A 57,671-nucleotide genomic window follows, 5' to 3' on the forward strand; every position below is an offset into this window, starting at 1 on the left:
ATGGACACAAATGCCAATCCAAGCCAAGCTCCTCAGCGTGTGATTCATACTCGGCGCAAGTACAACACTTGGGTCGTGGATGAAAGTATTGAAGATTACGCACTGAGATATGCACCGAAATCTGTGCGTAAATGGTCCTTGGGTACAGTAACCAATACCGCAATTGCCGCAGTTAGCTTTTTGGCGATGGAAGCACTGGGTGCCACCATGCTTTGGCAATATGGCTTTAGCAATGCATTTTGGGCATTGGTAGTTGTCTCTATCATTATTTTTCTAACCAGTTGGCCGATTGGCTATTATGCAGCACGTTATAACATTGACATTGACCTTCTCACGCGTGGTGCGGGCTTTGGCTACATCGGCTCATCTATCACTTCAGTGATTTATGCCAGTTTCACCTTTATTTTCTTTGCCTTTGAAGCCGCGATTATGGGTCTGGCTTTGGAATTGGGCTTAGGAATTCCGCTAAGTTTGGGTTATCTGATTTCGTCAATCATCATTTTACCACTGGTCATTAAAGGCATTGGTTTCATTAATAAAGTCCAAGCACTGACACAACCAATATGGTTATTCTTATTGCTATTGCCTTGGTGCTTTGTATTGGTGAAGCATCCGAGTTTAGTTAATGAAATTGCGCTGATTGAGGGCATTAAAAGTCAGAGTGCAGGCTTTGATTTGGTGTTTTTTGGTGCATCGTGTACGGTTCTATTTGCGTTAATTACCCAAATTGGTGAGCAGGCCGATTATTTACGCTTTTTACCCGATAAAAAAAATATAAAAAGAAAATGGAACTGGGCTGTTTTTTTTGGCGGCCCCGCTTGGATTATCGCCGGCTTTATTAAAATTTTTATGGGTATGTTGTTAATGGCATTGGCACTGAAGTTTTTGGTGCCATCAAGTGAACTTACCGATCCGAATTATTTATATTGGATTGCATTTCAGCAGGTCGTGAATCATCCAGGCTTGGCACTCTTCCTCACCGTACTGTTTGTCTGTATTGCGCAAATCAAAATTAATGTCACCAATGCTTATGCAGGCTCACTCGCTTGGTCAAATTTCTTTGCACGTTTAACCCATAGTCATCCAGGCCGTATTGTCTGGCTCGTATTCAACATCTTTATTGCATTGTTATTGATGGAACTAGGGGTGATTCATGCTGTAGAGCGTGTGCTTGGTTTATATAGTAATGTGGCATTGGCATGGATTGGCGCTTTAGTTGCGGATCTAATCATCTGTAAACCGTTGGGTCTGAGTCCTAAAGGCATTGAGTTTAGGCGTGCTTATTTATATGACATTAATCCTGTCGGGGTAGGGAGTCTATTTATTGCATCGAGCATTTCACTGCTGTGTTATTGGGGTGTATTTGGGCATATTGCTCAATCACTTGCAGGTTTTATTGCTTTAGGTACAGCGATGCTCTGCGTACCGATGATTGCCTATTTAACCAAGGGCAAATATTACCTCGCACGGAAAGAAAAGCCGATTCTAGAATGTGTGCAAACCCAAACCTGTGTGGTCTGTGAGCATGATTATGAACTCGCAGATATGGCAAGTTGCCCGGCCTATAGTGGGCATATTTGTTCGCTGTGCTGTACCTTAGAAGCCCGCTGTCATGACTTGTGTAAACCACATGCACGTTGGTCTAATCAATTACGTATTTTTGCGGCTTGGTTTTTGCCTAAATATTGGGTACAGCACATTAATACACGTCTAAGTCTGTATATCTTATTGGTCTTTGTATTAGGTGTGGTATTAGCGGTCAGCCTGAGTTTAGTGTATTTGCAGGAACTCTCCAATACCGCAAATTTATTCCAGCAGTCAGATGCGTTGTTAACGCTCTTTATTAAAATTTATGTGGTTTTATTTTTGCTGCTTTGTGTGGCTGCATGGTGGCTGGTTTTAAATGATGAAAGTCGTCGGCAAGCGCAATTAGAAAGTAACACCCAAACGCAGCTGCTGATGGATGAGATTGAGGCGCATAAAATTACCGATCGCCAACTCCAAGATGCCCGCATTCAAGCAGAAAAAGCCAATGAAGCCAAAAGCCGTTATGTGGTTGGGATTAGTCATGAACTGCGTACCCCACTGAATAGTATTTTAGGTTATAGCCAGTTACTGCAAAAGCAGGAACAACTCTCAGAAAAAGGCGAAGCTGCACTTGGGGTGATTAGCCGCAGTGGTCAGCATCTCACTTCACTTATTGATGGTTTACTCGACTTAGCGCGTATTGAAACAGGGAAAATTTCTTTGGAAATGTCGAATATTGATTTTCCTAAATTCCTTGATCAAATCGTACATATGTTTGAACCCCAGTTTGCACAGCGCCAACTCGATTTTAAAGTTGAGGTCAGTGACAAGATTCCTCAATATGTTCGAATTGATAAGAAACGGCTGGAACAAGTTTTAATTAACTTATTGGGCAATGCGCTGAAATTTACAGTTTCAGGTGAAGTTAAATTCAAGGTCGACTATCGCTTTCAAACGGCATATTTTGAAATTCAGGATACAGGCTGCGGAATTGCTGAAGAGGATCTTGAACGTATCTTCCAACCTTTTGAGCGTGGTCATAATGTGGTTCAAGGCAGCTTTGCTGGCACGGGATTAGGTCTACCAATTGTTAAATTATTGGTGGATATTTTAGGTGGTGAACTGAAAGTCAGCAGTCAGCTACAACAAGGTTCAGCCTTTAAAATAAAGCTGTATTTACCGTCTAAATCATTGATTCATCCGATTGCTGATGTCGCATCCAATACTGTTGTTGGCTATACAGGTAAACGCCGAAAAATTTTGGTGGTGGACAATGAATTAACAGACCGTGGACTAGTCTTAAACTTCTTACAGCCCTTAGGTTTTATCTTGGAAGAAGCTGAATCTGGACTTGAATGTTTGCGTAAAGTGCCTGTGTTTAATCCTGATTTGATCTTGATGGATCTAAGTATGCCGATGCTCGGTGGATGGGAAACCGCTAAAATTTTACGTAAAAATAAAATTACCAATGTGCCTATCATCATTATCTCGGCGGATGCCAATGAGCGCATGCAAAATCCAGAAACAGATGTATTGAACGAAGACTTCTTAGTTAAACCTGTTGATCTGAATCTGTTGCTCAATAAAGTGGGCGATAAACTTGGTTTGAAATGGATTCAGCAAAAAGATGCAGTCAAATCAATTGACGCTGAGGCGAATGAACCTGTCAATGCAGTGCAGATGGTCGAATCAGCTCAGATTGAAAAAAAGATAGAAATACAGTCGCTGAATTTAGAAGATGCGATTAAGCAATTAAAACAGCATTTAGAAATAGGGTATATCCGCGGTGCAAAACAGCAACTTGCACAATGTGAACAGGATTTTGCCATGTACCATGAATTATGGCAGCAGATTGAAAACGATTTAAAACAGTTCGACTTTAAGAAATCTATACAGCGTTTACATGAACAGTTTGCGCCAGTAGATCAGGATAATGGGAATGGGGCATGTTAGAAAGTATTTTGATTGTAGATGATATTCCTGAAAATCTAAGCCTATTGCATGAAAGTCTAGATCAGGCAGGTTACCAAGTCTTGGTGGCGACCAATGGTTTTAGTGCCATAGAAGTCGCTCACCGTTCCCAGCCTGACATGATTTTGCTGGATGGCAGCATGCCAGAAATGGATGGTTTTGAAACATGTCTGCAATTAAAAGCGAGTCCTGTGACCGAACATATTCCTGTGATTTTTATGACGGGATTAACCGAAACTGAGCATATTTTAAAAGGCTTTCAGGTCGGTGGTGTGGACTATGTGACTAAGCCCTTGAATATTGATGAAGTCCAAGCACGTGTGAAAACACACTTACTCCAAGCACGTTTAATGCATCAACAAAAGCAAATGTTAGATGCGACAGGCAGTGCCATTTTATCCCTTGGATTAAATGGTGAAATTATTTGGCAAACACCAATTGTCAGTGAACTTCTTCAAAAGCATGATGTCGATCTGGGGCATTTCCAAAATAGCTTAAAAATTTGGCTAGAAGATTTACTCAAACAGCCTGATCAAGCAAATTTACTTCATGGTCAATATGGGCATCAGCACCAACAACTGCAATTAAATTTGTTAACCAAAATTGAGGGGGAGCGTTTCTTTAAACATGTATTGGTGCAGCTCAAAGAACAAACTCAAATGCCGAGCGCAGAGGAAATTGCACAGGCATGTCCAACCCTAACACCACGTGAAGCCGAAGTCATGCATTGGGTGACGATGGGTAAAACCAACCGTGATATTGCCGAAATTTTGCAGCTCAGTCCGCGTACGGTGAATAAACACTTAGAGCATGTATTTGAGAAGCTTTTTGTGGAAACACGAACAGCGGCAGTGTTACACGTAACTTCTGCTTGTCAGAATCAGGCGGTTGCTTAATTCATTGTTAACCCTCTCTATAAAGGCATAGGTATCTACACATCTTTAGGTACCTAGTGCAATAGTTGCGATTTCATTCAGTTCATCTATTGAATATTCTGAGAGCAGTTGAAGAGTATTTAGTAAAATCGAGAGTCCTGCCAATATGGCAGGCGCACTCTCTACCTTGCCTCTTTTCTGTTGTCTACCTGAAAGTCTAGTCAAAAATGCACGGACTTTCTGATTTTGTTCATCTGTACAGCGCTGTACTCTCCACGTCAACACACAAGCCATACAACTGATTAGCAAACGCCTTAAAATCGCTTCTGGCGTAGTCTGAAGCCATGACTCAATATCATGGCCTGCTTGCTTGAGAAGTTTGAAATAACATTCGATTGACCAACGCCAGTAATACCAAGTCGTCAGTTCTACTGCGGTAATCTCAGTTGGTACATTACTGATCAATGACCATCTTGCAACTGTCTTTTCATTAATATCTTTAACCACCGCAATAATCAGTCTAGCCTCAATTGCAGCACCTTTCTGAGGAGTAACTCTTTGACCTAAACAATCTTTTTTATTTGATTTTGCAGCACGGGTAAGCCGAACATTGGTTTCTCCAACATAAAGCATATGTTGATTACCCTTATAAGAAATGGGTTTCACTTGCTGTATTTCGATACGTTCAGCAACTTCTCCAACTTTACATATTTCACCCTGATGCTCAATCCGATTTCCTTCCTTTGCTCGAATAAGCCATTGAAAACCATGACTGCTTAATTCCCTGAGATGAGCAATGGAATCTCCTTCACGATCAATAATATGTACGCAGGTTTTATCAAGAGGAAACTGTTCAACTTTTTGAATTTGTTCAGAAAGGGAGTCTAAATGGGTTTTACGTTCGGTCTGTTGCTCATTGAATGTCGAATAGCAACCTGAAGCACTAGAAAGGGTCTGAGCTAATGGAGCAACAGGAAGTCCAGAAGCAGCATCAACAAGTAAGCTCGTTTGTAATTCATAGCCTGAGTCGTACTGATGTGTCCTTTGGAGTTTTTGGGTTTTATTACGATGTGTCACATATTGGATTTGTGACCAATCATGAATAACTAAAGCATAACGATGCAGCGATGTCTTAATCTGATCACAAGCAAGTTTTTGAATAGGTTCATTTAATTGTTTAAATGAGATTTTATCATTATTTAAAAACCGCCATACAGCTTGCGTCGTTGCGAAACTATTTTTTTGAGCAGAGGCAATATCTTTGATTGCAGGAGCAAGTGAAGCAAGAGGATTCATATTGAGTTGAACAAGGTTGTTGTAACGTTTGACAAGGCGCTGATCTAAGCGAGAGATGTTAAAATTGAAGAGCATGCTCTTCAATTTAACGCAAAACATGGAAATTGTGTAGATACCTATGCTATAAAGGAGAGGGTTGATGGTTTGGAAAAAACTATATTTATAACTCTGTAGTGTCATTCCATAAAAAATAACCGCCATATTGACTTGGGCGATATTCACCACCTTTTAACTTTCCTTCGTCTGTTAAAAAGTGCTTTCCATTTTCATTGAGTTTTAGAAAACCTTTCTCAACCAGTTTTTCGAGAAGATCAGCGGTTTTAAGTTTATGTTTAGCGGCAAGTTTTGATGTGGTTAATTTACTGAAGTTGTTTTCATCTTCATTATCTGTTTCTTCTGTAGTTGCTGTCTGTTTAACAGCATCAAGCGTGATTCGAACTTCTTCACTAATACGAATAATTCGCTGCGCTTCTTCATACGCATCTTTAAAGACGTCATCATCTTCATATTTGCGGACAGAAATTCCCATTTCATTATTATTGACTTGGCTAAACTCATAAAGGTTTAGGCTTGAAATAATACATTCAGATTCATTGAGGTAGCATTTAGCATGTAAGTTCTTACAAAAACTAAGGCGAACATAGTCCAGTTTCTGAATCCATTTAATCTCTTCAGGATGTAAGTCACTTTTACCATAGACAATACGAACATCAATCTTCAAACGATCTTTATCTTCTAAAAGTTCTTTAATACGATCATTGAGACGTAAATAAGGACTGATAAGAATTAAACGCTCTTTGGCATTTTTGATGAGTTCTTCTAAAAAGAAATTCGTTGCGCTGGTGTTTAAGAACTTAGCCATGGATCCCCTCAAATGTTATATCTTATGTTTATTTTATAGGCATAAGATATAGTGAAAAGGAGCATCACTCAACCTTTAAGAATATCCCGTTAGCTGAAACATTATGCCCAAAACCACAACCTGAAATGTCTCCACTTTGTTTTAGTAAAGCACGTTGCCCAAGCTTGGGATCAAATTCAAAAGATACATCAATTTGGCACGTCTTCGAATGGTATTGGGTCTGCGTCTTATTAAGGGCTAACGTTGTTTCAAAGTCACCTATATTGGGTCCATAGATCAGACTGCGTGCGCCCATATAAAGCCCATTAAATTGAACCAAATAATCTTGCTTTTGGCGGGTAACTTTTAAGGTATTCCATTGACCAAATCCCGCATGCTGTACATAGGTTCCAGCTAGATTTAGATCACGCTTAGGGCTAGGTAATTGCTTTAAATTATATTGACTGATGCTCGAGTTTGGGAAAACCGAATACCACGCGCGTGACCATCCGGGTTGATGGAGCTTGCTATAGGTTAAACCCACATTGTTATACGCGAGCTCAATATCTCGCTGTGATAACTGCACACCACTGTCATCTTCATTAGCCGCACAAAATGCGGTCCATACCGCCTGATTCTTAAATTGTTTTAACGCTTGTGTATATTGTTTTTGGTCATAATTTTTTTTGCCTTGCAGCCCAAAGTTTTTAATTTTACTGCATTGCTGTTTAAGCTCTTGTTCGTAACTTGCATCTGCAAATACAGACGGTGAACACATTAAACTTAAGCTCAAACAAAGAAGAGATTTATTCATGGCGAATACTTAAATCACAAGTTGATAGCATTAAACCTAGCAAAAGTTATGGCTTTGAATGATGTAAGTTTGTAAGAATTGAACTCATTCATCCAAGATCAATTGCATTAAAACCAAATCACGCCATTGTCCAAACTTTTGCCCTACTTGCGGCATAAAACCTGTTTGTTGAAAGCTGAATTTACGATGTAAATGAATAGATGCTTGGTTCTCAGAGTCAATGGCTGCAACTATGACATGCTTGTGATGACGTTTGGCATGTTCAATTAGTAGGGTTAATAAACGTGAACCTAGACCATAGCCAGAATAATGTTCTTTTAAAAAGATCGATAATTCAACAGTCCGACTAAAGCCTTGAATATGGCGAAAATGAGAATAATCGGCATAGCCTACAATGTCTTGACTTGAGGTTTCTTCAACCACAAAAAAGGGGAAATCATGGTCTTTTAGATGGTCGAATAGACGCTGAAAATGTTCAGGATTAAATGGTGTGGTATTCCATGTTGCACAACCTGTGGTGACATGATGATTATAAATCTGTTCGATCGCGCTCAAGTCACTATATTTTGCAGCTCGAATGTTAAATTGATTCATGATCTATTCTTATCGGATTCAAAATAAAAAAAGCAGAACCGAAGTTCTGCTTTTGAGCATACATCACATCAATTAGAAATGATATTTAACCAATGCGCTGACATCGTGTTGGTCGATATCAGTACCGTATTTGTTGTTCCAAACAGAATGTTCAATACCGACATACAGTTTAGTTGCTGGAGAGATGTGTTTACCTACATTCCACTTGTATTGAGACGTCCAGTTAAGTTCACTTTTGTGATCTTTTTCAGCAGTAGACCAGTCAAGGAATGCGTCAGCTAAGAATTCTTCAGAGCCGATTTTAAATGGAATCGCATAAGTGATTGTCATTTGATAATCATCATCTTGCACATCGTTTTCAGCTTTGTAGAAGTTGATATTGGCATAGCTTGTATAAGGTACGTCTAAAGAGAAGCCGATACCATATAGGTAGTTGTTGAAGTTACTATCATCACTACTGTTACCTTCCCAAGTTGTTGCAATCAATACGTCTTTGATCGGACCAACTTCTAATTTTTTACCTGTAACAGCACCAAGGCTAAGACGTGGTGAAACTTCGAAATAGGTTGCATTGCCGTCACCATCATTATTGCTACGGTCAGCGAAAGCAAAGAAATCACCATATTTTAAGCCAGCTGCATATTCAGCAGTAATTGTGCTTTGATCAAGCTTTTCATCACCTGCTGCATATGGTGATTTATAATTTTCGCCATAAAGTGCAGTTAAGCTAAAGTCTTGCCATACAGGTGCAGCTTGAGCCACAGCAGCAGTTGAAGCCAATGCACAAAGTGCCGCGATTTGTTTAAGTTTCATTTAAAATCTCTCCCCCAAGAAAGCAGAATAAGCATACAGATTAATCAGTAAAAATAAAGCCTAAATCGACCATTACCTATAAATCTTTAAGTTCTTCAGAGGCTTTATTTGAATTTCATCAAATTAATTCAATACTTTTCTGATGATTTTCTATGCTTTAAGTTGGATTCAACAAAAAATTATTTTAATGCCACGTATTTATTAATTTTTACGCTATTTTATGGTGAAGCTCCGCCATGTGGTAAGTACCACGTGGCGAGTTTTTAACTGAATAAATAGATTTGGATTAAAAGTGATGTAAATCGAATTAGTTTGAAATAAAGAATGAGATCTAGCGCAAACTTATCATTGAGTTGGTCAGAATCTTCAAAATGCAGCTTTATTTTAGTGATCAGTGTTACGTGAATAAGGTGATAAGTGAACGTATTGGAGTTGTGTTTGGGTTTTTAAGTAAGGGGTTGTCACAACGCGTTATTCTTTTGCTAAAAAATCAAAATAGCACTTGCAAAATTTTGAGATAGAGCCGATATTCGAAGTATAAGGACACGGTTCTGCAGACTCATAAAAGTGTTCATCAATTCAAAGTGGAGGGTTTAACCAAAACGATTTGAATCAGTGAAATGCGATATAAAACAGCAAGCTATAGACGTGCCAAGATAAAAATTTTGCACTCAGAAAGTGATAAAGAATGAGGATGGTAATTTATGAACATCGAGCTTCGTACAGATAAAAACATTCAAAATAGTGATCGCTTAATTGCGTATGTAAGTGCAGAATTAAACCAAGAATTTCAACGCCACAGTGAGCGTATTACCCATTTTTCAGTTCATCTTAGTGATGAAAACGGTGCCAAAGGTGGTGAAGATGATATTCGCTGTATGATTGAAGCGCGCCCAGCAGGAATTAAACCTGTCGTAGTCAATCATCGCGGTCATAATATCGCAACTGCTATTCACGGTGCGATTGATCGCTTAAAACGTAGCATCGAACATGTCATCGAGAAAAAAGACACAGTCAAGAAAGAGACTTTACGTGGTGGGCAGTTAGAACCTGCGATGGAAGTCGATATCGACGATTAATACAGAATTTTTAAAAAAGCCCTGCGGGGCTTTTTTTACATAAATCCAAAATATAGTTGCCTGATCTGAAAACAAAATCGACTTTATTCGGCATAATAGAGCAAAACGAATTGAAGTGAGTTCCATCATGTTAACCGCGCAACAGCAGCTTTTTGTGCAAGCCCTCGAAGAATTAAATATTAGCCAAATCAAACAGCTTTTAGCCGATGGACTCAATCCGAATTTTGTCGATTTTGAAAAAGGTCCTGTAATTTCAGTTTGGTCAGATGGTCTATTTAAATGGTGGGAAGAAGTCTGTGAAGCCTATGAAGCAGGCCAAGCACTTAGTGCTGAACAAAAACAAGAAAAATTAGCGATTCATCTTGAGATTTTAGACACATTGATTGCAGCAAAAGTAAATCTACATTTATGGGATGCTGAAGAAATTTATGGTCCACTTTGGGATGCCGCAAGTGCTGCATGTGTACCTGCCGTTCAACGCCTATTGGATGAAAATGTTGATCCAAATACCAAAGATGAAGATGGTCTGACTATTCTCTCATCCATCAGTGACTTATTCTTCGACTGTGATTTTGACGAAATTAATTGGGCAGAAGCGCTCGAAGAAGAAAAACAAACGCTCGAATTATTACGTAGCCGCGGCGCGAAAATGAGTAAAGAATTGAACTAATCAAGGTAAGCCAGTATGACAATCGTTAAAGCATTAGGATGTGCAGCTCTTCTAGGCGTAAGTGCACAGGGATTTGCAGCTGCATTTGAATTTGACCGTCCAGGGACTGGTTTTGGAACATCGACCACACCTGTAGGGAAATTGGCATGGGAACAATCACTCCCTAGCGCAAGCTATGTGAAATCAGGGGATGAAACTACCACTACCTTAAATGCAGACATGTTATTGCGTACTGGCTTGACTGACAGTTTAGAGTTGCAAGTAGGTTGGGATGGTCCAGCGTGGTCAAAGACCAAGGTGGCAGGTACATCAACTGAAAATGATGGCTTAGGTGACATCAATGTCGGCTTGAAAAAATCAATTGATTTACAAGATGAACAACTGTCATTTGCAGTTTTAGCTCAAGCGGTTATTGCCACAGGAAATGATGAATTTTCTGCTCAGGATGATCTTTACCGTTTAGGCTCAAGCGTGGCCTATCAATATAATGATGATGTTAATACCTCGATTAGCATGTTCTATGAATGGCAAGATGGGGATTGGGCAATTACTGCGGTTCCAACCTTACAATATCAAATTGCAGGACCATGGTCGGGCTTCTCTGAATTGGTCTACCGTAAGCAAGAAAGTCAGGATAATGAATACGCACTTGGCACAGGTATCATGTATAGCGTGAATGATCGCATGCAACTCGATGCTACAGTGGGTGTCGATTTAGATGGTTCAGCACGTAGTTACAATGCAGGACTGGGCGTTGCTTTCTTATTTTAATCGCTACGGAATATAAGAAATGACTTGGGGGAAAGGCTTCGTTTATGCATGTGGGCTGACATTCAGCATGACGCAAGTGAGTTTTGCTGAAACACCACTGTTAAGTGCAGAAGAAGCGCTTCCTATCCAAGTGATTTCAACTAGTTCAAATCAGGCTGAACTGAGCTGGAAGATTCCAGATCAATATTATTTATATCAACATAAGATTGAAGTTCAGCAGGGCGATCAATCTGTTACACTTAATCTTCCTCAAGCTGAAGACCTACACGATGACAACTATGGTCAGGTGAAAGTCTATTATCAGCAGCTCGCATTCAAAATCCCGACACAGGCTAATCAGAACTATAAAGTGACATGGCAGGGCTGTGCCAAAGATCGGATATGTTATCCACCGCAAAGCATTCAGTTTAAAACAGATCTTTCAGGATTGGTTCAAGTCGAAAGCAATGCGGCCCCTAAAAAGCAGCTAACTGATTTAGTTGCTGATAGTGAGGCCGATTTAAATACCACATCAAGTGAATCTACTACACAAGACGCCTTTCAGCAGAAATCTCAGGATACCGCCCAAGATCAGAAATGGTCAGAACGCTTAGCCAATAGTCCATTTATTTATGGGGTTTTGCTCTTCTTTGGGTTGGGCATGTTACTTGCGTTCACGCCATGTTCTTTGCCCATGCTGCCGATATTAACCGCGCTGATTGTCCGTGATCGGAAAGGGCTCAATGCAGGACTGATTGCACTTACATTTGTAACCAGTATGGCAACGGTCTACGCCGTATTAGGCTTGGTTGCCTCATCCGCTGGATTAAACTTCCAGCGTTGGCTACAACAACCTGTCACTTTGATGGCCTTTAGTGGCTTATTTGTACTCTTTGCACTGAATTTATTTGGGTTATTTGAGATTAAATTACCGCAGGCAATCACGCAGCGTTTAGACCGAATCCAGTCTATGCAAAAGGGCGGTAGTTTGCTTAGTGCCAGTGTTATGGGCATGTTGTCGGCATTACTAGTAGGGCCATGTATGACGGCTCCATTGGCTGGAGCATTACTGTTTATTTCTCAAACCCAAAGTCAGTGGCAGGGCGCGATTTTACTGTTTGTGCTGGGTTTGGGTATGGGGATGCCGCTGTTATTGGCAAGTATTTTAGGCTCCAGAGTTTTACCACGTGCAGGCGAATGGATGAACCAAATCAAGGTGCTGTTTGCTTTTATTATGTTGGCATTGGCGCTGTTTTTCCTGCGTCCATTACTTTCAGAAGCTACCTTACAATGGCTGTCTTTAGCACTCGGCATTAGCTTTGTTATTTATGTACTGTCTAAAATATTTTGGAAACGCTCAGGATTAAGATGGCTATATCTTGCTTGTTTAATCGTTTCAGTCCCTTATATTTTGTATACGCAATATCTGCATAGCCAACGGTTTTTTCAGCAACAAGAAACGAGCAGCATCAATTGGCAAGTCGCACATACTGCGAACGAATTTAATGCCTTGATTGCGCAAGCACCTAAAGGTCAGTCGATTGTGATTGATGTCTATGCTGACTGGTGCGTGGCTTGTCAGCCGATTGAACATCGTATTTTGAAAGATCAAATCGTGCAGCAAGCCCTTGCGCCATTTGTATTAATTAAACTGGATTTAAGTCAGTATGACCAAGCGCATCAAGCCTTGTTAAATCAATGGGAAATTTTAGGACCACCGACTTATTTATTTTTAGATGCATCACATCAAGAACGTCGTGAGCTACGCTTAACCGGTGCATTTACCAAAGCTGAATTACTTAAACAACTTGAGAAATTACAGTAAATAAAAAAGGATATTTAATTTTAAACAGCGCGAATATGATCCATTTTTAAATGCGATTCTAATGAACTGTTATAAGATTTAACCAAGTTTCGACCACAGGCTTTGGCATAGTACAGCGCTTTATCTGCTTGGCTTAACAGTTGTTGTGGACGTAGATCAGGTTTTGAAATTGCGACGCCAAAACTCGCTGTCACAATAATCTTTTCACCTTCATCACTGAGCACATCAATCTGTTGAATTGCTTGACGGCAGCGCTCCGCGACTTGTTGCGCTTTTTCTAAAGTGGAATGGGTTAAGACTAAAATAAATTCTTCACCGCCAAAACGTCCCACAATATCGCTTTCACGGAGCTGTTCGCTCAAGACATTACTCACTTTAACGAGCGTTTCATCACCTTTGTGATGACCATAAAAGTCATTAATTTTTTTAAAATGATCGAGATCAAGCAAGACCAAAGCATATTCGTTTTTGCTGGTATGTTTTAAACGATCAAGACATTGATTGATGCTACGACGGTTAAATAAGTTGGTCAGCGGATCAATTTGGCTTAAGCGTTGAATTAGTTTTTCACGATGCCGCCATTGGCTCAGTAAAATTTCAAATAACATCATACAGACTGCCAAAATCGGCAGAATGAAATACAGCATTGAAATCAGCCAAAATCCATTAAAAAAGAACTTATCTTTAATGTTAAATAGCGGGGAATAAGGTAATTCACCGACAAAACTTAAATAACCACAGCTTCCCAAAAAGATGGAAGCAGGAACCAGCATGCTATACACCAAGCGGCGGTTAAATAGCACTAAACCGACAGTAAGCAAACACACATAGGCGATCATGGAAACAGGGCTGACAATCCCGACAATAAAAGCATCGCGGCATAAAGAAGATACGAACAGACCAATTGCCAAATAGGGAAGAAAAGATTCTACTTTTTTATTGCCTTGAAATTTATAACAAGGATAAATCAGTACAGCCAAACCTAACAAAAACATACTGTTCATACGTAGTTGGCTGTGAACCAAATCAATATTCACAAAGTTCCAATATTGAGGCTGCATAATCACAAATATATCCCATGCCAGCCAGCTCAGATGTATACCACAGCCAAGTGCGAGCATCAAAATACATTTTTTGAGTACACCCCAATTCATAATCACTTCTTCTTCAACCAAATACTTGGTGATTTTGTGTTTGAGCGCGTACTGCAATGTGGATGCAGAATCTTTCATAAAGTTGTATTAGCCTTGTATTCCACGCATTTATTTTTAAATGTTTGTTAAAGTTTGGTATGTTTATTGTTCATTAAGATAGCATGATTTTTAGAATTTTATAAGAGTTGATAATCAATTTCATTTGTAACTTATGCTTAAAAATAAATGAGTTATACGCCACAAAAAACAAAAATTATGCAATAAAAAGCCGTTTTTTATTCAGCGGTGATGAGGAAGAAAAAGCTTAATCTCAGTCAAGGCGATGTGCAAAATCAGCTAAATCACTTAATGAGCGTTTTGCTTCATCAAACCATGCATTAAACATTTGAAAGTTATGCCACATACCGGTGTAAAGCTTAAATTCCACTTTAACTTTCGCTTGTTCAGCTTTTTCTTTGAAACGCTGGGCATCATCTAACAAAATTTCTTTTGAACCTACCTGTATATGAATAGGGGGTAAACCTGCCAAATCTGCAAAATAAGGCGAAACCTCAGGATCATCACGTTGAATTGAAGAGGGAACATAATAATCAATGCCTGCTTCGAGTGCTTCAATCGAAAGCAAGGCATCATGTTTGCTGTTATAACGTAATGAAGGACTGCTCAGGGTTAAATCAAGAAATGGTGACATCAAAATTAAACCGCTGACTTGAGGGCGCTGCTGTTTTTGGATTTTAAGCGCTAAAGCCAAAGCTAAATTTGCACCACAAGAGTCACCCGACAAAATAATATCTTTAGCCAGTACACCTTGTGCCAGTAATGCCTCATAGACATCAAATAATGCATCGAGTGCGTCAGGGTAAGTCGATTCAGGCGAAAGCGGATAATCTACATGCAAAACCTGTATTTGTGTACGAGCTGCAATTTGGGTCAAAAATGCACGATGGGTATTCAGAGACCCTAAAAAGAAAGCACCACCGTGAATATGAAAAATCAGTTGAGTGGCTTCATCTTGAGGTTTAATTTCTTCAGCTTTCAAACCTGCAATTTTTAGCGGACGGATCTTTACATTTTTATCCTGAGGAAACAGTTTACAGAGCTGTTCTAAAGCAACACGCATCGCATTTGGAGGAAGGCTGAACTGGCTAGGGGTGCGAATTGTTGCCTTAAGAAAGCTTTCTGTAATTAATTGTTTTGTCATTGGGCTTATATTCATCTTCCTTCCATCTTTTTATGCTTGTATTGTGTTTGTAGATTATTTACCAACAATATTTACAAGGTTACACTAAATAGTCACAGGTAAAAATTGAAAAAGTGTTGTGACTTTTTAATACTACATTGGTCTACAGATCAGACTAGGGAAATTAACAAAAATGAAAAAAATAGCGCTCACATTAGGATTGTTAGGTTTAACTGCTTTCGCAAACGCAGCTGATCCTCTAAATGGCACTCTATGGAAAACAATCGACGACAAGACCAAGCAACCTAAGGCTATTGTAAAGTTCACTGAACAAAAGAACGGTACATTATCTGCAAGTATTCAAAAAGTCTTAACACCAGGTGAAGAGAACGCTTGTACTAAGTGTGAAGGTCCATTCCACAATAAATCGTTAAAAGGCCTAACGATTGTGAAAGGTCTTAAAAATACAGGTGGCACAAGCTACGATGGCGGTCAGATCCTAGATCCAACGTCTGGTAAAACCTACAAGCTTAAAGGTACTTTGGCTGATGGCGGTCAAAAACTAGAGTTACGTGGTTTCATTGGTGTTGCGGCATTGGGTCGTAACCAAACTTGGGTTCGTGCAAACTAATCCCAAAACAGATTCAAAAAAAGCCTGACTATGTCGGGCTTTTTTTATAAATGTATTTTCTTATAGAAGACGGCTGTGTGATTAAGCTTTTTAAGCTTGAATCTCACGAATCGCAGCTTCATCAAAACCTGCTAAAAAGCCTGTTGATGTCGCAATAATAGGGCGCTTAATTAAGCTGGTATGCGTGGTCAAGGCTTGAATAAGATTTGCTTCATTTTCAAGTGCTGTATTTTGCTCTTCGGGAGTGAGCTTACGCCAAGTGGTGCCTTTTTTATTCAGCACGACATCTTGTCCTAAGGCATCAAGCCATGTCTTTACGCTGTCGGCATCGATACCTTGTTTTTTATAGTCATGAAATTCATAACTCAAGCCAAGCTCATTCAATAAATCAAAAGCTTTCTTCATCGAGTTACAGTTTTTAATTCCATATACTTTCAGCATGTCTTCAACCTATCATGATGTTTTGATTTGGCTTCGAGCTTAGCGAATTTTGATACAGAGGACTATCTTTTTTCAGCGTGTATAAAAATGAAAAATAGAATGTCCAAATGTAGAAAACCCGCATTTAATCTTCCTGATCATGCGGGTCTCAACTTAACGTCCAGTGTCACATCCTTGAAAAACCAATTCATCTTGAGTCAGTTTTTATATTCATCCTACGGCGTCCTATCCTTTTGCTGTCATCCTGACATGTCCTTGTGCCGTGCGCCAATAATGCGCTGATCATGAAACGAAGAAAATCTACAAATACGTCATGTCATGTAAGCCATTTGCGGTAATTAAGTGAACATATGTTCACTTAAATTTACAGATGCTTACAGTTTGTAATCGATAATGACAGGGGCATGGTCACTAAACCATGTTTCTTTGTACACCCAAGCATTCACTGTACGATCTTTCCAGTCTGGAGAGCAAGCTTGGTAATCGATACGCCAACCGACGTTTTTAGCGCGGGCTTGACCGCGGTTCGACCACCATGAATACACTTCTGCATCTTTGCGGACTTCACGGAAAGTATCGACATAGCCCAGTTCATCATAAATATGATCCAGCCAAGCACGTTCATGTGGTAAACAGCCTGACGCTTTCTGATTGCCTGACCAGTTTTTAATATCAATGCGTTTATGCACGATGTTGTAGTCACCGCAGACAATTACCGATTTATCTTCATCACGCCATTGTTTTAAGATTTTCTTATATTCCTCTAAGAAGTGATCTTTACGGGCTTGCGCTTCATCACCTGAAGAACCTGAGGGTAGGTAAAGCGAACAGATATGTGCAGTTTTTTCTAAACCTAAATCAAACTCAGCCGAGATAAAACGACCTTGAGAATCGGCCAATTCAAAACCTAAACCATCGGTTACAGACACAAATGGTAAACGGCTATAAATGGCAGTGCCTGCATAGCCCGGTTTTTCAGCAGGAAACAGGTGCGTATACCAACCTTCAGGTTTAAATTTATCGGTCCATTGCTCATGGTTAATACGAGATTCTTGCATGCAGATGACATCGGCATCTGAAGTTGCCATCCAGTCAAAAATCCCTTTTTTTTCAGCGGAACGCAGACCATTTACGTTGATGGATACGACACGTAAAATTTTTTGATCACTTGGATAGCTACTCTTTGGTATCATGCTCAGGTTTAACCTCAAACTTAAAAAAATGGAGCACCTCATGACAGCGCAAGCGGCATTTAATCCACAAGCTTTTATCGAACTCGCATTATCACGTGGTGTGCTTAAATTTGGTGAGTTTACTTTAAAATCAGGTCGTGTGAGTCCTTATTTTTTTAATGCAGGTTTGCTCAATGATGGTGAAGCCTTGACTGGCTTGGCTTCTGGCTATGCAGCAAAATTAACTGAATGCGATAATGTAGAAGTGATTTTTGGCCCTGCGTATAAAGGGATCCCTTTTGTTGCTGCAACAGCTGTGGCGTTGTCACAAAATCATGGCGTGAGTGTACCTTGGGGCTTTAACCGTAAAGAAGCTAAAGATCACGGCGAGGGCGGTGTACTTGTAGGTGCTTCGGTTGAAGGTAAAAAAGTGTGGATCATTGATGATGTGATTACCGCAGGTACTGCGATTCGTGAAGTGGTGACCATTCTTAAAAATGCAGGCGCACAAATTGCGGGTGTATTGGTTGCACTAGACCGTCAAGAAAAAGGTCAAGGTGAATTGTCTGCGATTCAAGAAGTACAAAAAGAGTTAGAAATTCCAGTACATGCCTTAATTACCATGAAAGATTTGATGGATTACTTAGATGCCAAAGGTGATAAAGACGCTTTAGCGAAAATGGAAGCGTATCGTGTGAAGTATGGTATCTAATCCTTAATACAAAGTGTTGATTTTTAATAAAGCTCTATCCATGATAGGGCTTTATTTTTATACAAAAACAAGAAATGAATATAGATTGGAACTTATTAATTGCATGTTTTTCGGCTATTGCCGCAAGTACAGCATCGTTAGCAACTTTTTTAGGTTGGAAAGAAAATAGAGAACTTAGAAGAGCACAAACAGATCCTTTTATTGATGTGAAATTAGAATGTGTTGATCATCATATTCATTTTTTACGTCTTAAAATTACTAATATCGGGAAAGGTAGTGCATTTAACGTTAGGATCAAATTGTCTCCTCATTTTTCTTTAGACAAAGATTCTAAAAAAACTTCGACTGAAATTATTAATATCTTTAATAAATCAAGATTTATGGAAAAAGGAATTAATTATTTAAGTACATTTGACTTTAAGAATACAAACTATATAAGTTTGCTTGGAGGTACTCATGGAGTAAATATAGATAATTTTTTGCGAGTAATTATAATTGCCAAAGTTGAGTTCTATGATGTTAATAATAAAAAATTCTTTCGTGAATTTGAAATAGATGCTTCAGAAATGCAAGGCACTTATAAGCTAGGAAAAACTCTTGAAGAGGCTATTCCAAAAGCTCTAGATGGAATTCATAAGTCTCTAGGAAGTATAAGTAAGAATATTGCTAGTCAGACTAAATTCTTGAATAAAGATTCAAGCTCTGAGAAAACTCATTGGAATTACCATGAATTAAAACAAACATTAAAATATATGGAACATATAAAACATCGTAATAGAGAATTGGGTATTGAGACTGATGAAGATCTATTCAAAAAAATAGAACGTAGATTGTCTATCCATGAAATAAGAAAGCAGAATAAATAAAAAATGTATTTCGTGATACAGAGCAAATTTTAAGATTATCTCTTATTTTTAGTTCATCAGTTTTAGAAAAAAATTTAGATAAAATTTAATGTCCTAGTCCGATCTGAATATCTATTTCTTTATTTATCGGTATAATCAAGAAATTGAATAAATAATAATCAAAATAAGGGCTTAAGAAGAATGGATACATTAACGCGTTTTATCATTGAAGTTGTGATAGCCTTAGTGCTGAGTGGGGTCACAGTTTTTCTCATTACCTCGGTTTTAAGAGATCTTCTTGTCGATTTATGTGGTGACTTGATTCGCGCGAAATTTTGGGAGCGCTTTAGCATCATCATGTTATTCATTACACCATTGATGTTTGTTTTGTTCTTTGGTGTGTCATTCGATGCAGATGCTGCCGATCATACCGTTGTGAAACGTGCATTAGGCTGGAGCTTGTTTGGAATTTTCTGTGCCATTCTTGCAATGGCATTTCAAGTGTCTAAATTTATTCCTTCCGATAAAGTACCTTTGCTGAAACAAAAACCGTTCTCGGATAGTGAATATTAAAAATCAATCCTCAATAATTTTAGATATAAAAAAAAGCCCCTGAGGGGCTTTTTTTGATTACCGTTCGAATTAAAGAACAGTAATGTTTGTTGCGTTAGGGCCTTTTTGACCTTCAACTACAACGAAAGAAACTTTTTGACCTTCAGCCAATGTTTTGAAGCCAGAACCAGTAATTTCACGGAAATGAGCGAAAACGTCAGGGCCACCGTCTTGTTGAATGAAGCCAAAACCTTTAGTTTCGTTAAACCATTTCACTGTGCCAGTAACTGTATTAGACATATCTTAAACCTATAAAAATTTTAATAATTTTAGCCATGTAAATGACTATGGGTAACTTGAAAAAAGAGTCAGAATTGAAATAAAAATCTGAAAAAACGGAGGATTATAAATAAAACTGCGGTACTTTAAAGACGTTTAACGGAACAACACTTTTTTTCTAGTTAAAGATATCCTACACGAATTTCGCTCACTTGTAGTATTTAAATTGTGAAAATTGGCAACAAAATAGACGAAAATCAAAGAAAAGCAGATTCTTTAAGCTTAATTCATCATTCAGAAAGTATAAAAAAACTAATTTTTTAAATTGCTTATAGATTTTTTTGAAACTCAACTTCATCACATAACTTACAGTTGAGCTTTACACCAATTTTTTGTAGCCGACCTTGTTCGGTCATGACCCAAGGGCGATTTTGCCAGGGTGGCATATGTCGAACATGTTGATTATGCCCACAAGTAAGTTCAGCAACATAGTGCTGCTCATCATCTAAATGAAAGCCAATAATCGCTTGTTGCATCAGATGGATTCCTGATATTTAAATCATTAGCATTGTAGTGATAAGCGCAACGCATTGTGAATTTAAGACACAAAAAAGGAAGCCAAAGCTTCCTCTCGTTAAGTACTGTGACTTAATAACCCACTGTAAAGCGCTCTTGAATATGATTGTTTTGCTCAAGCTCATCAGCCAGTGCAATGGCAAAGTCTTCGGTAGAAATTTTACTGCCTTCTTCACCGACGAGCAGCTCATCTTTACTCTTACGGAATTCACCTGTACGTTTACCTGGCCCAAATTCAGCTGAAGGCGAGATAAAGGTCCAATCCAGATCATCGACCTGCTTTAAAGCATCAAGGAAAGCAATGCCACCTTCTGCTTCTAATTTATATGCTTCAGGGAAATCTTCACTGTCAATTACACGTACATTGGGTTGATTTGGCATAGTTAAACTACCCGCACCACCGACCACAACATAACGTTTCACTTTGGATTCACGTATCGCATTAATTAAGGCATTGATATTAAGTCCTTGGAAACGTACTGCGCTAATCACAGCATCTTGTCCTTTGAGTTCGTTCACCAAAGCCTCTTGATCATTCAGGTCAACGTCTGCTGTCAGAACACGTGAGGTCTCTGCAACTTTACTGGTATTACGTGCAATTGCTTTGACAAAATGTCCACGCGAAACCAATTCTTCCAAGATACGTGAGCCTGCCATACCTGTTGCACCAATTAAAGCAATCTTCATAAAGTCCTCTTTTAAAATTGACGAAACACCATAAAAAATCGAGTGTTTAAGACATCTGCAACAATTAAAACAGCAGATGACAAAGAAAGTCTTGATTCACTATAGAGGGTGATTCGGCTTCATGTGTTGAAGAATGATGGGTGTCTTAGTGAGGTTTAATGGCTTTTGTATGGAAAACTTTATAGACGCGAAAATTGTGTAAAGATTCCGTGTAATACAGTTTTAAGAAGTAATCTCTAGAGAGGGAGAGTAATTGAGGATTTTCCTGTAGCTATTTGATGCTTTCAATCTGCTTAATTCTAGAGTTATTGAGCTGTATTAAATGGGATGCATATCAAGATAAAATACTTAAACACAAGATTGCATACATAGACATGCAAAATCAGAATAAACAAAAGAATAATCTCGGCTATACTCATTCTCAAATTTATTTTTGAAAGAGCACAGAGACATGCGCGTACTTGTTGTGATGGATCCCATCGAAAATGTAAACCTGAAAAAAGATTCTTCTATGGCGATGCTGTGGGCAGCAGCGCGTCGTGGTCATGAATTGGGTTATGCATTACAGCAAGACCTGTATATTGACAAAGGTAAGGCTTTTGGTTTGATCTCACCCTTAAAAGTGTTTGAAGACTATAACCATTACTATGAGCTTGGTGAAAAACAAAAAGAACCAATTGCAGCTTATGATGTTGTGCTTATGCGTAAAGACCCTCCGTTCGATATGAACTTTGTCTATACCACGTATATTTTGGAACAGGCAGAGCGAGAAGGGGCATGGATTATCAATAAACCACAAAGCCTACGTGACTGTAATGAAAAACTCTTTGCGACACAGTTCCCTGAACTCCAAGTACCTACTTTGGTGACTTCACAAGATTCCCTGATTCGTGAGTTTATTCAAGAACATCAAGATGTAATTGTAAAACCACTTGATGGCATGGGCGGTATGGGGATTTTCCGTTTAACGGCAGATGGTGCAAACATTGGCTCGACGATTGAAATGTTAACCGGCAATGGTGCAGCACCGATTATGGCACAGCGTTATATCCCTGAAATTGTCGATGGCGATAAGCGTATTTTGATGATTAATGGTGAACCTGTACCGTATTGCTTGGCACGTATTCCTCAAAATGGTGAAACTCGCGGTAATTTGGCAGCAGGCGGTCGTGGTGAAGCGCGTCCATTAACTGAAAATGACAAGAAAATTGCAGCAAAAGTAGGTCCATTTTTACGTGAAAAAGGTTTGGTTTTTGTCGGACTGGATGTGATTGGTAATTATGTGACTGAAATTAATGTCACAAGCCCAACCTGTATCCGTGAAATTGACAATCAATTTGGAACTTCAATTGCGGATGATTTATTTGATGTGCTTGAAGCAGGTTTAAAAGCTTAATTCGTGCTGCTATTTTAAAAAGCCCATTCGTGGGCTTTTTTTACTTTTAAGTCAATTTTAACCATGCGGAATTTAACTGACTGAGGTACATAGACACGACAAATTTATATGAATTATTATGGATTAATAATAAATCTAGTTTAAACTCGAAATTCGTATGAAAAAAACAATGAAACGCTCAGTGAAAAAAAGTAAATAAACTTTCATGGCTATGCGTTTGTGATTACAATTGCTAGCTTAAATCAAATTTCCTTTTCCATTTATAGAATTGAAGAATTAGACCGTGACCGACGCTCAGCAAAAACAGCCTAAACATGTCATGATGATGGCCGCAGGTACCGGTGGACACGTATTCCCAGCCCTCGCCGTTGCCAAAGAATTACAACAACAAGGGATTGATGTGTCTTGGCTTGCAACGCCAGCAGGCATGGAAAATCGTCTACTTAAAAATCACAATATTTCAATTTATCAAATTGATATTCAAGGCGTACGTGGCAATGGTTTTGTCCGTAAAGCTCTTGCGCCATTTAAAATTTTAAAAGCCACAATCAGCGCTATGCGCTACATGAAACAATTAAAAGTCGATGCTGTTGCAGGTTTCGGTGGATATGTTGCAGGGCCGGGTGGCTTGGCTGCACGTATTTTGGGTATTCCAGTGATTATCCATGAACAAAATGCCGTGGCTGGCTTTACCAATACCCAATTGTCACGTGTTGCAAAAACCGTTTGTCAGGCATTTCCAAATACATTCCCTGCAAGCGATAAAATAGTCACTACAGGGAACCCTGTACGTCAGGAAATTACCGCGATTTTAAATCCGTCTTGGCGTTACCAAGAGCGTGAAAAAGCGGGCGAAGCCTTACGTGTATTTATTGTTGGTGGTTCACTCGGTGCGCAAGCATTAAATGAATGTGTACCGGAAGCATTGAAACAGCTGAATGTTCCACTGAATGTTTATCATCAATCAGGTCAAAACCATGCCGACACTACGCGTGCCCGTTATGCAGATGCACCTGAGCATTTAAAGGTTGAAGTACAGCCTTTTATTGAAGATATGGCACAGGCCTATAGTGATGCAGATCTCGTGATTTGCCGTGCAGGTGCGCTGACTGTGACTGAAATTGCGACTGCGGGCGTAGCGGCAATTTTTGTGCCGTTACCAAGTGCGGTGGATGATCACCAAACAGCAAATGCCAAGTTCCTTGCCAACATCAATGCTGCAAAAATTTGTCCGCAAGCAACCATGACCCCAGACAGTTTAAAAGCTTTGTTAGAACCGTTGTTAAATCGTCAGCTATTACAAGAAATGGCTGTGAAAGCACGTCAACAGGCTCAACCGAATGCAACCCAACATGTGGTTCGTTTAATTCAAGAATTGTAATCCGAGTAAATTATGTCTCCATCAACACCAGCTGACCAAGCTAAAAAATTAATTAAAGTGCCTGAAATGCGCCGTATCAAACACATCCACTTTATTGGGATTGGTGGTGCGGGAATGTGCGGTATTGCTGAAGTGTTGAAAAACCAAGGCTATCAAGTTTCGGGTTCAGACATTAAAGCCTCTAAAACCACTGCACAGCTTGAAGAAAATGGCATTCAGGTCTATATCGGCCATGCTGCTGAAAACATTCAAGGCGCTAACGTAATTGTGGTATCGACTGCAATTGATTCAGAAAACCCTGAAATCAAAGCAGCGATTGAAACACGTACTCCTGTGGTACGTCGTGCAGAAATGCTCGGTGAACTTATGCGTTACCGTCATGGTATTGCAGTAGCAGGGACGCATGGTAAAACTACAACCACCAGTCTTGTGACTTGTATGTTGGCGGAAGAAAACCTTGATCCGACTTATGTGATTGGTGGTTTGCTGAATCGTACCGGTGTGAATGCTGCACTTGGTGCGAGCCGTTATATCGTGGCAGAAGCAGATGAATCGGATGCATCTTTTTTACATTTGCAACCGATGGCAACCATCGTGACCAATATTGATGCTGACCATATGGATACTTATGGCGGTAGCTTTGATGTTCTTAAAGATACGTTCGTACAATTCTTACAAAAACTTCCATTCTACGGCTTAGCGGTTATGTGTGGTGATGATGCCAATATTCGCGAAATTATGCCGCGTATTGGTCGTCCTGTCGTAACTTATGGTTTTAACGAAGACAACGATATTCGTGCCGTAGATGTTGAACAAGATGGTATGCGTTCGCACTTTACTGTACTACGTAAAGATCGTGAGCCACTTCGTGTCACCATTAATATGCCAGGTGCCCATAACATCCTGAACTCATTGGCTGCAATTGGTATTGCGACGGATGAAGGCGTTTCTGATGCAGCGATTTGCCGTGCATTAGAAGGCTTTAGTGGTGTGGGGCGTCGTTTCCAAGTGCAAGGTCAATTTGACGTGGAAGGCGGTGATGTGAAGTTGGTGGATGACTATGGTCACCATCCAAAAGAAGTGGAAGCGACCATCAAAGCGGCACGTCAAAGTCATCCTGACCGTCGTTTAGTGATGATGTTCCAACCGCACCGTTTTACCCGTACACGTGATTGCTTCGATGACTTCGTAGATGTGCTATCTCAAGTTGATCAATTGTTGCTTCTTGAAGTTTATCCTGCGGGTGAAAAACCGATTGTAGGCGCAGATAGCCGTGCCTTAGCGCGTAGCATTCGTTTACGTGGCAAAGTTGATCCGATTCTTATCGATCCGGTTGAAGGTAACTTAAGCAACGTGATGCAAAACGTACTGCAAGCAAATGACTTGTTATTAACGCAAGGCGCAGGTAATGTGGGTGCAATTTCAATTGAACTTGCGCAAAATCACTTATTTGTAAAATAGTCACCAAGTGTGGCTGGATTGATTGACCAGATTTAAAAAGTTTAAGGATATAAACGTGTCAAATGCTTCAAAATTCGGAAAAGTTGCCGTATTGCTAGGTGGTAAATCTGCAGAGCGTGAGGTTTCTCTAGACAGTGGTAAGGCCGTACTTGAGGCATTGTTACGCTCGGGCGTGAATGCTGAAGGCTTTGACCCAGAGCAGCGTAGTGTCACTGAGCTGGTCGGCTATGACCGTGCATTTATTGTATTGCATGGTCGTGGCGGTGAAGATGGTCAAATCCAAGGCACACTTGAATGGCTCAACATTCCGTACACAGGTACAGGTGTGCAGGGTTCAGCAATTGGTATGGATAAGGTGAAAACCAAACAAGTTTGGCAAGGTTCAGAGTTGCCAACAGCGCCTTATCGCATTGTGACTAAAGATTCTAATTTACAAGAAATTGTCGATTCAATTGGTCTGCCATTTATTATTAAACCTGTGCATGAAGGCTCAAGCATCGGGATGAGCAAAGTCGAGAAAATGGAAGACTTTGCGGATGCGATTGCAAAAGCAACTGTCCATGATGCGGTAGTGATGGCAGAAAAATGGATTACAGGTCGTGAATTTACCATCGTGATTTTAAATGGGCAGGCACTTCCTGTGATTCGTTTACAACCACCTGAAGATGTTGCTTTCTACGATTACGAAGCAAAATACAACCGCAATGATGTGCAGTATGGCATTCCATGTGGTTTAAATGCAGAAGAAGAAAAAGAGCTTCAAACGCTTTGCTTACGTGCATTCCAAGCCGTAGGTGCAAGTGGTTGGGGACGCATTGATGCCATGCAAGACGAACATGGTAATTTCTGGTTGCTTGAAGTCAATACCGTACCAGGCATGACCAGTCACTCGCTTGTTCCAAAAGCTGCGGCAGAGGTTGGTTATAGTTTTGATGAATTGTGTGTTGCGATTTTAGAGCAAACGTTGTCAGAGACGGCTCACTAAATTATGGCTCAACTCCCGGCATCGATGCGGCGTAAACGTGCTGCGATCACTTCAATTCACGATAAGCCACCAACACGTAAAGAAAAGCTTGCCAATATTGGTGGCTGGCTGATCTTTGTGGTTGCTTTAGTGGTATTGGCAGCCGGAATATTTGGTCTGTATAAGGTCATGACCGATACAGAAATTGCGCAGCTTGATGTGGTGGGTATCCCATCGCAAGCTGAACAAAAAACTGTATTGCAGCATGTCTCACCGATCATGACCCATAACTACTTTACTTCGGATTTAAGAGCCATCCGAGACAAAGCCTTAGAATTGTCTTGGGTAGACCGTGTGGTGGTATCGCGTGCTTGGCCAAATGCGATTCGTATTCGAGTTATGCCACATCAACCGATTGCACGTTGGGGGACAGGTCGCTTACTCAGTGATAGCGGTGAAATTTTCACTGAAGTGATGCCTAAAGATCATCAAAGTTTACCTTTGCTTCATGGTCCATCGACGCATGCGAAAGCCATGATGCGCCAATACAACGAGATTAATCAGTTGTTTTTACCGCACGGTATACGTCTTAAAGAACTTTATTTAACAGATCGTATGACTTGGTTTATGCAATTTGATTCAGGTCTTCGCGTTATTGTTGACCAAGATCAAACCATGAGCAAACTTCAACGCTTAAGTCATCTGTCCTATAGCGATTTAAAGCCAGTTTGGTCTAAAATTTCGTCAATAGACTTGCGTTATCGAAATGGGCTTGCAATTCAATGGAAGAATTCAATTCCACCTAAAATAGTGAATGGCCATTTTATTGTAACGAGTGATGACACTGCTGTTGAGAATAAAGTAACACTAAAGCCATAATGACCGGCTTTAAAAATTAGAGGCAATTAAAGCCATAACCTAAACACACGTAATGGTAGTAGTAGATAATGAATGAAGCTGTTCCCTCAGTTGTTGCGATTGACATTGGGACACACAAAGTTTCAGTTTTGATTGGTAAGGTACATGGGCCTGACAATATCCAAGTCATCGGAATGGCCACCGCTCGTAACCGAGGCATGAATAAAGGGAAAATTGTTAGTCTCGATAAAGTCATTACCGCGATTAAAAATGCCGTGCAAGAAGCAGAAGACATGGCGGAATGTCGAGTTCACTCCGCGTGGATTTCCATTCCAACGGCAGAAATGAAAAGTTTCTATGCATCAGGTCGAACCCCAATTGCTAATCCTGAGCAGACAATTACTACCAGTGAAGTGGTGCGTGCATTAGAGCTTGCTAAAGCAAGCCATTTGACTCCAGACCATTACTTAGTTAGCGCAGTACCACTGGGTTTTGAATTAGATGATTCACCTGAGTGGGTGCTTAATCCGATTCGTATGTCTGCGCATAGCATGACAGGGCATTACCACCTGATGATGCTACCCATCAGTACTATGCAAAATATTGATCGTGCCTTAAAAGGTGCCAATATCGGTGTGGAAAGAATGGTGGTGTCATCATTGGCAACTGCTGAAGCTAGCCTGCTCAAAGATGAAAAAGAGTATGGTGTATGCTTGGTGGATATTGGTGCAGGTACAACCAATGTGGCAGTTTACGTGGAAGGACGTTTGGCACTGACTAAAACCTTCCAGCGTGGTGGTGAGCATGTAACACGTGATATCGCAGCCGTGTTGCAAACCACAACCGAAGAAGCTGAACGTATTAAATTGCTTTATGGTTGTGTCGATCTGAAGGTAGTGAAACCTGATCACATGATTCAATTCCAAGGGATTGATGGTCCACAAACGATTAGTCGCATTGAATTGACCGAAATTATTATTGCGCGCTATAGCGAAATTTTAGGTCTGGTTCGTGAAGAACTTGAGCAAAGCGGCGCGATGAATGGTTTATACCATGGTGTGGTTTTAACAGGTGATGCGAGCCATATCGAAGGTATGGTCAGCTATGTACGTCGCAGTCTAGGTGTTTCTGCCCATTTGGGTAATCCGCCTGTGCAAGTGACTGCAGATGACGAACACATCGCAGCTTTACGTCGTTCACAATATGCAACTGCTGCTGGTTTGCTGATGTTTAGCCAAAGCGATACACAGGACACGATTGTTGAAACAGAAGAAGATGACAAATTATCTTTTGCTCAACGCGTGAAACGTGCATGGTCTGGCTTTAATGACACATTAAAATCAATTTTTTAGTCGACAATTCTTGTGAATATTGTTGATAAGTTGTACTGAAGAATGCTTTGACTTGACAATACCCCCTGTTGAGCAGCATCCTTAAAAACAATTTTATTAAGATCAAGGCAGTATACGGGCTTAAGTGACTGCCAATTATGAATTAGGAATATTACAGGTCATGGCCTCATTTGAATTTTTTGAAGATGATCAAAGCGATAGCAATGGTCAAGCCCGTTTCACTGTTTTCGGTGTAGGTGGTGCGGGTGGTAATGCTGTGCAACATATGTTGCAGTCAGACATTAAAGGTGTGAAGTTTGTTTGTGCCAATACAGATAAACAAGCACTGGATCGCATGGAATCTGAATTTAAAATCCAACTTGGTGAACAATGTACACGTGGGTTGGGTGCTGGTGCAAACCCTCAAGTCGGTCAAGCTGCCGCAGAAGAAAGCCGTGAATTCATCCGTCAGCAACTTGAAGGCACAGATATGGTCTTCGTTACTGCTGGTATGGGCGGTGGTACAGGTACAGGTGCTGCACCAGTTGTTGCTGAAATTGCCAAAGAAATGGGCATTTTGACTGTAGGCGTGGTGACTACACCATTCAATTTTGAAGGTAAACGCCGTCTTCAATCTGCTGAAAAAGGTATTGAAGCGCTTGAGCAGCATGTTGACTCATTGATTATTATCCCGAACCAACGCTTGTTAAAAGTGTTCCGTGATATCTCAATGAAAGATGCCTACAAAAAAGCAGATGATGTTCTACTCAATGCAGTACGTAGTATCTTTGATCTTGTGGTTCGCCCTGGTCACATCAACCTTGATTTCGCCGATTTGAAAACTGCCATGAGTACACGTGGTTATGCCATGATGGGTGTTGGTTCAGGTCGTGGTGAGAGCCGTGCGCGTCAAGCGGCGGAACAAGCGATCCGTAGCCCATTGCTTGATAACGTGACCATCATGAATGCGAAAGGCATCTTGATTAACGTTACTGGTGGCGATGATGTCACCTTCGGTGAAATTGAAGAAATCACTGATGTTGTGAACCAAATTGTTGACCTTGATGAAGGTCAAGTATTCTACGGTACCGTATTCGATCCTGATGCGCGTGATGAAATTAGCGTGACTGTGATTGCAACAGGTTTAACCCGTAATTCAGCAGATTCTGCAGATGTTAAACCACGTGCTAATGCACAAGTTGCGCGTCCGACTGCAGCTACTCAAACTGCGGTAGACGATGATGACGTTCCTGCAATTCAACGCCAGCAAACTGAAGCGGGTGCAGTGAACACCACCACAACATCTTCAGTTTCTAGCCCACGTCCTACGCCAATGAGCATTCAAGATTATCTTAAAAATCAACAGCGTAAGTAATATGTAACATAATGTGTTTACATTGTGGCAACAGAAAAGGTGGCTTATAAGCCACCTTTTTATTTTTTATCAATGGCTAAATATGCTAACGTATAGCGGTTTTTATTGGTGATAGATGAATAACGTATGTTGAAACAGCGTACCCTGAAACGTGTCGTGAAAGCGAGCGGTATCGGTTTACATAGTGGTCAAAAGGTTTTGATTAACTTTGTGCCGCATCATATTGATGGGGGAATTGTGTTTCGACGTATCGATTTAAATCCGCCTGTTGATATCCCAGCTAATGCGATGCTGATTCAAGAAGCATTCATGTGTTCGAATCTCGTTCAAGATGATGCCAAAGTGGGTACAGTTGAACATGTGATGAGTGCAATCGCAGGACTCGGGATTGATAACTTAATTATTGAAGTATCAGCCTCTGAAGTACCGATCATGGATGGCAGTGCAGGTCCATTTATCTATTTACTGATGCAAGGTGGTTTACAAGAACAAGAAGCTGCCAAGAAATTTATTCGTATTAAAAAACCAGTAGAAGCTTTGATTGATGATAAGCGCGCGATTTTTAGCCCGCATGAAGGTTTTCAGCTGAATTTCACTATCGACTTTGATCATCCCGCATTTAAAAAAGAATACCAGTCTGCATCCATAGATTTCTCGACTGAAACTTTTGTATATGAAGTTAGTGAAGCACGTACTTTTGGTTTTATGAAAGACTTAGATTATCTAAAAGCGCATAACTTAGCGTTAGGTGCAAGTCTTGAAAATGCCATTGGTGTTGATGAAACAGGCGTGGTCAATGAAGAAGGTTTACGCTTCTCCGATGAATTTGTTCGCCACAAAATTTTAGATGCTGTAGGTGATTTATATTTATTGGGTCACCAAATTATTGCCAAATTTGATGGTTATAAATCGGGTCACGCTTTAAATAATCAGTTACTTCGCAATGTTAAAAGTGACCCAGAGAGCTACGAAATTGTAACATTTGATGACGTTGTAAATTGTCCGATTAGTTACGTAACTGTGAGTTAAGTCCTTTATTTTTGGTCATCAGATTTTTAACACAAATTGAAAACGTGATTTGTATCACATTAAAATTTTTGTAATCAACAGGTTCTGGTAAGCAAATTACTTTTTATTGCTTGCCAAACGTAGCAAGGCTTGGCTAAGCTTAGGATCGTTTATAAAGTCAGCAGCACTACGAAGTAATTCTTTTGTTTCTGGACTTAATACTCTTTCGGTTTTTGTAACAACAGGTTTTGATTGAGGTGGATTTCTTAAACAAACCTGAATTTTACATAAATCGCTTAATTCTTGAATTTGAGAGAGTTGTGAAATGTATTGCTTTTGAAGATAAGCCAACTGAGAAATCATGGCTTGGTTTTCACCAGTAATCGTTAACACACCACTTTGATAGCACACCACTTGCCATTGCTCTGGTTGGGGCAATAAAGGTTGGATGCGTTTTGTAAGTTTCTGCCAGGCAGCAACTTGTGAAGAGAGAAACGAAAAGTTTCCTGTTTTTAAGTGTTTTCTTGTTTGTTGAAAGACGTTAACAGGTTCAGACATTCATCGCTACTCCATGATTGTGTCTTAATCTTATGCGGTCCTTTCAGTAGATATCAAGGAAGAGATCACCAAGGGACTCGATTAAAACAGTTTAGTGAGGTTTTTATGCATATGCGACGTATTCTGTTGGCATTTTCTTTTGCGGCTTCTGCTGCTTCGGTAGCATTCGCAGATCTAGTGGAACTAGATCAAGATCAAGGCTCAACAGATCGTATTGAGCAATTAACACGCACTTTAGCTCAAGGTGCATATACACATCCTGAAGATATCGATATTCCAGCTCAAACCAAACTTGATGTTCAACTTCGCGAAAAACCTGTTGAGTTAAACAATCAAACCATCGAACAAAAATATGGTAAATCTAAATCACTCAGTGCGCGTGCATCTAGTCCATATTCTTGGTTGGTCGAACACCCTTTACCAAGTGCACGTGTAAGTTCTAACTTTGGTGGTCGTACTATGGGTGGCCGTGCTGAAAATCATTCAGGTTTAGATCTGGCTGCACCAAGTGGTACACCAATTTACGCGACAGGTCCTGGTATTGTGACTAAATCAGGTTGGGGTACAGGATATGGTCAATATGTTGAAATTAACCATGGTAATGGCTATTTAACACGCTATGCGCATGCATCACGTTTGATTGCCCGTGTAGGTGATCAGGTGAAAGCAGGTCAACACATTGCGAATGTAGGTTGTACAGGTCGTTGTACCGGTCCTCACTTGCATTATGAAGTGGTAAAAGATGGTCAACGTAAAAACCCATCGACTTATTTAGCAATGCTGCCATAATAGGCTACAAAGACCCAACACGGTTACTGTTTTAACTATACTTAAAAAAATAGATAAAAAGCGATAATAACGAAGTCTTCTTTTTAAATGAAGATTAATGTTGTTGTCGCTTTTTTTATGCATGTTAAATCGAATATCTTTCTTATTTTTGCGCTTTAATTTCTAAAATTGACTTAAAACCCATGATTTGTGTAAAAAATAGTCAATACATATTTATTTGCTGAATATTAGTTCAATTCTCTATTCATTTGCGACCATAACTGCGACCGCACAAAATGTGTTACATATACACCCCATAATTATTAGGCATGAAATATAGGTGAAATATGGCGTTTTATGGTGATACCGACGCACAAGAAACCCAAGAATGGCAAGAAGCGTTTGATTCAGTATTGCAACATATGGGCACGGAACGTGCTGCTTTTCTACTCGAAAAGCTGTATCAACAAGCAATCGCCAAACATGTTCCCATTCAGCGTCTAAATACTCCTTATCTCAATACCATTTCTGTTGACGAACAACCTGCAATGCCAGGCGACCAAGATATGGAACGTCGTATCCGTGCCCTCATTCGTTGGAATGCGTTAGCGATGGTACTTCGTGCAAACAAAACAGGTGATGACTTAGGTGGTCACTTGGCAAGTTTTGCTTCATCGGCAACCCTTTATGATGTGGGCTTTAACCACTTCTTCCGTGCCAACAGCGATCACTTTGGTGGTGACCTAATTTATTATCAAGGTCACTGTGCACCGGGGATTTACGCACGTTCATTCCTTGAAGGTCGTTTAACAGAAGAACATTTAAATAACTTCCGCCGTGAAGTGGCAGGTAAAGGTTTACCGTCATACCCACATCCTTACTTAATGCCGGATTATTGGCAGTTCCCAACGGTTTCTATGGGTCTTGGTCCGATCATGTCGATTTACCAAGCACACATTCAAAAATATTTAATGAACCGTGGCTTAATCAAAGAAGAAGATCGTAAAGTTTGGGCATATCTTGGTGATGGTGAGATGGATGAGCCTGAAAGTACAGGTGCAATTTCACTCGCAGGTCGTGAAAAGCTCGATAACCTCATTTGGGTCGTAAACTGTAACTTACAGCGTCTCGATGGTCCGGTCCGGGGTAACGGTAAAATCATTCAAGAATTAGAATCTTTATTCCGTGGCGCAGGCTGGCGCGTGATTAAAGTGGTTTGGGGTCGTCATTGGGATCCACTCCTTGCCAAAGATGAATCAGGTGCACTTAAAGCAGTCATGGAAGAAGCAGTTGATGGTGATTATCAACGTTACCAAGTAAAAGGTGGTGCTTACACACGTGCACACTTCTTTGGTAAATATCCTGAAGCTGAAGAATTAGTAAAAGGCTTAAGCGATGAAGATATTGATAATCTCAATCGTGGTGGTCACGACCCTTACAAAGTCTATGCAGCCTATGCAGAAGCAATGAAATCGACAGGTCAACCAACGGTAATCTTGGCAAAAACAGTCAAAGGTTATGGTTTGTCTGAAGAAATTGAAGCGGTGAATAAAACCCACCAAATCAAAAAGATGCAGCTTGAATCGCTGAAATATGTACGTAACCGTTTCAACTTGCCATTTACTGATGAGCAACTTGAAGAAGTACCGTTCTATCGTCCAAGCGAGAACTCGCCTGAAATTAAATACATGAAGGCACGTCGTGAGGCCTTGGGTGGTTACCTACCTGCACGTCGTAAGGAAAGTGAACAACTCGCGATTCCTGAACTTTCAGTGTTTGATGCAGTACTCAAAGGTTCAAACGGTAAAGAGCAATCGACCACGATGGTGATGGTGCGTTTGATCTCTGCACTGTTAAAAGAGAAAGCGATTAAAGATCGCGTTGTACCAATCGTACCAGACGAAGCACGTACCTTTGGTTTAGAAGGTATGTTCCGTCAACTCGGTATTTATGCTGCGCATGGTCAAAAATATACCCCTGAAGACCAAGAACAATTGATGCATTACCGTGAAGCAAAAGACGGTCATATGCTGCAAGAAGGGATTAACGAAGCCGGTGCGATGAGTGCATGGGCAGCCTTGGCTACCAGTTATTCAACTAATAACTTGCCAATGATTCCGATGTACATGTACTACTCAATGTTTGGTTTCCAGCGTATCGGTGATATTGCGTGGGCTGCGGGTGATGCACAGGCACAGGGTTTCTTATTGGGTGCAACTGCAGGTCGTACCACATTGAACGGTGAAGGTTTACAGCACCAAGATGGTCACTCACACATCCTTGCAAACACAATTCCAAACTGTATCTCTTATGATCCATGTTTTGGTTATGAGCTAGCGGTCATCGTACATGACGGTTTAAAACGTATGTATGTGAACCAAGAGCGCGTGTTCTATTACTTAACCGTAATGAACGAAAACTACGAACATCCTGCAATTCCTGCCAATGCAGAAGAAGGCATTAAACGCGGTTTGTATTTACTTGAAGAAGACGCCAAAGCAACGGTTCAATTGATGGGTTCTGGTGTGATTCTGCGTGAAGTGATCAAAGCAGCGCAAATCCTCCGTGATGAATACCAAATTCATTCAAACGTGTGGAGTGCAACAAGCTTCAACGAATTGGCACGTGATGGTATGGCGGTTGAAGAATATAACCGTTTACACCCAATGAGCAATGCCAAAGAATCTTGGGTATCTCAGCAACTACGTGGCACTAAGGGTATCGTAGTATCAGCAACTGATCATATGCGTGCTTATAGCGAACAGATTCGTGCATATCTTCCAGACAACCGTCCATTCGTTGCCCTAGGTACTGATGGTTATGGTCGCTCTGATACACGTGCCAACTTACGTAGCTACTTTGGTGTCGATGCAGCGCACATTGTTGTTGCAACCTTGAAGAAATTAGCTGATGAAGGTGAAGTTGATCCACGTTTAGTGAAAGATGCGATCTCTACGTTCGAACTTGATACAGATCGTCCTGTAGCTTGGGCGCCACAAGCGACTCCAGAAGTACACGCTGTTGCTGACTACAAAGAGGAGAACTAATCATGCAAATTACGACTCCTGATATTGGTGTAGATAAAGCAACAGTTGCGGAAATCTTAGTAAAAGTCGGTGATGCGATTGCTGTTGATGACAGTATTGTGTTGCTTGAATCTGATAAAGCCTCTGTTGAAGTACCAAGTACTTCAGCAGGGGTCGTTAAAAGTATTGCAGTTAATTTAGGTGATGAAGTTGCCGAAGGCGCAGTATTGATTGAGCTTGAAGCTGAAGGGCAGGCTGCAGCAGCACCTGCTGTTGAAGAAGTCAAAGCTGAAGAAAAGCCCGCACCTGTCGCTGAAACAAAAACAGAAGCACCACAAGCTGCTTCTACTGTAGCTAGCTCGCAAGTGATTGATGTTCAAGTCCCTGATATTGGGGTTGAAAAAGCAGTGGTTGCGGAACTTCTTGTTGCTGTAGGCGATGAGATTTCAGTCGATGACAGCCTTGTGCTATTAGAATCGGATAAAGCCTCTGTTGAAGTCCCAAGTACCGTTGCAGGTACTGTTGAAGCGATTGCAATTGCAGTCGGTGATACGGTCAAAGAAGGCGTTGTGATTCTCAAAGTGAAAACTGCAGGAACAGCACCATCTGCAGCGAGTGCAGAACCTGCACCTACTACTTCGGCACCTGTAGCGGAAGTACCAAAAGCAGATGCAGCGTCTCAGGTAACGGCTACACCAGCGGGTAAAGTTGAAATTGCGGTGCCTGATTTGGGCGTGGATAAAGCAGCCGTGGCTGAAATCTTGGTTGCAGTTGGTGACAAGGTTGAAAAAGACCAAAGCATCATTGTGGTTGAATCTGACAAAGCAACGGTTGAAGTACCAAGCACAGCAACAGGCATGATCACTGCGATTCATGTTGAACTCGGTCAAAACGTCTCTGAAGGTGTTGCTTTACTTACCATTGAAGCAGAAGGACAAGCTGCTCCAGTTCAACCTGCAGCGTCAACACCAGCACCGGCAAAAGCCGAATCAACTCAAACAGCATCGGCGCCTGTTAAAGCAACTGAAACCCCTTCAGTCCCATCTACTTCAGCAGATAAACTGACTAAAGCGCAAAATGCAGCAAATGCCAAAGTCTATGCAGGTCCTGCGGTACGTAAATTGGCACGCGAGTTAGGTGTTGTCTTGGCAGAAGTGAAAGCTTCTGGTCCACATGCGCGCTTAATGAAAGAAGACTTGTTTGCTTATGTAAAAACACGTCTGACTGCACCGCAAGCAGCACCTGTGGCTGCAGCAGCGCCACAAGTCGTAGGCTTACCAAAACTACCAAGTTTCGATGCTTTTGGTGGTGTGGAAGAAAAAGCATTGACGCGTTTACAACAAGTGTCAATTCCTCAGTTGTCTTTAAACAACTATATCCCGCAAGTCACTCAGTTTGATTTAGCGGATATCACTGAGCTTGAAGCATGGCGTAATGATTTAAAAGCGAACTTCAAAAAAGAAGGCATTAGCTTAACCATCATGGCATTTATCATTAAAGCGGTGGCGTATTTACTCAAAGAAGAGCGTGAGTTTGCAGGTCACTTGTCTGATGATGGTAAATCTGTACTGTTACGTAATGAAATTCATATGGGTATTGCGGTTGCAACACCAGATGGCTTAACTGTACCTGTACTGCGTAACCCAGATCAAAAATCAATTAAGCAAATTGCGATTGAACTCGGTGAACTCGGTCAAAAAGCACGTGATAAGAAACTTTCTCCGAAAGATCTTCAAGGTGCAAACTTTACGATTTCAAGTTTAGGTGCGATTGGCGGAACCGCATTTACGCCACTCGTGAATTGGCCACAAGTGGCGATTTTGGGTATTTCGCCTGCAACGATGCAACCGGTATGGAATGGTGAAGGCTTTGATCCACGTTTGATGTTGCCATTGTCATTGTCTTACGACCACCGTGTGATTAATGGTGCAGATGCGGCACGCTTTACCAATAAATTGACGAAATTGCTGAAAGATATTCGTACTTTGTTAATTTAGATTAAATGCGCTCTCTTTTCTCTTGCGCTTCATTGATCCATATTTCAATTGAAGCTCAGGGGTAAATACAAAGAGGTATAAAAGAAAACCCTGCTTCGGCAGGGTTTTCTTTTATGTTTGTAAATCAATTATTGATTCTTTATAATGCAGATACTTCATTGGGGAGTAGCCGCCTTTGACGCAAGTTCAAAGGGTGATGGTCAACATATTTGCTCTAAACCGAGCATGGTCATCATAGCAAAGAACCAAATGAGCTTATCTCTTAAGCTTTCTTTTGTTGGCAAGACCTTTGATTTACCACTCTGCAGATTTTGGCTAGCAGGAGCGGTGAGTCATTGGTATTTGTTATGCTAGCCAGAGAAAGACATCATGCATGAATTCCTTCTGTCCACTGGTATTGTCGCACTTGCTGAAATGGGTGATAAAACCCAGCTTTTAGCCTTACTTCTTGCTGCACGCTTTCGTAAACCCATTCCGATTTTAATTGCGATTTTGGCTGCAACAGTACTCAACCACGGGATCTCAGCTGCGCTTGGTCAATGGGTCACTAATGTATTCAGCCCAGATATTTTAGTTTGGATTTTATCAATTGGCTTTATTGCGATGGCGGCTTGGATGTTGGTTCCTGACGAACTAGAAGATGAATCGGGCAGTATCCAAAAGTGGCAAAAATACGGTGTCTTTGGTGCAACTTTTGTGTTGTTCTTTTTGGCTGAAATTGGCGATAAAACCCAGATTGCAACTGTGGCTTTAGCCGCTCGTTTTGACAGCATTTGGTGGGTGATGGCAGGTACAACATTCGGGATGATGATTGCCAATGCCCCTGCAGTATTTATCGGGGATAAATTATCCAATAAATTACCAATTTCTTTAATTCATAAAATTGGCGCATTTATTTTCTTGGCAATTGGTATCGTGACATTGGTACAGCATTTTTATTTCTAAAATTAAATAAAATAAATGAAATCCTGAGCTAAAAACTCAGGTTTTTTTGCAAAATTGCTCACAAAAGCATGATAAATAAAGTGATAAGTGGTCTGATAACGATTGAAAATCAGCATAATCCCCTATATCGTGTATGGATATAAAAATTGAAATTGAATTAAAAAGAATTGGGGAAATTCATGAGTTTCGAGCGCACCACTTCACAAGTGCTTTTTGATAATGGCATCCATAAATGTATTAGCTTTACCAGTTTGGTCAAAGGCGAAGGTGTGCAGGCCAATCAATTTTTAATTTTAGATCATAACCGTGCAGCTGTACTCGATCCAGGAGGCGACTTAACTTACGTTCCCCTGACCATGGAGCTGAATAAATATACCAAACTTGCCAATCTTGATTATGTGATGGCATCACACCAAGACCCTGACATTATTACTTCTATGCCGCGTTGGTTGGTCTATACCGACGCGAAAGTAGTCGCTTCAAAATTGTGGGCACGTTTCTTACCGCATTTAAACTCAGCCTTTATGAGTGATCGAATGAAAGGCAACTGGCTCGATCGATTGGTTGAGCTTCCTGATCATGGTCAAGTGATTCAATTAGGTGAGTCTTCTATTGTCGCTGTACCAGCTCACTTCTTGCATTCAGTTGGGAATTTTCAGTTTTATGACCCAATTGCAAAGATTCTATTTTCAGGGGATATGGGCGCATCGATGGTGGAAGATGCCAGTAAACCTTTAGAAAATTTTGCTGCGCATATTCCAAAGATGAAAAGTTTCCACCAACGTTATATGTGTAATAACAAAGTGATTCGTCTTTGGGTGCAAATGGTGCGTACCATGGATGTGGAAATGATTGTGCCACAGCACGGGACACCTTTTGTCGGTAAAGAACAGATTAATCAATTTCTAGATTGGATTGAAAAATTAGAATGTGGTACTGACTTAATGGACGAAACAATTTTCACTTGTCCTGAATAAAATTTGATTGATTTGTTATTTAACGTATTGCTTGAAAAAGCAACATTTTTTATATTTTCACCCATCCAAAAAACCTTTAGATGACGAGAATTTATAAAAATGTTGTCTCAATTACCAACACAGGATGCGTGTTTAAGTTGTGGTGCATGTTGTACCTATTTTAGGGTCTCATTTTATTGGGCTGAAGGCATTGAAATGCTTGAAGACTACGTGGAGCCACTGACACCTGTTTACTCCTGTATGAAAGGCACCAACCAGAAAAATCCACGTTGTATTGCCTTGCAGGGGACGGTGGGGGAGCAGGTGAGTTGCGGCATGTATGAGAAACGCAGTTCATCATGTAAAGAAGTTCAAATTGCCGATGCACAGTGTAATAAGGCACGCATTGCACATAATATGTTGCCGTTTATTCAAATTGACACTGAAGAACCTGAAAATGATGACAACTTTGAGCGTGTCAGTTAAATCATCATCAAAAAAGCAGAACTTCGGTCTGCTTTTTTATTTTATTCGTATTTGCGCTGCGGTCTGACATGTTGTTGGTTGAAGATGTGCCAATACACTAAATACATTGCCCATAAGATAATCGGAATAAGTAAAAAGCCATATTCTTGGGTGAAAATGGTATGAATCCAAGGAAAAATCCCCATAAATGCACAGGCGGATGCAAAGAGAAGGAAAAGCGGATCTAAGTTTTTGTTTGCGTACCAGTATCGTGCCATGATCATTGACACACTCCCACCACTTTCGACTAGCTCAAGTGGAGGATTCTAAAAGCAAAAGCTCTTAGGCGACTCCCTCACGGATTTCGCTTGCTTTCTGCTTCACAAGGCGACCTTTACCGCATCCACCCTCCACAGACAAAACGGTGTGTCCCACCGCCAAAATATTGCGAGAAGCATTTATATCCGCATTCTCGCTAAAACCACACTCAATACAGTTAAAGTTTGCCTGAGTGAGCCTATTTTCTTTTGCAACATGACCACATGAACTACAAGTCTGACTTGTATATTTAGGGTCAACTTTAACAAGTAAGCCACCTCGCCATTGTTGCTTATACTCCAACATATCAACAAGCATTGACCACCCTTGATCTAGGATTGATTTGTTTAAGCCTGATTTGGCTTTAACATTCTTTCCTTTTTTCTCAATTGAGCCTTTTGCAGACTTCGACATATTAGCTACTTTTAAGTCCTCAACTACGATCATTGCGTGGTTTTTGCTGAGAGTTGTAGTGACTTTGTGCAAGTAGTCATGCCGAATATTGGCAATATGATGATGTAGTTTGTTAACTTTTAAATTAAGTTTTTTCCAATTTTCACTGAACTTGATTTTCTTTTTCAACTTGCGTTGAAGTCTAGCTAATTTCACTTGATTGGCTTTAAAACTATTGATCGGGTTGAATACCTGACCATTAGAGGTTGTGACCAATTTCTTGATGCCAAGATCAACACCAATAGCTGATTTAGATGGGTGAATTGGTGTTTCAATTGTGTTTTCAACACCAAAAGAGATATACCACTTGCCAACATGCTTTGAGATTGTGACGTTCTTAATCTCGCCTAAAATATCTTGTGATTTTCTAAATTTTACAACGCCAATATCACTAGGCAATTTAACTTGGTTGCCTTTAACCCAACAATACCTATTAAATTGAACAATACGAATTGAATCATAACCATCTGATTTTTTCTTGAATCGTGGCATGAGTGGTCTAAGTTGAATTTCATTACCATCGGGTAATTTAAAAAATTTTGGCTTCTTAGCTTTGAATGGTTTTTGCTTTAGCTTGGCTTGTTCTTTTTTATCGAAGAATTTACCCCAAGCATCACCAAGATCACGAACTTTTTGTTGAAGTGAGACACCATTTGAACTGTTTTCTAAAAAAGCACACTCAGGCTTTTTGCGTAATTCAGGGATTTTATTAACTAAATTAACTTTGTTAATTCGCTCATTATTAGCAAGCATCTCGAATGATGCAGCCAATATCTGATTCCAAACAAAACGTGCAGAACCAAGCAACTTGTTTAAAACAAGCTCCTGTTCTGTATTAGGCTCAAGCCTAAATTTGTACGCTTTGTTGATTTTCATAAATGAGTGTGTATGTGTTAATATGTATAAATACTACCACTAATTAAGCCATTCACCAATGACAGAAATATATAAAAACCGACATTCAGCCTTTAATTTGCATGTACATTTAGTGTTTATTACTAAGTACAGAAAGAAAATTCTAGGTGAGTTGCATCATAAGTATTTTATTGAGTGTGCATCTGAAATCCGCAAAGAGTTTGATGCGGAATTAAAGGAATGTAATGGTGAAGCTGACCATGTTCACATGCTTATTCAGTATCCACCGACAGTTCAACTCAGTAAATTGGTAAATAACTTAAAATCAGTAACAAGCAGAAGAATGAGAAATGAGTTTTTGGATTTACGTGGTAGTTATGCAAAACCTGTTTTGTGGTCACGCTCATATTTTGCAGGGTCTTGTGGTGGCGCACCTTTGGATATTATTAAAAAATACATTGAAAACCAACAAGGTTAAAATCCTTGAAATTCACCTCCACCCTGACTGTCGGGTGGAGTCCTCTTTCACTTTAAGATAGACAGACCCACGCCACACTGCCACTGAGATGAAAGGCAAGATTGCTTTCACTAAACAGATCGAGATTGAAAAGAGTTTCTGAATCTTCGAGTGATAAGCGAATATAGGCTTGGATTCGTCTATAGATAAATCTTGCATAGATGATTAAAAATGGTAAATACAATATGAAAAACAGCAAGCTGATCCAACCCAACGGCGTGATCGTATCATTATGGTTATAAGTTTAATTATATCGTTTTAAGAGCATAGTACGTGATGATTTTATTGACAATAAAATTGATTTTATTCAAATCACTCATTCTAAAAAAAGCGTTTGATTTAAAATTATAAAATCTCAAAATGCGAAAATAATTTTGTAATAGCAATGAAATTTTGAGCTAAATTTGTTTATAATAGCGCACGGAAATTACCAGTGAGACTGTTATGTTGACCATCGTTCAAGAAGCGTTAACCTTCGATGATGTCCTATTACTCCCTGCCTACTCTACTGTTCTCCCAAAAGATGTCTCCCTAAAGACACGTTTTACTCGTGGAATTAACTTAAATATCCCTCTTGTGTCTGCTGCTATGGATACTGTGACTGAGTCACGTATGGCAATTGCGATGGCGCAAAATGGTGGTATCGGTATCCTGCATAAAAACATGGATATTGCTGCACAAGCTGCAGAAGTTCGCCGCGTGAAAAAATTTGAAGCCGGTATGGTGAAAGATCCGATTACAGTAACCCCTGAAACAACTGTTCGTGAGTTGATTGCAATCACGCAAGCGAACAACATCAGCGGTGTACCTGTAGTTAAGGATGGCAAAGTTGTCGGTATCGTGACAGGTCGTGATACACGCTTTGAAACCAATCTTGAACAACCTGTTAGCAACATCATGACAGGTCAAGATCGTCTGGTAACAGTTCGCGAACACGAATCAAAAGAAAATATCCAAGCGTTATTGCAAAAAAACCGTATCGAAAAAGTGATCGTTGTTGGTGAAAATAACGAACTTAAAGGTTTGATTACGGTAACTGATTTCCGTAAAGCAGAGCTTTATCCAAACAGCTGTAAAGATGACTTAGGTCGTTTACGTGTTGGTGCTGCGGTGGGTACAGGTGCAGAAACACCAAGCCGTGTTGAAGCATTGGTTGAAGCAGGTGTAGATGCGATTGTGGTCGATACTGCACACGGTCACTCTGCGGGTGTAATTGAACGCGTTCGTTGGGTAAAAGCAAACTACCCACAAGTCCAAGTCATTGGCGGTAACATTGCAACTGGCGATGCTGCGCTTGCACTTCTTGATGCAGGTGCGGATGCGGTTAAAGTCGGTATTGGTCCTGGTTCAATTTGTACAACACGTATCGTTGCTGGTATCGGTATGCCACAAATTTCGGCAATCGACTCTGTCGCAAATGCATTAAAAGATCAAATTCCATTGATCGCTGATGGTGGTATCCGCTTCTCAGGTGATATGGCAAAAGCGATTGGTGCGGGTGCAAGTACAATTATGGTCGGCTCACTTCTTGCGGGTACTGAAGAAGCACCAGGTGAAGTTGAATTCTTCCAAGGTCGTTACTACAAAGCATACCGTGGTATGGGTTCATTGGGTGCGATGGCAGGTGCAACAGGTTCTGCTGACCGTTACTTCCAAGACTCTAAAGCAGGTGCTGAGAAACTTGTACCAGAAGGTATTGAAGGTCGTGTACCTTACAAAGGCCCAATGGGTAACATCGTGCATCAAATGATGGGCGGTCTACGTTCATCTATGGGTTATACCGGTTCTGCTGTGATCGAAGACCTTCGTCAAAATGCGAAATTCGTGAAAATCACATCAGCAGGTATGTCTGAATCTCACGTACACGATGTCACTATTACGAAAGAAGCGCCAAACTATCGCGTTGGCTAATTTCTTGTAATTGTGATCCAAAAAGCCGTCATGTAAATGACGGTTTTTTTGTTTTGGTGTAAAGTGTTACACAATGAAAAAATGCGTGGCGAGAGCCATGCTCTAAGAAGTGAGACATGTATGAGTTATTTTGGTACTGACGGCATTCGCGGAAAATTTGGCGTATTGCCAATTACACCTGAATTTGCCCTGAAATTAGGTTTCGCTGCGGGTAAAGTGCTAAAACGACATAGTAAAAAAGCAAAACCTGTTGTTGTGTTGGGTAAAGATACTCGTTTGTCTGGCTATATCTTAGAGTCTGCATTACAAGCAGGTTTAAATGCTGCAGGTGTTTATGTGCATTTACTTGGTCCATTACCAACACCAGCCATTGCACATTTAACCCGAGCTTTACATGCAAGTTTAGGGATTGTGATTTCAGCATCACACAACCCATATTTCGATAATGGGATTAAGTTCTTCTCTAGCGAAGGTAAAAAATTACCTGATAGTTTGCAGGAAGAAATCAATCAAGAACTCGAAAAAGAGTTAGTCATTGAAGACACGGCGAACTTAGGTAAGAGCTTCCGAGTGAAAGATGCCAATGGTCGCTATATCGAATTTTGTAAATCAACATTCCCATACCATTTAGATTTAAACGATCTTACGATTGTGGTCGATTGTGCTAATGGTGCTGCCTATAACGTCGGACCAGCTGTTTTCCGTGAGCTTGGTGCAAAAGTGGTTGCCATTCACGATGAACCAACAGGCTTAAATATTAATGATGGCTGTGGTTCGACACATCCTGAACATTTACAACAAGTTGTGGTTGAGCGCGGTGCGGATTTAGGGATTGCCTTTGATGGTGATGCAGACCGTGTGATTATGGTCGACAAAAACGGTGAACAAATCACGGGTGACCATATTCTGTATATCCTTGCCACTCAAGCCAAACATAAGCCAGCGGGTATTGTCGGTACCTTAATGAGTAACATGGCACTTGAGCTTGCACTTGAAAAAGCAGGGGTAGAACTGCTGCGTGCTAAAGTTGGTGACCGTTATGTCTTACAAGGTCTAGAAGAAAAAGGCTGGGTAATTGGTGGTGAGCCTTCTGGTCACATCTTAACTTTAGACAAGAGTACGACAGGTGATGCAATTATCGCAGCACTTCAAGTCTTAACGGTCATGGTGGAACAGGGCAAAGCACTGCATGAACTTGTGGCTGACTTTAAACTTCTCCCTAATGTGCTTGTGAATGTGCGTTTAGATGCGATGTTTGACCCGTATTCAGTGCCTGCATTGGCTGCTGAATTTGCAAAAGCAGAAGAGCAACTCAAAGGTCGTGGTCGATTACTGATTCGTAAGTCAGGAACTGAACCTGTAATTCGTGTCATGGTTGAAGGTGAAGATTTAGCAGAAGTCGATACACTTGCACATCAGCTTGCGGATGCTGTACGTGCCAATGCTGCTTAAACGGAGAGGGTGAAATGAGCGACCTGATTAAAGATTTGAGTGAACTGCGTTTAAGCTATCAAAAAGGTGAGCTTCATGAAGAACAAGTGAATGCAAATCCTCATGAGCAATTCTTACTATGGTTTAATCATGCCTTAGAAGCACAGCTCCATGAACCCTATGCCATGTCTTTAGCGACAGCAAGTCAAGATGGCCGTCCACATGTGCGTACAGTCTTGTTACGTGGTGCAGATGAACAGGGCTATGCATTTTATACCAACTATGACAGTCAAAAAGGCTTGGACTTGGCAGTTAATCCTTATGCGCAAATTCTGTTTTATTGGGCGGAGCAAGAGCGTCAAATTCGAATCTCAGGTCGTGTGGTCAAAATTTCTGAAGAAGAATCGACAGATTACTACCACAAGCGTCCACGTGACAGCCAAATTGCAGCACATATCAGTACGCCGCAAAGTGGTGTGATTGCGAGCCGTGAAGAATTACAGCAACGCTTCCAAGATTTGCATGATCGCGTTGAGCAGAAAGCAAGTTTGGATAAACCTCAGTTTTGGGGTGGTTACCGCATTGAGCCAGATTATTACGAGTTCTGGCAAGGTCGGCCAAACCGTTTGCATGACCGTTTGTGTTATGAAAAAATCGACGGTGCGTGGAAATTACAACGATTGATGCCATAAATGCCAAAACTTGAAATCAAGCAGAGACCTTTTATTACACGCCCTGAATCCTTTCAGGGCGTGCCTTCTTTTGTTGCCGAAATTTTGGCACGTCGAGGTGTGGAATCTGAACAAGAATTAGAACTGAAACTGAAGCATCTACTCGCACCGAGCATGAAAGGCTTAACTGAAGCCATTCAACTGATTGACCAAACCATTGATCAGCATAAAAAGATTGTGATTGTTGGTGATTATGATGCTGATGGTGCCACCAGTACGGCTCTAATGATACTGGCATTACGCGAGATGGGTGCAGATGTACATTATCTTGTTCCTGATCGTTTTAAGTATGGTTATGGTCTCACACCTGCGATTGCAGATTTGGCATTTGCAAACTTTACCCCCGATTTACTGATTACCGTAGATAATGGGATTTCCAGTCATGAAGGGGTGAAGCAGGCTCAAGATCATGGCATGCAAGTCATCATTACCGATCATCATTTGACGACTAAGCCAACGCCGAATGCTGAAGCAGTGGTGAATCCAAATCAGCTTGGTTGTGAGTTTCCAAGTAAAGCGTTGGCAGGGGTTGGCGTTGCCTTTTACGTACTTGCGAATTTGTCGAGTCAACGTAAAAAACAAGGTAAATTGTTTGCACAGATGACGAATTATCTAGACTTGGTCGCACTTGGCACTTATGCCGATGTAGCAAGTTTGGACTATAACAACCGAATTTTAGTCGATGCGGGTCTCAAGAAAATTCAGCAGCATCTGTGCCGTCCCGGGATTAGTGCACTGCTTGAGATTGCCGGGCGTGATCCCGCTGGATTAAAAGCCCAAGATTTAGGTTTTGTAATTGGTCCACGCATTAATGCCGCAGGGCGCATGGAAACAATGGATATTGGTATTGAGTGTTTATTGGCTCAAGACTTAGCAACTGCATATCCACTTGCTGAACAGCTGAATCAACTTAACGTTGAACGCCGTCAAGTTGAAAGCAAAATGAAGCAAGAAGCGCTCAAAGAACTTGACCAAATTCAACTCAATGAAAATGAACTTCCTGCTGCTTTGATTATGTTTGAACCATCATGGCATCAAGGAGTAATCGGGATTGTCGCAGGACGCCTAAAAGAGCAGTTTCATCGCCCAAGTATTGTTTTTGCTGCGGATGAAGATGGCGTACATATCAAAGGTTCTGCACGTTCAATTGAAGGGATTCATATTCGAGATATGATTGAACGTGTCGCAGAGCAATACCCGCATTTGGTGAGTCATTTTGGTGGGCATGCAGCAGCAGCAGGGCTCACTATTAAAAAAGAGCATTTTATTGAGTTTAAACAGATTTTTGAACAGTTAATTGGCAGCATGGATGAGAGTTTATTTACTGCTACTTTATGGACAGATGGTGAATTACCTGCCAGCGTGTTTCAAATAGAAACAGTTGATTTACTGCAAAATCTAAGCCCGTGGGGACAGAAATTCCCTCAACCTATTTTTGATGGCATTTTTAAAGTCTTGGATTATCGCTGGCTCAAAGACGTGCATCTGAAATTGCGTGTTGGCTTGGAAAATGGTCAAGTTGTTGATGCCATCGCATTTAATGCAGCAGATAAATATGAATTTAACCCTATGAAAGATGTGCGACTGGTGTATGAACTAGACAAAAACGTATTTAATGGCAACGTCAGTTTACAGATGCGAATTATGCATTTGGAACAATAAAAAAACCGCTCAATTGAGCGGTTTTTTATCTTTCAATTGATTAAGGATTAGAAGCGGTAAGCCCCACGTACAGCTAAGATGTTGCCTTCATCGGCAAAGTTAATTGAACCTTCAACACTGACTTGTTGGTTAAAGAATTTCTTAGCGCGAATTGTGAAGACATCACTCCCTTCAAGCTCACTGTCAGAGAAGCCGAGACCCACACTTAAAGTTTTATCGAGATAAAGATCTGCTCCAAGTTGATAAGCATCTAAATCTCCAAAAGTAGCACCACCCTCGAAGTTCATATCATAAGCACCCACTTTAGTGACATACTTAGCACGAATCGTTGGGTCAACATTATCGCCAAGATCGTTATCATAGCCTTGTAAACCAAGAGCAAGTAGTAAACCTGGTGCAGGTAAATAACCTACTTCAGCTGCATAGACAGTCGTGTCAAAATCACCGATCGGGGTATCTTCGCTGAATTGTCCGATGTTACCACTGACATAAAAATCAGAATTTGGTACGTAGTATTCAACACCTAAACCAAAAGTTGTCAGGTCATAGGCATCATAGTCAATATAAGAAATTTCAGCGTTGATATTGCTTGAACGATTTAAAAAAGCGGCTTCATTTAATGGTGAATTTTTTACTTGAACAGGATTGAAGTAATAAGTTCCATCAACTGCAAACCCAGTCGAAGAATCACCATTGTCTGGATCAACTAAGGCAATTGTTCCGCCTAATTCAGCTTGATAGGCATGAGCTGTCCCAAAAGTAGCGACCAAAGCAGTCGCAAGAGCAAGTTGTTTTAACATGAATAAAAATCTCGGTTTGTTATAAAAATACCTGTCAAATGACAGCGAGCTGATTGTACAGACAAAAAATGCATCTTAAATGTGCAAAATATTCCGAAATTTAATTATTTAGGTCAATAAAAAAGCCCATCCGAAGATGAGCTTTTCTGGGAAATAAAATTTTTAGCGATTAGAAACGGTATTTCGCAGCTACACCAAACTTGTTGTAGTCATTGTTACCAATCTCACCAAAGCCTACGCGACCTTCAAGGCTCACTTGTGATGTAAAGAACTTACGAGCACTTACACCGAATTCGTTCGTATCTGCAGGACCAGTGTCTTTGCTGTAGTAATCCACACCAACACTCAATGTTTTATCGATGTAGTAGTCTGCAGCTAGATTGTATTCATCTAGGTCACCGAAAGCTGCACCCGCTTCTAAGTTGATGTCTTTACCATTCGATAAAGTGGTTACGTATTTCGCACGTAAAGTTGGGTCGACACCATCGTCATAATCGTTGTCATAGCCTTTAACACCTGCAGCGATTAATAAACCTGGAGCAGGAAGGTAACCAACTTCGGCACCGTAAACTGTTTCATCGAAGTCAGCGCCAGAAGCATATTTACGGTCATCACGTCCAACATTACCACTTACATAGAAGTCAGAATTTGGAACGAAATATTCAGCACTTACGCCATATTGATGACGTTCATCATCACCAACTTCGTCATATTGATATTTTGCACCTACGTTGCTCGCGCGGTCTAAGAACGCAGCTTCTGCAAGTGGCGCATTACGTGTTTGTACAGGATTGAAGTAGTATTTGCCGTCTACACCAAATGAGCCACTTGAGCTACCGTTATCTGGATCGATTAGACCTGCTGATGCACCAACTTCTGCTTGGTACGCATTTGCAGTACCGCTGATTGCTAAAGCTGATAAAAGTGCTGAAGCGATTGCTAATTTTTTCATACGGATACTCCCCTCTGAAATTTGGCTGATTTTCATACATTTCTTGTTACAACTTTTAGTCTAGACGAAAACAAAAATGTGTCAACGCAGCAAGCGTTACCATAATGTCAGTAGCGTAATGTTATGTAATTTTTATCATTTAACTTACTGAAATATATATTGAAAAATACTATGTTTTGTTTTATTAAAAATGTGGATATATTGTGGAATTTAAAGAAAATGTTTAAAAAATAAACTATTTTATAAGAGGTTGTTTCAGTTAATTCACTACAAAGTTTTCTCAAAGATTAATCTCTATTTATCTTATTCAATCCTGAGTTGAATTCTAATTTTACTTGGATGGCTTAGACATATCTTGATACTAAATTTTTAATTTTTGTCTTATAGCAAACATGATGAAGAAAAATAGAAAAGATGTAAAAAATAGAAGAATAGATGTCTCAAAATGACTCTAATTTAGCAGTAAAAGTGGATTCAAAATGCCAGAATGGACTGTGATATAATATGCGGCTACAGATTTAAGCCTTATTTTGATTGAGAGAATTCACGTGGAAATTAATCCGTATCTATTGCAGCTAAAAGACTTAAGCGAACGTGGTCAAACCTTACGGGGGTATCTTTGACTACGATCTGAAAAAAGAACGTTTAGAAGAAGTTCTACGTGAATTAGAAGATCCTGCAATCTGGAATGATCAAAATCGTGCGCAAGCGATGGCGAAAGAAAAAGGCGAACTTGAAAACGTTATTAATGTTTTAGATGGTTTGTCGACTCAACTTGAAGATGCACAAGCAATGTTGGATTTGGCTGTAGAAGCTGATGAAGAAGAAATGCTGGCAGATGTACAAGCAGAATTAACTGCAGCTGAAGAAGAATTAGCGAAGTTAGAATTCCGCCGTATGTTTAACAATCCGATGGATCCGAACCCTTGCTATGTTGAAATTCAGGCAGGTTCAGGCGGTACAGAAGCACAGGATTGGGCTTCAATGTTACTTCGTATGTATTTGCGTTGGATTGAGCGTCATGGCTTTAAAGCAGAAGTCATGGAAGAATCTGACGGGGATGTTGCGGGGATTAAATCTGCTACGATTCGTGTTGAAGGTGAGTATGCTTATGGTTGGTTGCGTACTGAATCAGGCGTACATCGTCTAGTGCGTAAGTCACCATTCGACTCGGGTAACCGTCGCCATACCTCATTCTCGGCTGTGTTCGTTTCACCAGAAGTTGACGATAATATCGAGATTGAAATTAACCCTGCAGATGTTCGTACCGATACTTACCGTGCATCAGGTGCGGGTGGTCAGCACATTAACAAAACTGATTCTGCCGTGCGTTTAACTCACGCACCCACAGGTATTGTGGTGGCGTGTCAGAACCAGCGTTCACAACATGCCAACCGTGACCATGCATGGAAACAATTACGTGCAAAACTCTATGAACTAGAGATGAAAAAACGTAATGAAGCCGCTCAAGCTCTTGAAGATACTAAGTCTGACATCGGTTGGGGTAGCCAAATCCGTTCTTATGTGTTGGATGACTCACGTATTAAGGACTTACGTACAGGTGTTGAAAACTCAAACACAGGTGCGGTTCTAGACGGCGACTTAGACAAATTTATTGAAGCAAGTTTAAAACAAGGTCTGTAAGCAGACCTTGAGTCGGCTTTGAAGCGATACAGTTTGAAACGATATATCTAAAATATTCGATATATAAATCGAAAAAATACGATATAATGATTTGCAGGCTGAATCGTTTCGTTGCCAATGGCATTCATCGTATTGATATGAGTGATTATGGACGTTGATCTGATTTATAAAGCACTATCTAACCCGACGCGTCGTCAAATTTTGCAGTGGTTGAAAACTCCTGCACAATATTTTCCAGAAGAAGAATGTCTGGATTTTTCGCGTGGTGTATGTGCAGGGCAGATTGAACGTTTAGGACAAGTCTCTCAGTCCACCATGTCAAATCATTTGTCTGTTTTACAGCAGGCAGGTCTTATTACTGCCAATAAGCATGGGCAGTGGTCATATTTCTCCCGCAACGAAACTTTGATTCAGCAATACATCGAACATCTACAACAACACCTCTAAATCTTAGAGGCTGGAGTCAGAATGGCTGAATTAAATACCCCTTTAACGTTGGGTGCGCTTGCACTTAAGAACCGTGTCATTATGGCGCCATTGACGCGTAGTCGTGCGACCCCTGATCGTGTGCCGACTGACATGATGGTCGAGTACTATGCACAGCGTGCCAGTAGCGGCTTAATCATCTCTGAAGCAACGGTAATTTCTGAAGAAGCCAATGGCTATTTAAATACCCCGGGACTTTTTACAGATGCACAAGTTGAGGGCTGGAAAAAAGTCACGCAAGCTGTACACGATAAAGGTGGTTTAATTGTCGCTCAGCTTTGGCATGTCGGACGTGTATCGGATCCTGAATTATTGAATGGTGAAACACCTGTTTCAGCGAGTAGTGTGCAACAAGCAGGGCTTGTGAGTTTATTGCGTCCAAAACGTCCTTATGTGTTACCGCGTCCGCTTGAAATTAAAGAAATTCATGCGATTACAGAACAATTCAAACAAGCCGCGATTCGTGCCAAAGAAGCAGGGTTTGATGGCGTTGAATTGCATGCTGCGAATGGTTATCTCATTGATCAATTCCTGCAAACGAAAACCAATAAAAGAGAAGATGAATACGGTGGTTCAGTTGAAAACCGCGCACGTTTCTTACTTGAAGTGGTTGACCAACTGATTGAAGTTTGGGGCGCAGATCGTGTTGGGGTGCATCTTGCACCACGTGGTGATGAACATGATATGGGTGATGATGATCCACGTGAAACCTTTGGCTATGCAATGGAGCAATTGGGTAAACGTCAAATTGCGTTCTTCTTTACCCGTGAATATTTGGCAGAAGACAGTATTTCTGAGTATATGAAGCAGCGTTCGAATGGTGTGCCATACATTGCAAATATGCGTCTAAGCCGTGACGATGCCATTCATTTACTGCAATCGGGTAAAGCAGATGCTGTAGCCTTTGGTAAAGCGTATATTGCCAATCCAGATCTTTATGAGCGATTGGTTCAAGATGCACCACTCAATGAACTCAAACTTGAAAATATGATTGGGACCAATGTGGCTGAAGGCTATATTGATTATCCAACTTTAGAACAACTTTAAATCATAAGATCGGTCGATGAAAAATAGCCGCAGTGATTAACATGTCGCTGCGGCTCTGTTATATTTTGCCGATTGAATCTGTTTCGGTGAGTCATTTGGCTACTCCATTTTGGTATAACACTGCTTTAGCGCTGATTAAACCCTTATATCAATCACGTCTGCGTAAACGTGCGGAAAGTCCTGAGCAGCTACAACAAGAATTATTAGAACGTTTTGGTCCTTTTCAGACCCCAAAAAATCAACATGCCATTTGGTTCCATGTGGTATCCGTAGGGGAAACCAATGCAGCACAACCGATTATTGAGCATTATCTGAAGCAAGGACAAAAGGTATTGGTGACCAATACCACCAAAACAGGGCAGGCACGTGCCAAAGCACTTTTTGAAAAAGCACCATATCTCGATCAATTTCAAGCTGTGTATTTGCCTGCAGATCAAAAGCATCTCATTCAAGCGTTTTATCAGAAGTATCAGCCAAAACTATTACTGCTGATGGAAACAGAATTGTGGCCAAATTTAATTGATCAGGCGCAAGCCTTTCATGTGCCATGTATTTTATTAAATGCCCGTCTTTCCGAAAAATCTGCCAAAGGTTATGGCAAAGTAAAAAGTCTGACCGTGCCCATGTTAAAAGGGCTAACGCAGCTTTTAGCACAAGATCAATCGTCTTATCAGCGCTTTCTTGCGTTGGGCGCAGTACCAAATAAAACCCATGTGCTCGGCAGTGTGAAGTTTGATATTACAGCCCCTCAAAGTTTTATTGAGCGGGCAAAAGTATTGGTGCAAGACTGGCAGCTGCACAACCGAAAAGTCTTGCTGCTTGCCAGTACCCATGCTCCTGAAGAAAAAGAGATTTTGGCAGAACTCAAATCTGCTTTAATTCAAGATTCATCGTTAGTGTGTATAGTTGTTCCACGTCATCCTGAACGGTTCGATGAAGTTTTTGAAGCTGCACAGCGCTTAGGACTGCAAACCCAGCGTCGCAGTTTGGGCGAGACGATTCAATCTGATACGCAAGTCTATTTGGCGGATTCCATGGGTGAGTTATGGCTGTGGTATTGCTTAAGTCAAGTCTGTTATGTGGGCGGTTCACTCAATGAACCAGGCGGGGGACATAATATTTTGGAACCCATTGCCTGTCAGGTACCTACATTGTTAGGTAAGAATTATTTTAATTTCCAAACGATTGTAGATGAGTTTGTGGAAGCGCAAGCAGTTGAAGTGGTAAATGATGCTCAGCACGCTGCACAGACGATGTTGGATATTTTGGTGAATGCTGATAAGGCACAGCGTTTAAATGATGCAGCTCAAAAGATTATGCAGCAGAATCAAGGTGCTTTACATAAGCATATTCAGGTGATTGATCAATATCTTTAATCAATGATCATCATTGAACGTTTGTAAAAAATCAATGTTATATCTGAGGTGTTTCTACTTTGGAAAGATCCAAAGTAGCAAATATCTTTTGTATTGCTGAAGGGATGTCCTATCCCTCAGCAATACGGGCGACATCCCTGTCGCCAACTCTCTAGGTCTATATAGGGTGAAATATATTTTGGTCTTCTTATTTTTATGAATATCGTTCTTCTTGACCCTCGGCAAACTGAAGCAGATGTATGGTCTATTACTTCTAAACGTCAGATTGAGCATTTGCAGCAGCATTTGGGCATTCAAGTTGGGGATACGCTGAAAGTTGGGATTCGTGAAGGCAAACGCTATCTAACTGAAATTGTCGAAATCACGGATAAAGCTGTCAAAATTAAACCACTACATGAAGAAATAGTTCCCAAAAAGTTACCTGTCACGTTAATTGTAGCTTTGCCACGTCCCAAGGTTCTACGTCGCTTGATCATGGATGCAGTCACCTTGGGTGTCGAAAAAATTATTTTAATTCATAGTTATCGCGTGGATAAAAGCTACTGGCAAACGCCGTTTTTACAGCAATTAGATCATTATGTTGAACTTGGTTTGGAGCAGGCGGGAGATACGATTGCACCTAAAATCGAGCTACATAAGCGCTTTAAACCTTTTGTTGAAGATGTGCTGCCGGGTTTGATTGACGAGAATTGTCCTGCCTATGTAGGGCATCCGTATGCAGCCGAGAATATGCCCTCACATATTGATCATGCCTGTACGATTGTGATTGGTCCGGAAGGCGGATTTATTCCTTATGAAATTGAACTGCTCATAAAAAACGGTTGCCAAGCACTGAGTCTTGGCAACCGTATTATCCGTACTGAAACGGTGATTCCCTATATATTAGGTCGTTTGTTTAGCGCGACCTGAAGTATCTTCACCTTCGCCACGGTAAACTTTAACTTCTTGAACAGGGTATGGAATTGAAATGCTATGTTCAGCAAATGCTTCAATCACATATTCTTGTACAGCACTGATTGAGTTACCCGTAGTTGTTTCTTGAGTATCAACCCACCACGTTACTGTCAGATTAATTGAGAAGTCTGCAAGTTGGCTGACATTCACGCTAAACGCAGGCTGACTCAAGATCGATTGATCTTTGTCTAAGATCGCCATAATGATATTTTTGGCTTTTTGGATATCATCTTCATAGCCAATACCCACCACAAACTGACAACGACGGCGTGTATATGCGGTCACAACAGTCACGGCACTGGTGTAAACCGTTGCGTTTGGAATCACGATACGTTTGCCTTCAGGCGAGCGTAGGAACGTTGCGCGGATCTGAATATCTTCAACTGTCCCTTCAAAACCAGAAACCACAATGTCGTCACCAATTTTGAACGGTTCGCCAAGTAAAATCAGAACGCCTGAAAGTAAGTTTTGGAAAATGTCCTTAAACGCGAAACCGATTGCGACAGAACCAATCCCCAACGCACTCATTAACTGACCTGGTGTGAAGCCAGGAATGGCAACGACCATCGCGATTAAGAAACCAATGAATAAGATCGCAGATGTCCCGACACGGTTCAGCACTAATACAAGGTTCTGCTTGCTGTAACTGCGCTCACCAATGGCTTTGCGAACAAAGAACTTAAAGAGTTTTGACAAGAAATAGAAAATTGTAAAAACCACCAGCGCGATGCAGATATACGGGACACGTTCCCAAAAACCATCGACAAACTTATCGATCGTTGAATATGCATCGTTGTATTTAGCTGTGTGCTCTAGCACAGTTTGTGCGGTTTTTTCAGTTGCATCATGCAAAAGCTGAGATGTACCTTCGGTCACATCGCTTAGAGCATTGTTTTTTTCAGCCACGAGAATTCCGAAATCAAAATTTGCACTATTTTGCCTGATTTTGGCTAAAAAATTAAGGCATCTCCTATGCTGTGCTGCTGCACTTTCTTAAAAAAGTGTACTGATGTGTTATCTACTGCCTATCTTCCATCCACAAGTGTTAGGCTGTTTTTAATTATGCCAATCAATCTACGACGAAAGCATTATTGTTGGATTTGAAATCCAAAGTACATACTGACATGATGCAGATATAAAAAACCAAAAATGTGGCATGAGCTCTCGTGATGAGAGTCTAGAAGATCAAGGAAATATAAAGATGAAAGAGATCTACCCAGTACCTGCGGAATTTAAGAAAACAGCGCGTACCAACGAAGCTGAGTACTTTGAACGCTATCAAAAATCTATTGAAGATCCTGACAGCTTTTGGGCTGAACAAGCGCAGCGTTTAGATTGGATTAAACCATTTACTCAGGTTAAAAATACCAGTTTTGATAAAGACAATTTTAAAATTGAATGGTTTGCAGATGGTCAATTGAACCTGAGTGCCAACTGTTTAGACCGCCATCTTAAAGAACATCCTTATAAACCTGCGATTATTTGGGAAGGCGATCATCCTTCACGTCATAAAATCATTTCTTTTGCTGAATTGCATGATGAAACTTGCCGTTTTGCCAATGTATTGAAAAAACATGGCATTCGCAAAGGCGATCGCGTTGTGCTTTATATGCCGATGATTTCAGAGGCTGCAATTGCCATGTTGGCATGTGCACGTATTGGTGCCGTGCATTGCGTAGTATTTGGAGGATTCTCACCTGATTCATTGGCCAGCCGTATTGAAGACAGCCAAGCGAAAATGGTGATTACTGCCGATTCTGGCATGCGTGGTGGTAAGCCAATTCCACTGAAAGAAAACGTTGATGCTGCTTTGAATATTGCAAGGACAGAGTCAGTTGAACATGTGATGGTGGTTCACCGTACAGGCAATTCGATTGAGATGAAGCAAGATCGTGACCTTTGGTATCACATGGAAATTATGACAGTCACTGATGACTGTCCACCTGAACCCATGAATGCTGAAGATCCGCTCTTTATCCTGTATACCTCAGGTTCGACTGGAAAACCCAAAGGGGTCTTACATACCACAGGTGGTTATCTGACTTATGTCAACTCAAGCTTCCGAGAAGTGTTTGATATAAAGCAAGATGATGTGTTCTGGTGTACCGCAGATGTTGGCTGGATTACAGGGCATTCCTATGTGTTGTATGGACCGCTCTCCAATGGAACGACTACGGTCATGTTTGAAGGTGTACCACAGTATCCAACATGGGCACGTACAGGACATATCGTCGATAAACACAATGTCACGATTTTATATACCGCACCGACAGCCATTCGCGCCATGATGCGTGAAGGTGATGCATTTGTACGTGAAAGTGATCGCAGTAGCTTACGTTTGCTGGGTTCAGTAGGTGAACCGATTAACCCTGAAGCATGGAACTGGTATTACTCAGTGGTCGGTGAAAGCCGTTGTCCTGTTGTAGATACGTGGTGGCAGACAGAAACCGGCGGTTTTATGATTAGTCCATTACCAGGTGCAACCGATTTAAAACCAGGTTCAGCAACACGTCCATTCTTTGGGGTAAAACCTGCGATTGTCGATGCAGATGGCAAAGAGCTTGAAGGCGCTGTAGAGGGTAATTTAGTCATTAAAGATTCATGGCCGGGCCAGATGCGAACCATCTGGGGTGATCCTGAACGCTTTATTGAAGCTTATTTTTCGACCTATCCGGGCACCTATTTTACTGGTGATGGTGCACGTCGTGATGAAGATGGCTACTACTGGATTACAGGGCGTGTTGATGACGTTCTCAATGTC

53 protein-coding genes and 1 riboswitch (1 of these 54 running past the window's edge) are annotated in these 57,671 nt (G+C 40.8%); of the genes, 35 read left to right on the top strand and 18 right to left on the bottom strand.

Features of this window, described 5'->3' with window-relative positions:
• Together A3K93_RS00005 and A3K93_RS00010 are read left to right on the top strand one after the other, a co-directional pair.
• Positions 1–3,480 (top strand): ATP-binding protein, encoded by a 3,480-nt coding sequence (locus A3K93_RS00005; protein WP_067727792.1) that lies wholly within the window; start codon positions 1–3, stop codon positions 3,478–3,480.
• Positions 3,474–4,394: a response regulator transcription factor gene (locus A3K93_RS00010; protein ID WP_067727797.1), complete on the top strand. Its 921-nt coding sequence runs from the start codon at positions 3,474–3,476 to the stop codon at positions 4,392–4,394. The genes A3K93_RS00005 and A3K93_RS00010 overlap by 7 nt, the downstream gene beginning before the upstream one ends.
• Before the next feature lie 45 nt (positions 4,395–4,439).
• Here the strand turns inward: A3K93_RS00010 and A3K93_RS00015 are convergent, their stop codons facing one another.
• The 5 genes from A3K93_RS00015 to A3K93_RS00035 all read right to left on the bottom strand — a co-directional run bounded on the left by A3K93_RS00015 (position 4,440) and on the right by A3K93_RS00035 (position 8,731).
• Positions 4,440–5,744, bottom strand: coding sequence for a transposase (locus A3K93_RS00015; RefSeq protein ID WP_442855632.1), 1,305 nt, complete (start codon positions 5,742–5,744; stop codon positions 4,440–4,442).
• Between the two features lie 85 nt (positions 5,745–5,829).
• A complete protein-coding gene (locus A3K93_RS00020) occupies positions 5,830–6,531 on the bottom strand; it encodes a phospholipase D family protein (protein WP_067727799.1) in 702 nt (233 codons plus the stop codon).
• Positions 6,532–6,595: 64 nt separating this feature from the next.
• Positions 6,596–7,324: a hypothetical protein gene (locus tag A3K93_RS00025; RefSeq protein WP_067727800.1), complete on the bottom strand. Its 729-nt coding sequence runs from the start codon at positions 7,322–7,324 to the stop codon at positions 6,596–6,598.
• Positions 7,325–7,408: 84 nt separating this feature from the next.
• The gene (locus tag A3K93_RS00030; protein ID WP_067727801.1) at positions 7,409–7,918 is read right to left on the bottom strand and encodes a GNAT family N-acetyltransferase; all 510 of its coding nucleotides are present in this window, start codon (positions 7,916–7,918) and stop codon (positions 7,409–7,411) included.
• 72 nt (positions 7,919–7,990) lie between these two features.
• Entirely contained in the window at positions 7,991–8,731 is a 741-nt protein-coding gene (locus A3K93_RS00035) for an outer membrane protein OmpK (RefSeq protein WP_067727804.1), read from the bottom strand.
• A 704-nt stretch (positions 8,732–9,435) separates the two neighbouring features.
• On the opposite strand from A3K93_RS00035, the gene A3K93_RS00040 reads away from it, so the two are divergent.
• The 4 genes from A3K93_RS00040 to dsbD all read left to right on the top strand — a co-directional run bounded on the left by A3K93_RS00040 (position 9,436) and on the right by dsbD (position 13,055).
• The gene (locus A3K93_RS00040) at positions 9,436–9,810 is read left to right on the top strand and encodes an HPF/RaiA family ribosome-associated protein (protein ID WP_067727807.1); all 375 of its coding nucleotides are present in this window, start codon (positions 9,436–9,438) and stop codon (positions 9,808–9,810) included.
• A gap of 127 nt (positions 9,811–9,937) precedes the next feature.
• Positions 9,938–10,480, top strand: a complete 543-nt coding sequence (locus tag A3K93_RS00045) for an ankyrin repeat domain-containing protein (protein WP_067727809.1) — start codon at positions 9,938–9,940, stop codon at positions 10,478–10,480.
• Positions 10,481–10,495: 15 nt separating this feature from the next.
• The gene (locus tag A3K93_RS00050) at positions 10,496–11,251 is read left to right on the top strand and encodes a transporter (RefSeq protein ID WP_067727811.1); all 756 of its coding nucleotides are present in this window, start codon (positions 10,496–10,498) and stop codon (positions 11,249–11,251) included.
• 67 nt (positions 11,252–11,318) lie between these two features.
• Positions 11,319–13,055: a protein-disulfide reductase DsbD gene (gene dsbD / locus A3K93_RS00055; protein ID WP_227509872.1), complete on the top strand. Its 1,737-nt coding sequence runs from the start codon at positions 11,319–11,321 to the stop codon at positions 13,053–13,055.
• 20 nt (positions 13,056–13,075) lie between these two features.
• On the opposite strand, the gene A3K93_RS00060 is transcribed toward dsbD, so the two are convergent.
• On the bottom strand, positions 13,076–14,287 hold the full coding sequence (locus A3K93_RS00060) for a GGDEF domain-containing protein (protein WP_067727816.1): 1,212 nt from the start codon (positions 14,285–14,287) through the stop codon (positions 13,076–13,078).
• A gap of 232 nt (positions 14,288–14,519) precedes the next feature.
• Positions 14,520–15,425 carry an alpha/beta hydrolase gene (locus tag A3K93_RS00065; protein WP_067727817.1) on the bottom strand — a complete coding sequence of 302 codons (906 nt, stop codon included), beginning with the start codon at positions 15,423–15,425 and terminating at the stop codon, positions 14,520–14,522.
• Positions 15,426–15,582: 157 nt separating this feature from the next.
• Here A3K93_RS00065 and A3K93_RS00070 point away from each other — a divergent pair, with 157 nt between their 5' ends.
• Positions 15,583–16,020 (top strand): DUF2147 domain-containing protein, encoded by a 438-nt coding sequence (locus A3K93_RS00070; protein ID WP_067727819.1) that lies wholly within the window; start codon positions 15,583–15,585, stop codon positions 16,018–16,020.
• A 90-nt stretch (positions 16,021–16,110) separates the two neighbouring features.
• Here the strand turns inward: A3K93_RS00070 and A3K93_RS00075 are convergent, their stop codons facing one another.
• Both A3K93_RS00075 and A3K93_RS00080 read right to left on the bottom strand, forming a co-directional pair.
• Positions 16,111–16,461 carry a Spx/MgsR family RNA polymerase-binding regulatory protein gene (locus A3K93_RS00075; RefSeq protein WP_067727821.1) on the bottom strand — a complete coding sequence of 117 codons (351 nt, stop codon included), beginning with the start codon at positions 16,459–16,461 and terminating at the stop codon, positions 16,111–16,113.
• A gap of 374 nt (positions 16,462–16,835) precedes the next feature.
• Entirely contained in the window at positions 16,836–17,654 is an 819-nt protein-coding gene (locus A3K93_RS00080; protein WP_067727822.1) for an exodeoxyribonuclease III, read from the bottom strand.
• A gap of 40 nt (positions 17,655–17,694) precedes the next feature.
• Here A3K93_RS00080 and pyrE point away from each other — a divergent pair, with 40 nt between their 5' ends.
• The 3 genes from pyrE to A3K93_RS00095 all read left to right on the top strand — a co-directional run bounded on the left by pyrE (position 17,695) and on the right by A3K93_RS00095 (position 19,763).
• Entirely contained in the window at positions 17,695–18,345 is a 651-nt protein-coding gene (gene pyrE, locus A3K93_RS00085; RefSeq protein WP_067727823.1) for an orotate phosphoribosyltransferase, read from the top strand.
• A 74-nt stretch (positions 18,346–18,419) separates the two neighbouring features.
• Positions 18,420–19,211: a hypothetical protein gene (locus tag A3K93_RS00090; RefSeq protein WP_067727826.1), complete on the top strand. Its 792-nt coding sequence runs from the start codon at positions 18,420–18,422 to the stop codon at positions 19,209–19,211.
• A gap of 180 nt (positions 19,212–19,391) precedes the next feature.
• Positions 19,392–19,763 (top strand): hypothetical protein, encoded by a 372-nt coding sequence (locus A3K93_RS00095; protein ID WP_067727828.1) that lies wholly within the window; start codon positions 19,392–19,394, stop codon positions 19,761–19,763.
• Positions 19,764–19,832: 69 nt separating this feature from the next.
• Here the strand turns inward: A3K93_RS00095 and A3K93_RS00100 are convergent, their stop codons facing one another.
• The 3 genes from A3K93_RS00100 to A3K93_RS00110 form a co-directional block, all read right to left on the bottom strand.
• On the bottom strand, positions 19,833–20,042 hold the full coding sequence (locus tag A3K93_RS00100; RefSeq protein ID WP_067727831.1) for a cold-shock protein: 210 nt from the start codon (positions 20,040–20,042) through the stop codon (positions 19,833–19,835).
• A 308-nt stretch (positions 20,043–20,350) separates the two neighbouring features.
• On the bottom strand, positions 20,351–20,557 hold the full coding sequence (locus A3K93_RS00105) for a DUF3565 domain-containing protein (RefSeq protein ID WP_067727833.1): 207 nt from the start codon (positions 20,555–20,557) through the stop codon (positions 20,351–20,353).
• Between the two features lie 112 nt (positions 20,558–20,669).
• On the bottom strand, positions 20,670–21,284 hold the full coding sequence (locus A3K93_RS00110; RefSeq protein ID WP_067727834.1) for an NAD(P)-dependent oxidoreductase: 615 nt from the start codon (positions 21,282–21,284) through the stop codon (positions 20,670–20,672).
• 451 nt (positions 21,285–21,735) lie between these two features.
• Here A3K93_RS00110 and gshB point away from each other — a divergent pair, with 451 nt between their 5' ends.
• From gshB to lpxC, 8 genes are all read left to right on the top strand, one after another.
• Positions 21,736–22,680 (top strand): glutathione synthase, encoded by a 945-nt coding sequence (gene gshB, locus A3K93_RS00115; protein WP_067727835.1) that lies wholly within the window; start codon positions 21,736–21,738, stop codon positions 22,678–22,680.
• A 283-nt stretch (positions 22,681–22,963) separates the two neighbouring features.
• A complete protein-coding gene (murG, locus tag A3K93_RS00120) occupies positions 22,964–24,061 on the top strand; it encodes an undecaprenyldiphospho-muramoylpentapeptide beta-N-acetylglucosaminyltransferase (RefSeq protein WP_067727838.1) in 1,098 nt (365 codons plus the stop codon).
• 12 nt (positions 24,062–24,073) lie between these two features.
• Positions 24,074–25,522: a UDP-N-acetylmuramate--L-alanine ligase gene (gene murC, locus A3K93_RS00125; RefSeq protein WP_067727840.1), complete on the top strand. Its 1,449-nt coding sequence runs from the start codon at positions 24,074–24,076 to the stop codon at positions 25,520–25,522.
• A 55-nt stretch (positions 25,523–25,577) separates the two neighbouring features.
• Positions 25,578–26,507 carry a D-alanine--D-alanine ligase gene (locus tag A3K93_RS00130; RefSeq protein ID WP_067727842.1) on the top strand — a complete coding sequence of 310 codons (930 nt, stop codon included), beginning with the start codon at positions 25,578–25,580 and terminating at the stop codon, positions 26,505–26,507.
• A gap of 3 nt (positions 26,508–26,510) precedes the next feature.
• The gene (locus tag A3K93_RS00135; protein WP_067727843.1) at positions 26,511–27,365 is read left to right on the top strand and encodes a cell division protein FtsQ/DivIB; all 855 of its coding nucleotides are present in this window, start codon (positions 26,511–26,513) and stop codon (positions 27,363–27,365) included.
• A 68-nt stretch (positions 27,366–27,433) separates the two neighbouring features.
• Positions 27,434–28,696, top strand: coding sequence for a cell division protein FtsA (gene ftsA / locus A3K93_RS00140; RefSeq protein ID WP_067727845.1), 1,263 nt, complete (start codon positions 27,434–27,436; stop codon positions 28,694–28,696).
• Between the two features lie 160 nt (positions 28,697–28,856).
• A complete protein-coding gene (gene ftsZ / locus A3K93_RS00145; protein ID WP_067727847.1) occupies positions 28,857–30,050 on the top strand; it encodes a cell division protein FtsZ in 1,194 nt (397 codons plus the stop codon).
• Positions 30,051–30,176: 126 nt separating this feature from the next.
• Complete coding sequence (gene lpxC, locus A3K93_RS00150) at positions 30,177–31,079, top strand: UDP-3-O-acyl-N-acetylglucosamine deacetylase (protein ID WP_067727849.1); 903 nt, start codon at positions 30,177–30,179, stop codon at positions 31,077–31,079.
• A 96-nt stretch (positions 31,080–31,175) separates the two neighbouring features.
• On the opposite strand, the gene A3K93_RS00155 is transcribed toward lpxC, so the two are convergent.
• The gene (locus A3K93_RS00155) at positions 31,176–31,616 is read right to left on the bottom strand and encodes a DciA family protein (protein ID WP_067727851.1); all 441 of its coding nucleotides are present in this window, start codon (positions 31,614–31,616) and stop codon (positions 31,176–31,178) included.
• A 105-nt stretch (positions 31,617–31,721) separates the two neighbouring features.
• Between A3K93_RS00155 and A3K93_RS00160 the strand changes: the two genes are divergently transcribed.
• The 6 genes from A3K93_RS00160 to A3K93_RS00185 all read left to right on the top strand — a co-directional run bounded on the left by A3K93_RS00160 (position 31,722) and on the right by A3K93_RS00185 (position 39,794).
• Positions 31,722–32,405, top strand: coding sequence for a M23 family metallopeptidase (locus A3K93_RS00160; protein ID WP_067727853.1), 684 nt, complete (start codon positions 31,722–31,724; stop codon positions 32,403–32,405).
• Positions 32,406–32,731: 326 nt separating this feature from the next.
• Positions 32,732–35,431, top strand: coding sequence for a pyruvate dehydrogenase (acetyl-transferring), homodimeric type (gene aceE, locus A3K93_RS00165; RefSeq protein WP_067727855.1), 2,700 nt, complete (start codon positions 32,732–32,734; stop codon positions 35,429–35,431).
• 2 nt (positions 35,432–35,433) lie between these two features.
• The gene (locus tag A3K93_RS00170) at positions 35,434–37,407 is read left to right on the top strand and encodes a 2-oxo acid dehydrogenase subunit E2 (protein WP_067727856.1); all 1,974 of its coding nucleotides are present in this window, start codon (positions 35,434–35,436) and stop codon (positions 37,405–37,407) included.
• A gap of 148 nt (positions 37,408–37,555) precedes the next feature.
• A riboswitch (yybP-ykoY riboswitch) is annotated at positions 37,556–37,702 on the top strand.
• Between the two features lie 74 nt (positions 37,703–37,776).
• The gene (locus tag A3K93_RS00175) at positions 37,777–38,352 is read left to right on the top strand and encodes a TMEM165/GDT1 family protein (protein WP_067727857.1); all 576 of its coding nucleotides are present in this window, start codon (positions 37,777–37,779) and stop codon (positions 38,350–38,352) included.
• A 179-nt stretch (positions 38,353–38,531) separates the two neighbouring features.
• Positions 38,532–39,329, top strand: coding sequence for an MBL fold metallo-hydrolase (locus A3K93_RS00180; protein ID WP_067727858.1), 798 nt, complete (start codon positions 38,532–38,534; stop codon positions 39,327–39,329).
• 99 nt (positions 39,330–39,428) lie between these two features.
• Entirely contained in the window at positions 39,429–39,794 is a 366-nt protein-coding gene (locus tag A3K93_RS00185) for a YkgJ family cysteine cluster protein (RefSeq protein WP_067727859.1), read from the top strand.
• Positions 39,795–39,835: 41 nt separating this feature from the next.
• Here the strand turns inward: A3K93_RS00185 and A3K93_RS00190 are convergent, their stop codons facing one another.
• Together A3K93_RS00190 and A3K93_RS00195 are read right to left on the bottom strand one after the other, a co-directional pair.
• On the bottom strand, positions 39,836–40,057 hold the full coding sequence (locus A3K93_RS00190) for a hypothetical protein (RefSeq protein WP_067727860.1): 222 nt from the start codon (positions 40,055–40,057) through the stop codon (positions 39,836–39,838).
• A 58-nt stretch (positions 40,058–40,115) separates the two neighbouring features.
• Positions 40,116–41,420: an RNA-guided endonuclease InsQ/TnpB family protein gene (locus tag A3K93_RS00195; protein ID WP_067727861.1), complete on the bottom strand. Its 1,305-nt coding sequence runs from the start codon at positions 41,418–41,420 to the stop codon at positions 40,116–40,118.
• A 58-nt stretch (positions 41,421–41,478) separates the two neighbouring features.
• Here A3K93_RS00195 and tnpA point away from each other — a divergent pair, with 58 nt between their 5' ends.
• The 5 genes from tnpA (at position 41,479) to recJ (ending at position 47,651) form a co-directional block, all read left to right on the top strand.
• Positions 41,479–41,877, top strand: a complete 399-nt coding sequence (gene tnpA, locus A3K93_RS00200; protein ID WP_067727863.1) for an IS200/IS605 family transposase — start codon at positions 41,479–41,481, stop codon at positions 41,875–41,877.
• A 483-nt stretch (positions 41,878–42,360) separates the two neighbouring features.
• Complete coding sequence (guaB, locus tag A3K93_RS00205; RefSeq protein ID WP_067727864.1) at positions 42,361–43,827, top strand: IMP dehydrogenase; 1,467 nt, start codon at positions 42,361–42,363, stop codon at positions 43,825–43,827.
• Positions 43,828–43,947: 120 nt separating this feature from the next.
• Positions 43,948–45,279 (top strand): phosphoglucosamine mutase, encoded by a 1,332-nt coding sequence (gene glmM / locus A3K93_RS00210; protein WP_067727866.1) that lies wholly within the window; start codon positions 43,948–43,950, stop codon positions 45,277–45,279.
• Between the two features lie 14 nt (positions 45,280–45,293).
• The gene (pdxH, locus tag A3K93_RS00215; protein ID WP_067727868.1) at positions 45,294–45,950 is read left to right on the top strand and encodes a pyridoxamine 5'-phosphate oxidase; all 657 of its coding nucleotides are present in this window, start codon (positions 45,294–45,296) and stop codon (positions 45,948–45,950) included.
• A complete protein-coding gene (gene recJ, locus A3K93_RS00220) occupies positions 45,951–47,651 on the top strand; it encodes a single-stranded-DNA-specific exonuclease RecJ (RefSeq protein ID WP_067727870.1) in 1,701 nt (566 codons plus the stop codon). It begins immediately after the preceding gene.
• Between the two features lie 47 nt (positions 47,652–47,698).
• Here recJ and A3K93_RS00225 read toward each other — a convergent pair whose 3' ends face one another.
• Both A3K93_RS00225 and A3K93_RS00230 read right to left on the bottom strand, forming a co-directional pair.
• A complete protein-coding gene (locus A3K93_RS00225; protein ID WP_067727872.1) occupies positions 47,699–48,451 on the bottom strand; it encodes a putative porin in 753 nt (250 codons plus the stop codon).
• A 169-nt stretch (positions 48,452–48,620) separates the two neighbouring features.
• Complete coding sequence (locus A3K93_RS00230; protein ID WP_067727874.1) at positions 48,621–49,403, bottom strand: putative porin; 783 nt, start codon at positions 49,401–49,403, stop codon at positions 48,621–48,623.
• A 548-nt stretch (positions 49,404–49,951) separates the two neighbouring features.
• Between A3K93_RS00230 and prfB the strand changes: the two genes are divergently transcribed.
• The 5 genes from prfB to A3K93_RS00255 all read left to right on the top strand — a co-directional run bounded on the left by prfB (position 49,952) and on the right by A3K93_RS00255 (position 54,865).
• Positions 49,952–51,047, top strand: a protein-coding gene (gene prfB / locus A3K93_RS00235; RefSeq protein WP_101494804.1) for a peptide chain release factor 2 whose coding sequence is annotated in 2 segments (ribosomal slippage) — positions 49,952–50,023 and positions 50,025–51,047 — 1,095 coding nt in all. Because the reading frame shifts where the segments join, the coding sequence is not laid out codon by codon here.
• Positions 51,048–51,194: 147 nt separating this feature from the next.
• Positions 51,195–51,494 carry an ArsR/SmtB family transcription factor gene (locus A3K93_RS00240; protein WP_067727876.1) on the top strand — a complete coding sequence of 100 codons (300 nt, stop codon included), beginning with the start codon at positions 51,195–51,197 and terminating at the stop codon, positions 51,492–51,494.
• Positions 51,495–51,515: 21 nt separating this feature from the next.
• Positions 51,516–52,580 carry an alkene reductase gene (locus A3K93_RS00245; protein ID WP_067727877.1) on the top strand — a complete coding sequence of 355 codons (1,065 nt, stop codon included), beginning with the start codon at positions 51,516–51,518 and terminating at the stop codon, positions 52,578–52,580.
• 95 nt (positions 52,581–52,675) lie between these two features.
• Complete coding sequence (locus tag A3K93_RS00250; RefSeq protein WP_171255075.1) at positions 52,676–53,956, top strand: 3-deoxy-D-manno-octulosonic acid transferase; 1,281 nt, start codon at positions 52,676–52,678, stop codon at positions 53,954–53,956.
• Positions 53,957–54,151: 195 nt separating this feature from the next.
• Positions 54,152–54,865, top strand: a complete 714-nt coding sequence (locus A3K93_RS00255) for a 16S rRNA (uracil(1498)-N(3))-methyltransferase (protein WP_067727879.1) — start codon at positions 54,152–54,154, stop codon at positions 54,863–54,865.
• On the opposite strand, the gene A3K93_RS00260 is transcribed toward A3K93_RS00255, so the two are convergent.
• A complete protein-coding gene (locus tag A3K93_RS00260) occupies positions 54,839–55,816 on the bottom strand; it encodes a mechanosensitive ion channel family protein (protein ID WP_067727880.1) in 978 nt (325 codons plus the stop codon). The two genes, A3K93_RS00255 and A3K93_RS00260, sit on opposite strands and share 27 nt — an antisense overlap.
• 295 nt (positions 55,817–56,111) lie before the next feature.
• On the opposite strand from A3K93_RS00260, the gene acs reads away from it, so the two are divergent.
• A protein-coding gene (gene acs / locus A3K93_RS00265; RefSeq protein ID WP_067727881.1) for an acetate--CoA ligase crosses the window boundary here: on the top strand, positions 56,112–57,671 show its 5' portion. Its footprint extends 384 nt past the window's final position; the window shows 1,560 of its 1,944 coding nt (coding positions 1–1,560); its start codon is at positions 56,112–56,114; its stop codon lies off the right edge, out of view.

It is taken from the genome of Acinetobacter sp. NCu2D-2 (genome assembly GCF_001647675.1).
In the GTDB taxonomy this organism is placed as follows: domain Bacteria; phylum Pseudomonadota; class Gammaproteobacteria; order Pseudomonadales; family Moraxellaceae; genus Acinetobacter.

Coding starts and splice junctions, on each gene's coding strand:
- A3K93_RS00005 (WP_067727792.1), top strand. CDS start 1: ATGGACACAAATGCCAATCCAAGCCAAGCTCCTCAGCGTGTGATTCAT.
- A3K93_RS00010 (WP_067727797.1), top strand. CDS start 3,474: ATGTTAGAAAGTATTTTGATTGTAGATGATATTCCTGAAAATCTAAGC.
- A3K93_RS00015 (WP_442855632.1), bottom strand. CDS start 5,744: ATGCTCTTCAATTTTAACATCTCTCGCTTAGATCAGCGCCTTGTCAAA.
- A3K93_RS00020 (WP_067727799.1), bottom strand. CDS start 6,531: ATGGCTAAGTTCTTAAACACCAGCGCAACGAATTTCTTTTTAGAAGAA.
- A3K93_RS00025 (WP_067727800.1), bottom strand. CDS start 7,324: ATGAATAAATCTCTTCTTTGTTTGAGCTTAAGTTTAATGTGTTCACCG.
- A3K93_RS00030 (WP_067727801.1), bottom strand. CDS start 7,918: ATGAATCAATTTAACATTCGAGCTGCAAAATATAGTGACTTGAGCGCG.
- A3K93_RS00035 (WP_067727804.1), bottom strand. CDS start 8,731: ATGAAACTTAAACAAATCGCGGCACTTTGTGCATTGGCTTCAACTGCT.
- A3K93_RS00040 (WP_067727807.1), top strand. CDS start 9,436: ATGAACATCGAGCTTCGTACAGATAAAAACATTCAAAATAGTGATCGC.
- A3K93_RS00045 (WP_067727809.1), top strand. CDS start 9,938: ATGTTAACCGCGCAACAGCAGCTTTTTGTGCAAGCCCTCGAAGAATTA.
- A3K93_RS00050 (WP_067727811.1), top strand. CDS start 10,496: ATGACAATCGTTAAAGCATTAGGATGTGCAGCTCTTCTAGGCGTAAGT.
- dsbD (WP_227509872.1), top strand. CDS start 11,319: ATGACGCAAGTGAGTTTTGCTGAAACACCACTGTTAAGTGCAGAAGAA.
- A3K93_RS00060 (WP_067727816.1), bottom strand. CDS start 14,287: ATGAAAGATTCTGCATCCACATTGCAGTACGCGCTCAAACACAAAATC.
- A3K93_RS00065 (WP_067727817.1), bottom strand. CDS start 15,425: ATGAATATAAGCCCAATGACAAAACAATTAATTACAGAAAGCTTTCTT.
- A3K93_RS00070 (WP_067727819.1), top strand. CDS start 15,583: ATGAAAAAAATAGCGCTCACATTAGGATTGTTAGGTTTAACTGCTTTC.
- A3K93_RS00075 (WP_067727821.1), bottom strand. CDS start 16,461: ATGCTGAAAGTATATGGAATTAAAAACTGTAACTCGATGAAGAAAGCT.
- A3K93_RS00080 (WP_067727822.1), bottom strand. CDS start 17,654: ATGATACCAAAGAGTAGCTATCCAAGTGATCAAAAAATTTTACGTGTC.
- pyrE (WP_067727823.1), top strand. CDS start 17,695: ATGACAGCGCAAGCGGCATTTAATCCACAAGCTTTTATCGAACTCGCA.
- A3K93_RS00090 (WP_067727826.1), top strand. CDS start 18,420: ATGAATATAGATTGGAACTTATTAATTGCATGTTTTTCGGCTATTGCC.
- A3K93_RS00095 (WP_067727828.1), top strand. CDS start 19,392: ATGGATACATTAACGCGTTTTATCATTGAAGTTGTGATAGCCTTAGTG.
- A3K93_RS00100 (WP_067727831.1), bottom strand. CDS start 20,042: ATGTCTAATACAGTTACTGGCACAGTGAAATGGTTTAACGAAACTAAA.
- A3K93_RS00105 (WP_067727833.1), bottom strand. CDS start 20,557: ATGCAACAAGCGATTATTGGCTTTCATTTAGATGATGAGCAGCACTAT.
- A3K93_RS00110 (WP_067727834.1), bottom strand. CDS start 21,284: ATGAAGATTGCTTTAATTGGTGCAACAGGTATGGCAGGCTCACGTATC.
- gshB (WP_067727835.1), top strand. CDS start 21,736: ATGCGCGTACTTGTTGTGATGGATCCCATCGAAAATGTAAACCTGAAA.
- murC (WP_067727840.1), top strand. CDS start 24,074: ATGTCTCCATCAACACCAGCTGACCAAGCTAAAAAATTAATTAAAGTG.
- A3K93_RS00135 (WP_067727843.1), top strand. CDS start 26,511: ATGGCTCAACTCCCGGCATCGATGCGGCGTAAACGTGCTGCGATCACT.
- ftsA (WP_067727845.1), top strand. CDS start 27,434: ATGAATGAAGCTGTTCCCTCAGTTGTTGCGATTGACATTGGGACACAC.
- ftsZ (WP_067727847.1), top strand. CDS start 28,857: ATGGCCTCATTTGAATTTTTTGAAGATGATCAAAGCGATAGCAATGGT.
- lpxC (WP_067727849.1), top strand. CDS start 30,177: ATGTTGAAACAGCGTACCCTGAAACGTGTCGTGAAAGCGAGCGGTATC.
- A3K93_RS00155 (WP_067727851.1), bottom strand. CDS start 31,616: ATGTCTGAACCTGTTAACGTCTTTCAACAAACAAGAAAACACTTAAAA.
- A3K93_RS00160 (WP_067727853.1), top strand. CDS start 31,722: ATGCATATGCGACGTATTCTGTTGGCATTTTCTTTTGCGGCTTCTGCT.
- aceE (WP_067727855.1), top strand. CDS start 32,732: ATGGCGTTTTATGGTGATACCGACGCACAAGAAACCCAAGAATGGCAA.
- A3K93_RS00170 (WP_067727856.1), top strand. CDS start 35,434: ATGCAAATTACGACTCCTGATATTGGTGTAGATAAAGCAACAGTTGCG.
- A3K93_RS00175 (WP_067727857.1), top strand. CDS start 37,777: ATGCATGAATTCCTTCTGTCCACTGGTATTGTCGCACTTGCTGAAATG.
- A3K93_RS00180 (WP_067727858.1), top strand. CDS start 38,532: ATGAGTTTCGAGCGCACCACTTCACAAGTGCTTTTTGATAATGGCATC.
- A3K93_RS00185 (WP_067727859.1), top strand. CDS start 39,429: ATGTTGTCTCAATTACCAACACAGGATGCGTGTTTAAGTTGTGGTGCA.
- A3K93_RS00190 (WP_067727860.1), bottom strand. CDS start 40,057: ATGATCATGGCACGATACTGGTACGCAAACAAAAACTTAGATCCGCTT.
- A3K93_RS00195 (WP_067727861.1), bottom strand. CDS start 41,420: ATGAAAATCAACAAAGCGTACAAATTTAGGCTTGAGCCTAATACAGAA.
- tnpA (WP_067727863.1), top strand. CDS start 41,479: ATGACAGAAATATATAAAAACCGACATTCAGCCTTTAATTTGCATGTA.
- guaB (WP_067727864.1), top strand. CDS start 42,361: ATGTTGACCATCGTTCAAGAAGCGTTAACCTTCGATGATGTCCTATTA.
- glmM (WP_067727866.1), top strand. CDS start 43,948: ATGAGTTATTTTGGTACTGACGGCATTCGCGGAAAATTTGGCGTATTG.
- pdxH (WP_067727868.1), top strand. CDS start 45,294: ATGAGCGACCTGATTAAAGATTTGAGTGAACTGCGTTTAAGCTATCAA.
- recJ (WP_067727870.1), top strand. CDS start 45,951: ATGCCAAAACTTGAAATCAAGCAGAGACCTTTTATTACACGCCCTGAA.
- A3K93_RS00225 (WP_067727872.1), bottom strand. CDS start 48,451: ATGTTAAAACAACTTGCTCTTGCGACTGCTTTGGTCGCTACTTTTGGG.
- A3K93_RS00230 (WP_067727874.1), bottom strand. CDS start 49,403: ATGAAAAAATTAGCAATCGCTTCAGCACTTTTATCAGCTTTAGCAATC.
- A3K93_RS00240 (WP_067727876.1), top strand. CDS start 51,195: ATGGACGTTGATCTGATTTATAAAGCACTATCTAACCCGACGCGTCGT.
- A3K93_RS00245 (WP_067727877.1), top strand. CDS start 51,516: ATGGCTGAATTAAATACCCCTTTAACGTTGGGTGCGCTTGCACTTAAG.
- A3K93_RS00255 (WP_067727879.1), top strand. CDS start 54,152: ATGAATATCGTTCTTCTTGACCCTCGGCAAACTGAAGCAGATGTATGG.